General features: G+C 52.8%; 43 protein-coding genes, 1 tRNA gene and 1 pseudogene. 22 read left to right on the top strand and 23 right to left on the bottom strand.

What is annotated here, in order from left to right; genetic code table 11:
- From Q9J80_RS09600 to Q9J80_RS09585, 4 genes and pseudogenes are all read right to left on the bottom strand, one after another.
- Positions 1-218 (bottom strand): annotated as a pseudogene (locus tag Q9J80_RS09600) (IS5/IS1182 family transposase); the annotation flags it as partial.
- Between the two features lie 427 nt (positions 219-645).
- Positions 646-903, bottom strand: a complete 258-nt coding sequence (locus Q9J80_RS09595; RefSeq protein ID WP_301669615.1) for a hypothetical protein — start codon at positions 901-903, stop codon at positions 646-648.
- Between the two features lie 13 nt (positions 904-916).
- Positions 917-1,102 (bottom strand): hypothetical protein, encoded by a 186-nt coding sequence (locus Q9J80_RS09590; RefSeq protein WP_301672983.1) that lies wholly within the window; start codon positions 1,100-1,102, stop codon positions 917-919.
- Between the two features lie 154 nt (positions 1,103-1,256).
- Positions 1,257-1,466 (bottom strand): hypothetical protein, encoded by a 210-nt coding sequence (locus Q9J80_RS09585; RefSeq protein ID WP_301672984.1) that lies wholly within the window; start codon positions 1,464-1,466, stop codon positions 1,257-1,259.
- Positions 1,467-1,816: 350 nt separating this feature from the next.
- Here Q9J80_RS09585 and aroG point away from each other — a divergent pair, with 350 nt between their 5' ends.
- A complete protein-coding gene (gene aroG / locus Q9J80_RS09580) occupies positions 1,817-2,872 on the top strand; it encodes a 3-deoxy-7-phosphoheptulonate synthase AroG (RefSeq protein ID WP_304672826.1) in 1,056 nt (351 codons plus the stop codon).
- Between the two features lie 67 nt (positions 2,873-2,939).
- Positions 2,940-3,428: a dihydrofolate reductase gene (locus tag Q9J80_RS09575; RefSeq protein ID WP_304672828.1), complete on the top strand. Its 489-nt coding sequence runs from the start codon at positions 2,940-2,942 to the stop codon at positions 3,426-3,428.
- Between the two features lie 29 nt (positions 3,429-3,457).
- Here Q9J80_RS09575 and Q9J80_RS09570 read toward each other — a convergent pair whose 3' ends face one another.
- Together Q9J80_RS09570 and Q9J80_RS09565 are read right to left on the bottom strand one after the other, a co-directional pair.
- Complete coding sequence (locus Q9J80_RS09570) at positions 3,458-3,934, bottom strand: CYTH domain-containing protein (protein WP_301672986.1); 477 nt, start codon at positions 3,932-3,934, stop codon at positions 3,458-3,460.
- 11 nt (positions 3,935-3,945) lie between these two features.
- The gene (locus Q9J80_RS09565; protein ID WP_079885928.1) at positions 3,946-4,374 is read right to left on the bottom strand and encodes a CopD family protein; all 429 of its coding nucleotides are present in this window, start codon (positions 4,372-4,374) and stop codon (positions 3,946-3,948) included.
- A gap of 111 nt (positions 4,375-4,485) precedes the next feature.
- Here Q9J80_RS09565 and Q9J80_RS09560 point away from each other — a divergent pair, with 111 nt between their 5' ends.
- The 3 genes from Q9J80_RS09560 (at position 4,486) to Q9J80_RS09550 (ending at position 9,119) form a co-directional block, all read left to right on the top strand.
- Complete coding sequence (locus Q9J80_RS09560; RefSeq protein WP_014573754.1) at positions 4,486-4,731, top strand: hypothetical protein; 246 nt, start codon at positions 4,486-4,488, stop codon at positions 4,729-4,731.
- Between the two features lie 577 nt (positions 4,732-5,308).
- On the top strand, positions 5,309-7,405 hold the full coding sequence (locus Q9J80_RS09555; RefSeq protein ID WP_304678567.1) for an autotransporter outer membrane beta-barrel domain-containing protein: 2,097 nt from the start codon (positions 5,309-5,311) through the stop codon (positions 7,403-7,405).
- 247 nt (positions 7,406-7,652) lie between these two features.
- Positions 7,653-9,119 carry a surface lipoprotein assembly modifier gene (locus tag Q9J80_RS09550; protein WP_439652351.1) on the top strand — a complete coding sequence of 489 codons (1,467 nt, stop codon included), beginning with the start codon at positions 7,653-7,655 and terminating at the stop codon, positions 9,117-9,119.
- A gap of 210 nt (positions 9,120-9,329) precedes the next feature.
- Here Q9J80_RS09550 and miaB read toward each other — a convergent pair whose 3' ends face one another.
- On the bottom strand, positions 9,330-10,658 hold the full coding sequence (gene miaB / locus Q9J80_RS09545; protein WP_107860129.1) for a tRNA (N6-isopentenyl adenosine(37)-C2)-methylthiotransferase MiaB: 1,329 nt from the start codon (positions 10,656-10,658) through the stop codon (positions 9,330-9,332).
- 203 nt (positions 10,659-10,861) lie between these two features.
- Between miaB and Q9J80_RS09540 the strand changes: the two genes are divergently transcribed.
- On the top strand, positions 10,862-11,275 hold the full coding sequence (locus Q9J80_RS09540) for a glucosamine-fructose-6-phosphate aminotransferase (protein ID WP_304674174.1): 414 nt from the start codon (positions 10,862-10,864) through the stop codon (positions 11,273-11,275).
- Between the two features lie 63 nt (positions 11,276-11,338).
- On the top strand, positions 11,339-12,622 hold the full coding sequence (gene hemL, locus Q9J80_RS09535) for a glutamate-1-semialdehyde 2,1-aminomutase (protein WP_304671543.1): 1,284 nt from the start codon (positions 11,339-11,341) through the stop codon (positions 12,620-12,622).
- A gap of 496 nt (positions 12,623-13,118) precedes the next feature.
- Here the strand turns inward: hemL and orn are convergent, their stop codons facing one another.
- The 5 genes from orn to Q9J80_RS09510 all read right to left on the bottom strand — a co-directional run bounded on the left by orn (position 13,119) and on the right by Q9J80_RS09510 (position 16,861).
- A complete protein-coding gene (gene orn / locus Q9J80_RS09530) occupies positions 13,119-13,682 on the bottom strand; it encodes an oligoribonuclease (RefSeq protein WP_301672989.1) in 564 nt (187 codons plus the stop codon).
- A 17-nt stretch (positions 13,683-13,699) separates the two neighbouring features.
- Complete coding sequence (gene prmA / locus Q9J80_RS09525; protein WP_304671544.1) at positions 13,700-14,587, bottom strand: 50S ribosomal protein L11 methyltransferase; 888 nt, start codon at positions 14,585-14,587, stop codon at positions 13,700-13,702.
- A 103-nt stretch (positions 14,588-14,690) separates the two neighbouring features.
- Entirely contained in the window at positions 14,691-16,052 is a 1,362-nt protein-coding gene (gene accC / locus Q9J80_RS09520) for an acetyl-CoA carboxylase biotin carboxylase subunit (protein WP_301672991.1), read from the bottom strand.
- Positions 16,053-16,166: 114 nt separating this feature from the next.
- Positions 16,167-16,625, bottom strand: a complete 459-nt coding sequence (gene accB / locus Q9J80_RS09515) for an acetyl-CoA carboxylase biotin carboxyl carrier protein (RefSeq protein WP_301672992.1) — start codon at positions 16,623-16,625, stop codon at positions 16,167-16,169.
- Positions 16,607-16,861 (bottom strand): acetyl-CoA carboxylase, encoded by a 255-nt coding sequence (locus Q9J80_RS09510; RefSeq protein ID WP_373325235.1) that lies wholly within the window; start codon positions 16,859-16,861, stop codon positions 16,607-16,609. The genes accB and Q9J80_RS09510 overlap by 19 nt, the downstream gene beginning before the upstream one ends.
- Positions 16,862-16,976: 115 nt before the next feature.
- Here Q9J80_RS09510 and queA point away from each other — a divergent pair, with 115 nt between their 5' ends.
- On the top strand, positions 16,977-18,017 hold the full coding sequence (gene queA, locus Q9J80_RS09505; protein WP_301672993.1) for a tRNA preQ1(34) S-adenosylmethionine ribosyltransferase-isomerase QueA: 1,041 nt from the start codon (positions 16,977-16,979) through the stop codon (positions 18,015-18,017).
- 350 nt (positions 18,018-18,367) lie between these two features.
- On the opposite strand, the gene carB is transcribed toward queA, so the two are convergent.
- The 6 genes from carB to apbC all read right to left on the bottom strand — a co-directional run bounded on the left by carB (position 18,368) and on the right by apbC (position 30,611).
- A complete protein-coding gene (gene carB / locus Q9J80_RS09500; protein ID WP_304674175.1) occupies positions 18,368-21,583 on the bottom strand; it encodes a carbamoyl-phosphate synthase large subunit in 3,216 nt (1,071 codons plus the stop codon).
- Between the two features lie 38 nt (positions 21,584-21,621).
- Entirely contained in the window at positions 21,622-22,863 is a 1,242-nt protein-coding gene (locus Q9J80_RS09495; RefSeq protein ID WP_304671546.1) for an FRG domain-containing protein, read from the bottom strand.
- A gap of 141 nt (positions 22,864-23,004) precedes the next feature.
- Positions 23,005-23,262 (bottom strand): SemiSWEET family transporter, encoded by a 258-nt coding sequence (locus tag Q9J80_RS09490; RefSeq protein ID WP_301672996.1) that lies wholly within the window; start codon positions 23,260-23,262, stop codon positions 23,005-23,007.
- 130 nt (positions 23,263-23,392) lie between these two features.
- Complete coding sequence (gene carA, locus Q9J80_RS09485) at positions 23,393-24,523, bottom strand: glutamine-hydrolyzing carbamoyl-phosphate synthase small subunit (RefSeq protein ID WP_301672997.1); 1,131 nt, start codon at positions 24,521-24,523, stop codon at positions 23,393-23,395.
- 1,136 nt (positions 24,524-25,659) lie between these two features.
- The gene (gene pilC / locus Q9J80_RS09480) at positions 25,660-28,650 is read right to left on the bottom strand and encodes a PilC family type IV pilus tip adhesin (RefSeq protein WP_304671547.1); all 2,991 of its coding nucleotides are present in this window, start codon (positions 28,648-28,650) and stop codon (positions 25,660-25,662) included.
- A gap of 881 nt (positions 28,651-29,531) precedes the next feature.
- Positions 29,532-30,611, bottom strand: coding sequence for an iron-sulfur cluster carrier protein ApbC (apbC, locus tag Q9J80_RS09475; RefSeq protein ID WP_301672999.1), 1,080 nt, complete (start codon positions 30,609-30,611; stop codon positions 29,532-29,534).
- Positions 30,612-30,826: 215 nt separating this feature from the next.
- Here apbC and Q9J80_RS09470 point away from each other — a divergent pair.
- The 6 genes from Q9J80_RS09470 to Q9J80_RS09445 all read left to right on the top strand — a co-directional run bounded on the left by Q9J80_RS09470 (position 30,827) and on the right by Q9J80_RS09445 (position 34,453).
- Positions 30,827-30,902 (top strand) — tRNA-Lys (locus tag Q9J80_RS09470).
- Positions 30,903-30,980: 78 nt separating this feature from the next.
- On the top strand, positions 30,981-31,490 hold the full coding sequence (locus tag Q9J80_RS09465) for a protein disulfide oxidoreductase (protein WP_301673000.1): 510 nt from the start codon (positions 30,981-30,983) through the stop codon (positions 31,488-31,490).
- A 340-nt stretch (positions 31,491-31,830) separates the two neighbouring features.
- A complete protein-coding gene (nadR, locus tag Q9J80_RS09460) occupies positions 31,831-32,271 on the top strand; it encodes a MarR family adhesin repressor NadR (RefSeq protein WP_002214596.1) in 441 nt (146 codons plus the stop codon).
- A 114-nt stretch (positions 32,272-32,385) separates the two neighbouring features.
- Entirely contained in the window at positions 32,386-32,886 is a 501-nt protein-coding gene (gene hpaC / locus Q9J80_RS09455) for a 4-hydroxyphenylacetate 3-monooxygenase, reductase component (protein WP_301673001.1), read from the top strand.
- A 17-nt stretch (positions 32,887-32,903) separates the two neighbouring features.
- Complete coding sequence (gene murU, locus Q9J80_RS09450; protein WP_304671548.1) at positions 32,904-33,599, top strand: N-acetylmuramate alpha-1-phosphate uridylyltransferase MurU; 696 nt, start codon at positions 32,904-32,906, stop codon at positions 33,597-33,599.
- A gap of 269 nt (positions 33,600-33,868) precedes the next feature.
- Positions 33,869-34,453: a DUF4274 domain-containing protein gene (locus tag Q9J80_RS09445; RefSeq protein ID WP_301912592.1), complete on the top strand. Its 585-nt coding sequence runs from the start codon at positions 33,869-33,871 to the stop codon at positions 34,451-34,453.
- A gap of 189 nt (positions 34,454-34,642) precedes the next feature.
- Here the strand turns inward: Q9J80_RS09445 and hpf are convergent, their stop codons facing one another.
- Both hpf and rpoN read right to left on the bottom strand, forming a co-directional pair.
- Positions 34,643-34,936, bottom strand: a complete 294-nt coding sequence (gene hpf / locus Q9J80_RS09440) for a ribosome hibernation-promoting factor, HPF/YfiA family (RefSeq protein ID WP_304671549.1) — start codon at positions 34,934-34,936, stop codon at positions 34,643-34,645.
- Positions 34,937-35,010: 74 nt separating this feature from the next.
- On the bottom strand, positions 35,011-36,354 hold the full coding sequence (rpoN, locus tag Q9J80_RS09435; RefSeq protein ID WP_304671550.1) for an RNA polymerase factor sigma-54: 1,344 nt from the start codon (positions 36,352-36,354) through the stop codon (positions 35,011-35,013).
- Positions 36,355-36,701: 347 nt separating this feature from the next.
- On the opposite strand from rpoN, the gene katA reads away from it, so the two are divergent.
- From katA to Q9J80_RS09420, 3 genes are all read left to right on the top strand, one after another.
- The gene (katA, locus tag Q9J80_RS09430) at positions 36,702-38,216 is read left to right on the top strand and encodes a catalase KatA (RefSeq protein ID WP_304671551.1); all 1,515 of its coding nucleotides are present in this window, start codon (positions 36,702-36,704) and stop codon (positions 38,214-38,216) included.
- 1,575 nt (positions 38,217-39,791) lie between these two features.
- On the top strand, positions 39,792-40,238 hold the full coding sequence (locus Q9J80_RS09425) for a pilin (protein ID WP_304672823.1): 447 nt from the start codon (positions 39,792-39,794) through the stop codon (positions 40,236-40,238).
- Between the two features lie 1,012 nt (positions 40,239-41,250).
- Positions 41,251-41,817: a manganese efflux pump MntP gene (locus Q9J80_RS09420; RefSeq protein ID WP_304672822.1), complete on the top strand. Its 567-nt coding sequence runs from the start codon at positions 41,251-41,253 to the stop codon at positions 41,815-41,817.
- 619 nt (positions 41,818-42,436) lie between these two features.
- Here the strand turns inward: Q9J80_RS09420 and Q9J80_RS09415 are convergent.
- On the bottom strand, positions 42,437-44,473 hold the full coding sequence (locus tag Q9J80_RS09415; RefSeq protein WP_301673016.1) for a M3 family metallopeptidase: 2,037 nt from the start codon (positions 44,471-44,473) through the stop codon (positions 42,437-42,439).
- An 87-nt stretch (positions 44,474-44,560) separates the two neighbouring features.
- Positions 44,561-45,433 carry a mechanosensitive ion channel family protein gene (locus tag Q9J80_RS09410; RefSeq protein WP_304671566.1) on the bottom strand — a complete coding sequence of 291 codons (873 nt, stop codon included), beginning with the start codon at positions 45,431-45,433 and terminating at the stop codon, positions 44,561-44,563.
- A gap of 264 nt (positions 45,434-45,697) precedes the next feature.
- Between Q9J80_RS09410 and gyrB the strand changes: the two genes are divergently transcribed.
- On the top strand, positions 45,698-48,088 hold the full coding sequence (gene gyrB, locus Q9J80_RS09405) for a DNA topoisomerase (ATP-hydrolyzing) subunit B (RefSeq protein WP_304672821.1): 2,391 nt from the start codon (positions 45,698-45,700) through the stop codon (positions 48,086-48,088).
- A gap of 97 nt (positions 48,089-48,185) precedes the next feature.
- A complete protein-coding gene (locus tag Q9J80_RS09400; RefSeq protein WP_301673010.1) occupies positions 48,186-49,571 on the top strand; it encodes an L-serine ammonia-lyase in 1,386 nt (461 codons plus the stop codon).
- A 70-nt stretch (positions 49,572-49,641) separates the two neighbouring features.
- On the opposite strand, the gene Q9J80_RS09395 is transcribed toward Q9J80_RS09400, so the two are convergent.
- On the bottom strand, positions 49,642-50,073 hold the full coding sequence (locus Q9J80_RS09395) for an EamA family transporter (protein WP_003680126.1): 432 nt from the start codon (positions 50,071-50,073) through the stop codon (positions 49,642-49,644).
- A gap of 176 nt (positions 50,074-50,249) precedes the next feature.
- Between Q9J80_RS09395 and Q9J80_RS09390 the strand changes: the two genes are divergently transcribed.
- From Q9J80_RS09390 to Q9J80_RS09380, 3 genes are all read left to right on the top strand, one after another.
- A complete protein-coding gene (locus Q9J80_RS09390; protein ID WP_301673011.1) occupies positions 50,250-51,926 on the top strand; it encodes a formate--tetrahydrofolate ligase in 1,677 nt (558 codons plus the stop codon).
- 114 nt (positions 51,927-52,040) lie between these two features.
- Entirely contained in the window at positions 52,041-53,132 is a 1,092-nt protein-coding gene (ychF, locus tag Q9J80_RS09385; RefSeq protein ID WP_301673012.1) for a redox-regulated ATPase YchF, read from the top strand.
- Between the two features lie 368 nt (positions 53,133-53,500).
- The coding region (locus Q9J80_RS09380; RefSeq protein ID WP_239992502.1) for an acyltransferase family protein at positions 53,501-53,702 on the top strand (202 nt) is incomplete at its 3' end.

Genomic DNA, 53,702 nt, shown 5'->3' with positions numbered 1-53,702 from the left:
GGCGGTCTGAATAATGGTGGCATCAACGACAGCGGCGGATGCTTTCTCTACTTTTAGGCCTTTTTCAGTCAAATGGACAACAGGGGATAGGCGGGACGGCCGCGGTGGTCTCGAAGGTAACGGGTTTTTTGACGATTCAGGTATCGTTCGATCGGTTGCCAATCAATCACTTGATCCAACTTCAATAGTGGGAAGCGGCTGATGTGTTTGGCAATCATGGCTTGTGCAGTTTGCCGGAAGAAGGTGCTCGTGAGAAATCCCCTAAATGTCTTGGTGGGAATTTAGGGGATTTTGGGGAATTTTGCAAAGGTCTTAGGCTACCTGAAAAGTTTGGGAGATTTTCAGGTAGCCTTTGGTATTGGGCGCAACAGATGCAGGTACAGATTAGGCGGTGCGCCGTAATCGCACGAATGCCGATTCAACCCAAGCAGACATCAGTATTTGGGAAGCGGGTGTTTGATGGAGCAAAGGTTGTACGAAGGGTGGAAGGCAACCTGTGGGTGTTTGGTATGGTTGCGCTTGAAAAAACGTGTTTTAAGGGGCAAATGCCGTCTGAAAATCGGTTTCAGACGGCATTTTCGATTTATTCAAAGCAAACAGAAAAAGGCAGCAATATTTTGCAGTCTTCCTATTCACACAAGCGTTTTAGAATGTTGCGGCTACGCGGAAGCCGTACTCGTTAAACTCTTCGCTGTCTGTTTTGGTTTTGGTAGTATTCGAGACAAATTCGGCAGACTTGCGGATTGCGCGGTGGCGGTAGTATGGGTCAAACTCTACGCCGAGACTGCCGGTCAGTTGTTTGCCCATATTCAGCCCGTTGCTGACGAACCGGCCTTTGGAGTTTAGGTTGGCATCTTGGGAGGCAATTGCTATTTTGTTTTTGTTGCGGAGATAGACAGCCACCCCGCTTATGGCTTCAGAAACCAGCCTTCGCCAAGGTTTTGACGGATTTTACCATCTGCTTGCTGGGGGAGGCGTTCGCTTTTTGGACAGGCGTAGCCGCAGCACTTTTCTCCCAGATAACGTTTAACTTGGACGCGCTCCAAACCGCCACGGAAACGTGTGGATTCACCGACCGGTTGGGTGTGGGTATAACCGGCATACACGGCAGCCGTTTTGCCTATTGCGCCGTTAGCGATGTGTGAATTCCCTCTTTTGTCGTCTGCATCGTTTTGCTTCAGGCGTACTCTGTCTCAAAACGCATACTGTGGCGTTCGTTGAACGGAAGCCGATGGACGGTGTGCGTTGTTTTTCTTTCAAATTGCCGGTAGTGGCTTTGCCTTTAACATAAGCGGAAAGACTTTGTATTCGCTTTTGCCGTTAGATTCGGGAATGTCGGTTACCGTAACGGCGGACACGGCTGCAAGTGAGAGTGCAAGCAGGGTTTTTTTCATGTTTTTATAATGAGGATAAATAAATGGAGAAAGTGTGGGAAATACCCGCATTCCAATAAAATCTTTTTTCAAGCAATTAGTTCTTTTGTTTTCAACATTTTCCTTGCGTATGAAATCTTGCCGGATGTGCAGGCGGAATCGGCAGCGAGGTGTCCTGTACCAGATTGTCGTGGAAACGGGAAAACGGATGTTCCGTACGGTTTTGCCCTAATGAATGGCGGGTATTGTTTTTATCAATCTGTTTCTTTTTCTTTGAAATAAAATTCCTAAAATATTAAAAATATGAAATTTAAAATCTATGAAAAAAGATATATCAGTTATTTTGAAATAAAATAGCTTTGTAGTAATATGTTGCACTTGTTTGTGCAAGGTAAACGATGTAACCTAAGCCGCGTATAAAAACCCATCAGGAAAGATGCAAGATGACACACCATTACCCCACAGACGATATTAAGATTAAAGAAGTTAAAGAGTTGTTGCCGCCGATTGCCCATCTTTACGAGCTGCCGATTTCCAAAGAGGCTTCGGGTCTGGTTCACCGTACGCGCCATGAGATTTCGGATTTGGTGCATGGTAAGGATAAACGGCTCTTGGTCATTATCGGGCCGTGTTCGATTCACGATCCGAAAGCGGCGTTGGAATATGCGGAGCGTTTGTTGAAACTCCGTAAACAGTATGAAAACGAGCTTTTGATCGTGATGCGAGTTTATTTCGAGAAGCCGAGAACGACGGTGGGTTGGAAAGGTTTGATTAACGACCCGCACTTGGACGGAACATTCGATATCAATTTCGGTTTGCGTCAGGCGCGCAGCCTGTTGTTGTCCCTGAATAATATGGGCATGCCTGCCTCTACCGAATTTTTGGATATGATTACACCCCAGTATTATGCCGACCTGATTTCTTGGGGGGCAATCGGTGCACGGACGACTGAAAGCCAGGTCCACCGTGAATTGGCAAGCGGTCTGTCCTGTCCCGTCGGCTTTAAAAACGGTACGGACGGTAATTTGAAGATTGCAATTGATGCAATTGGTGCGGCGAGCCATTCCCATCATTTCTTGTCTGTAACTAAAGCCGGACATTCCGCCATTGTCCATACCAGTGGCAATCCAGATTGTCATGTTATTTTGCGGGGCGGTAAAGAGCCGAATTATGATGCGGAACACGTCAGTGCTGCGGCGGAACAACTGCGTGCGGCAGGCGTAACCGACAAGCTGATGATTGATTGCAGCCATGCTAACAGCCGCAAGGATTATACCAAGCAGATGGACGTGGCACGGGATATTGCCGCCCAATTGGAACAGGACGGGAGCAATATTATGGGTGTAATGGTAGAAAGCCATTTAATAGAAGGCAGACAGGATAAGCCGGAAGTTTACGGTAAGAGCATTACCGATGCGTGTATTGGTTGGGGCGCGACTGAAGAACTGTTGGCATTGTTGGCAGGTGCAAACAAAAAACGTATGGCGCGCGCCGGTTGAGATTTTTGATACGGAATATCATAAAATGCCGTCTGAAGCTTTCAGACGGCATTTTTATGGAGACGACATGACTAAAATAACCTTAATTGCAGCGTGTGCGGAGAATCTGTGCATTGGGGCGGGCAATGCGATGCCTTGGCACATCCCCGAAGATTTCGCATTTTTCAAAGCCTATACCTTGGGCAAACCCGTCATTATGGGGCGGAAAACGTGGGAATCCCTGCCCGTCAAACCCCTGCCCGGACGGAGGAACATCGTCATCAGCCGGCAGGCGGATTATTGCGCGGCAGGCGCGGAAACGGCGGCAAGTTTGGAGGCGGCATTGGCATTGTGCGCCGGCGCGGAAGAAGCCGTCATTATGGGCGGCGCGCAGATATACGCACAAGCGATGCCGTTGGCGACCGATTTGCGGATAACCGAAGTCGGCCTGACTGTGGAAGGTGATGCATTTTTCCCCGAAATAGACCGGACGTATTGGAAAGAAGCAGAGCGGACGGAACGCCGTGTCAGCAGCAAAGGCGTTGCATATACATTCGTGCATTACCTCAAGGGATAACCGCAAGGCAGATGCCGTCTGAAGCCGTTTCAGACGGTATTTTTCCAGCTTGAGAACGGGTGTTTGCTCAAATAAGCATTGGTAAACATACCGTCGGCAGTGATTTCCCGCCCCAGCCAGTCCGGGCGGTCAAAATCGGCATTTTCGTCGGGCAACTCGATTTCCGCGACGACCAAAGGCGCGTTTTCGCCAAGGAAAACATCGACTTCAAACAGGCTGCCGCCCCATCTGACCGGATAACGCCGTTTTTCCATCTTAAACGGGCACATCGTTTCCATCATCTTTTCCGCATCGGCAAGCGGGATTTCGTATTCAAACTCACTGCGGCTGATTTCCGAAATATAGCCTTTCAGCGTCAGCCACGCCCGTTTTCCGGCAATGCGGACGCGGACGGTGCGTTCTTTTTCAACAGAAAGATAACCCTGCCTCAACAGTAGCGGCTCATCGGCGTATCGCCGCCAGTTGTCGTTTTCAATCAAAAAACGGCGTTCGATTTCTATCGGCATAAGATGCTCCGTCAAAACGGTTTGAACACGACCAGATACAGCGCGGCAACCATCAGCAACACGGGGATTTCGTTGAACACGCGATACCAGCGGTGTGAAAAAGCATTGCTGTAATCCTGAAAACGGCGCAGCAGCACGCCGCAATACAGTTGATAGGCCAAGAGCATCAAGCCCAAACACAGTTTGACGTGAACCCAGCCGCTGCCCCACCAGCCGGCGGCAAACGGTATCGCCGCGCCGAACACGACCGCGCCGAAACCCAAAGGCGACATAAAACGGTACAACCGCACCGCCATATCCGACAGGCGCACATACTCGGGATTGCCGCGCGGCGCATCAATCATCGCCATATTGACGAAAATCCTCGGCAGGTAAAACAGCCCTGCAAACCACGAAATGACAAAAAACAAGTGAAACAGTTTGAACCAAGAAAACATCATCGCCCACACCCTGCCGAAAAGCGGTATTGTACAGGCAAACCGCTTGGGAAACGTGATAAAATCAGGCGGATAAACAAATCGAATAAATCCTTACCGCAAAACGGAGGCAAAATGCTCAAATCCATCGAACTCAATTCCCACATCCGCAACCGCCTTGCAGCATATCTGAAAGGCAGGGGTATGGATTTTCAGACGGCGATGCAGGAAGAAAAAGGCAACAAAGAAATCGCCGCCATCGTCCACAGCGGTCTGCCTACTCTGGTACGCAAACTGTATTCCGAACAAAAAATGCAGAAGTTTTTTTGGGAAAAGCGGGATTTGATTGCCGATTACATCAGCCGCCGGATGCAGGGATAGGCGGCTGAAATCTGTTCTCAGTGAAAAGACAATATGGCGGATTGAAATAAAAATACGCTTATCGTCCTTCCCGCCCGCGCGGTAATCCGGCTTGTTCGGTTTCGGTTATTTTTCGTTTCGTAACTTTTGAGCCGTCATTCCCGCGCAGGCGGGAACCCAGACCTTTAAACTCCGGCCATCTCTGATAAATTCTTGCGGCATTAAAATTCTAGATTCCCGCTTTCGCGGAAATGACGGCGGAGAGTTTTTAGTTTTCCCGATAAATGCACATCATCCAAAATCCCGTTATTCCCACAAAACAGAAAATCAAAACAACAATCTGAAATTCCGTCATTCCCGCGCAGGCGGTAATCTGAACACGTCCGTAGGGAAACCTATATCCCGTCATTCCCACGAAAGTGGGAATCTAGGATGCAGGGGAAACCGTTTTATCCGATAAGTTTCCGCCCCGAAAGGTCTAGATTCCCGCTTTCGCGGGAATGACGGCGGAGGGGTTTTTTGTTTTTCCTGATTTTTCATTGTGGTGTAGTTTTATGTAGTATATAATCATTATAATTTTAACACTTGACAAAGGAAGATTTCTCATGACACTGAAAGCAAGCAAGCAAGCAAGCAAGCAAGCAAGCAAGCAAGCGGTCGGGTTAATCTATTAACATTATCTGTTTTATCACTGTTTTGCACGCCATATGCTTGGGGTTCGGATGCGTACGATCCCGTCAAAGAAGCCGAGATTAGTAACCAATTTATCTTGAAGGATGCGGAAAACAGAAATTCCCACGTTTGGCGCGGCCCGTGCAGTGTGTCTTTTGATTGCTTCGGTACTTTCAGTTATCAGCTCGGTTCAAATACTCGTTCTACCGAAATCGGCAACGATACCGATTTTTCATTTTCAGACAAGCCGGCAAACGGCGTTTCCCATTATTTTTCCAGCGGCAAAACCGATCAAAATTCATCCGAATACGGGTATGACGAAATCAATATCACGGGTAAAAACTACAATAGCGGCATCCTCGCCGTCGATAATATGCCTGTTGTTAAGAAATATATTACAGATCATTACGGGGCTGATTTAAAGCAGGCGGTTAAGGATCAATTAAAGGATTTATACAAAACAAGACCCGAAGATTGGGAAAAAAATAAAAAAATAGTTGAGGAAGTATATAGAAAACAGCTTGGAGGAACATTTGATATACTTAAACAGAAAAGACCCAATATAATTAATCAATTGATAGAAGACGCCGTACTTACTCCTTATACACCACAGACTAATCTCGACAACATCTTCAATAAAACACTGCACGTCAAAATCGAAAACAAATCCCACGTCGCCGGACAGGTGTTGGAACTGACCAAGATGACGCTGAAAGATTCCCTTTGGGAACCGCGCCGCCATTCCGACATCCATACGCTGGAAACTTCCGATAATGCCCGCATCCGCCTGAACACGAAAGATGAAAAACTGACCGTCCATAAAGCGTATCAGGGCGGCGCGGATTTCCTGTTCGGCTACGACGTGCGGGAGTCGGACGAACCCGCCCTGACCTTTGAAGACAAAGTCAGCGGAAAATCCAATGTGGTTTTGGAACGCCGGCCGGAAAATCTGAAAACGCTCGACGGGCGCAAACTGATTGCGGCGAAACAAGCCGATAAAGATGCGTTTGGTTTGGATAAAACCTATAAATCCGGGCTGTACGAATTATTGCTCAAGCAATGCGAAGGCGGATTTTGCTTGGGCGTGCAGCGTTTGGCTATCCCTGAGACGGAAGCGGTTTTATATGCCCAACAGGCTTATGCGGCAAATACTTTGTTTGGGCTGCGTGCCGCCGACAGGGGCGACGACGTGTATGCCGCCGATCCGTCCCGTCAAAAATTGTGGCTGCGCTTAATCGGCGGACGGTCGCATCAAAATATACGGGGCGGCGCGACTGCGGACGGGCGGCGCAAAGGCGTGCAAATCGGCGGCGAGGTGTTTGTACGGCAAAATGAAGGCAGCCGACTGGCAATCGGCGTGATGGGCAGCAGGGCTGGCCAGCACGCATCAGTCAACGGCAAAGGCGGTGCGGCAGGTAGTTATTTGCATGGTTATGGCGGGGGTGTTTATGCTGCGTGGCATCAGTTGCGCGATAAACAAACGGGTGCGTATTTGGACGGCTGGTTGCAATACCAACGTTTCAAACACCGCATCAATGATGAAAATCGTGCGGAACGCTACAAAACCAAAGGTTGGACGGCTTCTGTCGAAGGCGGCTACAACGCGCTTGTGGCGGAAGGCGTTGTCGGAAAAGGCAATAATGTGCGGTTTTACTTGCAACCACAGGCGCAGTTTACCTACTTGGGCGTAAACGGCGGCTTTACCGACAGCGAGGGGACGGCGGTCGGACTGCTCGGCAGCGGTCAGTGGCAAAGCCGCGCCGGCATTCGGGCAAAAACCCGTTTTGCTTTGCGTAATGGTGTCAATCTTCAGCCTTTTGCCGCTTTTAATGTTTTGCACAGGTCAAAATCTTTCGGCGTGGAAATGGACGGCGAAAAACAGACGCTGGCAGGCAGGACGGCGCTCGAAGGGCGGTTCGGTATTGAAGCCGGTTGGAAAGGCCATATGTCCGCACGCATCGGATACGGCAAAAGGACGGACGGCGACAAAGAAGCCGCATTGTTGGTCAAATGGCTGTTTTGATGCGTCGGGAAATGTTTTGACGCACAGGCGGCACACCTGCACGGCCCCGCGCGCCGCCCCGCAAACCGATCCGAACCCTGCCGCCCCGAAGGGCGGGGCATAATGATGAAACCGGCGGGAAACCGCCGGTTTTTTGCTGCCGTCTGAAACCCGATTCTGGCTTCAGACGGCATTGTCGCGGCATCGGGCGGCAGGGTTTGGAACAGCGGCATAAAAAACTGATACAATCCGCCAGTTGATAATGGTTATTTTTTATTTTTATTTTTGTGGGAAGACATTTATGCCTGCACGAAACAGATGGATGCTGTTGCTGCCTTTATTGGCAAGCGCGGCATATGCCGAAGAAACACCGCGCGAACCAGATTTGAGAAGCCGTCCCGAGTTCAGGCTTCATGAAGCGGAGGCCAAACCGATCGACAGGGAGAAGGTACCGGGGCAGGTGCGGGAAAAAGGAAAAGTTTTGCAGATTGACGGCGAAACCCTGCTGAAAAATCCCGAATTGCTGTCCCGCGCGATGTATTCCGCAGTAGTTTCAAACAATATTGCCGGTATCCGCGTTATTTTGCCGATTTACCTACAACAGGCGCAGCAGGATAAGATGCTGGCACTTTATGCACAAGGGATTTTGGCGCAGGCAGACGGTAGGGTGAAAGAAGCGGTTTCTCATTACCGGGAATTGATTGCTGCCCAACCCGACGCGCCCGCCGTCCGTATGCGTTTGGCGGCGGCATTGTTTGAAGACAGGCAGAACGAGGCGGCGGCAGACCAGTTCGACCGCCTGAAGGCGGAAAACCTGCCGCCGCAGCTTATGGAACAGGTCGAGCTGTACCGCAAGGCATTGCGCGAACGCGATGCGTGGAAGGTAAACGGCGGTTTCAGCGTTACCCGCGAACACAATATCAACCAAGCTCCGAAACAGCAGCAGTACGGTAACTGGACTTTCCCGAAACAGGTGGACGGCACGGCGGTCAATTACCGGCTCGGCGCGGAGAAAAAATGGTCGCTGAAAAACGGCTGGTACACGACGGCGGGCGGCGACGTGTCCGGCAGGGTTTATCCGGGGAATAAGAAATTCAACGATATGACGGCAGGTGTTTCCGGCGGCATCGGTTTTGCCGACCGGCGTAAAGATGTCGGGCTGGCAGTGTTCCACGAACGCCGCACCTACGGCAACGACGCTTATTCTTACGCCAACGGCGCACGCCTTTATTTCAACCGTTGGCAAACCCCGAAATGGCAAACGCTGTCTTCGGCGGAGTGGGGGCGTTTGAAGAATACGCGCCGGGCGCGTTCCGACAATACCCATTTGCAAATTTCCAATTCGCTGGTGTTTTACCGGAATGCGCGCCAATATTGGACGGGCGGTTTGGATTTTTACCGCGAGCGCAACCCCGCCGACCGTGGCGACAATTTCAACCGTTACGGCCTGCGCTTTGCCTGGGGGCAGGAATGGGGCGGCAGCGGCCTGTCTTCGCTGTTGCGCCTCGGCGCGGCGAAACGGCATTATGAAAAACCCGGCTTTTTCAGCGGTTTTAAAGGGGAAAGGCGCAGGGATAAAGAATTGGACACATCTTTGAGCCTTTGGCACCGGGCATTGCATTTCAAAGGCATCACGCCGCGCCTGACGCTGTCGCACCGCGAAACGTGGAGTAACGATGTGTTTAACGAATACGAGAAAAATCGGGTGTTTGTCGAGTTTAACAAAACGTTCTGATGTTTGGCGTGTTCTATAGTGGATTAACAAAAATCAGGACAAGGCGACGAAGCCACAGACAGTACAGATAGTACGACAAGGCGAGGCAACGCCGTACTGGTTTAAAGTTAATCCACTATATTTCAATCTGCTGTCAATTGAACCGGTACGCTGCAAGACTGAAAAATGCCGTCTGAAACGTTTCAGACGGCATTTTCTCGGCGTGAGGGTTTAGGCTTCGACAACTTTGCCGCGCAGGGAGAAGGTGTAGGCCTCGGTGATTTCCAAATCGATCATTTGGTTAATCATGTCGGGTGTGCCGGTAAAGTTGACCACGCGGTTGTTGGCGGTGCGGGCTTGCAGTTGGTCGGGGTCTTTTTTGGAGATACCTTCGACCAGGCAGCGTTGTACCGTGCCGATCATGGTTTGGTTGATGCGCGCGGTTTCGGCTTCGATGACTTCGTTCAAAGCTTCGAGGCGGCGCACTTTTTCTTCGTGCGGCGTGTCGTCGTGCAGGTTGGCAGCAGGCGTGCCAGGGCGCGGACTGTAAATAAAGACGAAACTCAAGTCGAAGGCAATGTCTTTCACCAGTTTCAAGGTTTGCTCGAACTCACGCTCGGTCTCGCCCGGGAAGCCGACGATAAAGTCGGAGCTGAGGCATAAATCAGGACGGATGGCACGCAGTTTGCGGATGATGGATTTGTATTCCAAGGCGGTGTAGCCGCGTTTCATCGCGCTCAATACGCGGTCGGAACCGCTTTGAATCGGCAGGTGCAGGTGGGAAACCAGCTTCGGCAGGTCGCGGTAGCACTCGATAATCGCGTCGGTAAATTCGCGCGGATGGCTGGTGGTAAAGCGCAGGCGTTCGATGCCGGGGATTTCGTGGACAATGCGCAACAAAGTGGCAAAGTCGCAGATTTCGCCGTTTTCCATTTCGCCGCGATAGGCATTGACGTTTTGGCCTAAGAGGTTGATTTCTTTAACGCCTTGTTGCGCCAAACCGGCAATCTCGGTCAATACGTCGTTGAGCGGACGGGAGAATTCTTCGCCGCGGGTGTAAGGGACGACGCAGTAAGAGCAATATTTGGAACAGCCTTCCATAATGGAAATGAATGCCGAACCGCCTTCTACGCGCGCAGGCGGCAGGTGGTCGAATTTTTCGATTTCGGGGAAGGAAATATCGATTTGTGAGAGTCCGGTGGTTTCTTTGTCAACGATGAGTTTGGGCAGGCGGTGCAGCGTTTGCGGGCCGAAAACCACGTCCACATACGGCGCGCGTTTGACGATGTTTTCGCCTTCTTGCGAGGCGACGCAGCCGGCAACGCCGATGATGAGGTCGGGATTTTTTTCTTTGAGCGGGCGCACGCGGCCCAAATCGGAGAAAACTTTTTCTTGCGCTTTTTCACGCACGGAACAGGTGTTGAACAAGATGATGTCGGCGTCGTCGGGCTGGGTAACCTGCTCGATGCCGCCGTGTTCTTCGGCAAGGACGGACAGCATTTTTTCGCTGTCGTACTCGTTCATTTGGCAACCGAAGGTACGGATAAATACTTTTTTCATGGTTTGTGTCTTTCTCAGGCAGCCGTAATTGCGGGGCTGATTGTTGTTGGAATGAAAAAATTTCAGACGGCATGACGGTGCCGTCTGAAAATCGGTGCGGATTATAGCACGATGTGGGTTTTGTAAACAGAATATTGTTTTTAATATGAATTTATTCGGTTTGGACGGCTGTATAATGAAGGTTTGATTTGACGGAGATGTATATGAGACCAGTTGTATGGGCGGCATTGCTGCTGTGTGCGTGTACCAGCAATTTCGGCGACAGGGAACATCAGTTCCTGCGTGATCAGACGGAAGAAAAAATCGCTCAGTTTGTGGTTAGGGGCAAGACGACCCGGGCGGAAGTGGAAGCGCGTTTCGGGCGGCAAAATCCGTTCGGCTGTTATGCCTATCACGAGGTCAGCCTGCCGCTTTACAATTTTCTGCCGACCAATTTCATTTATATGAAATCGGAGCGGCGGCATTGGGAGTGGTGTGTGGATTACGACGGGGAGGGAGTCGTCCGAGACTACCGCTTTACACATAAAGTGGAAAAAGACGAGCGTTCCGTCATCCGGGATGCGGTTGGCGTCATCCGCAAAGAAGCGGGCAAATCCTTGTCGCAACCTGAAAAATGATAAAATGGGGCTTTCTGCTTCCAAGCCCGAAACCTGCCGTTCAGACGGCATTTGAGGATAAATATGAACCGTAACGAAATTTTATTCGACCGCGCCAAGGCGGTCATCCCCGGCGGTGTGAATTCGCCAGTCCGCGCATTCGGCAGCGTCGGCGGCGTGCCGCGCTTTATCAAAAAAGCCGAAGGCGCGTATGTTTGGGACGAAAACGGCACGCGCTACACCGACTATGTCGGTTCGTGGGGGCCCGCGATTGTCGGACACGCGCACCCCGAAGTCATCGAAGCCGTGCGCGAAGCCGCGTTAGGCGGTTTGTCGTTCGGCGCGCCTACCGAGGGCGAAATCGTCATCGCCGAAGAAATCGCCAAAATCATGCCGTCCGTCGAACGGCTGCGCCTTGTCAGCTCCGGTACCGAAGCCACCATGACCGCCATCCGTCTGGCACGCGGTTTTACCGGTCGCGACAAAATCATCAAATTTGAAGGCTGCTACCACGGCCATTCCGACAGCCTGTTGGTGAAAGCAGGCAGCGGTCTGCTCACCTTCGGCAATCCTTCTTCCGCCGGTGTGCCTGCCGACTTTACCAAACACACTTTAGTCCTCGAGTACAACAATATCGCCCAACTCGAAGAAGCCTTTGCTCAAAGCGGCAATGACATTGCCTGTGTGATTTTGGAGCCTTTCGTCGGAAATATGAACCTTGTCCGCCCGACCGAAGCCTTCGTCAAAGCCCTGCGCGAATTGACTGAAAAACACGGCGCAGTGTTGATTTACGACGAAGTGATGACCGGTTTTCGCGTCGCGCTCGGCGGCGCACAATCGCTGCACGGCATCACGCCCGACCTGACCACGATGGGCAAAGTCATCGGCGGCGGTATGCCGCTTGCCGCGTTTGGCGGGCGCAAAGACATTATGGAATGTATTTCCCCGCTGGGCGGCGTGTATCAGGCAGGCACCTTGTCGGGCAACCCGATTGCTGTCGCCGCAGGCTTGAAAACGCTGGAAATCATCCAGCGCGAAGGCTTCTATGAAAACCTGACCGCCTTGACACAACGCCTTGCCAACGGTATTGCCGCCGCCGCCAAAGCGTACGGTATCGAGTTTGCCGCCGACAGCGTAGGCGGTATGTTTGGTTTGTATTTTGCCAGCCATACGCCGCGAAACTATGCCGATATGGCGCGATCCAATATCGACGCTTTCAAACGCTTCTTCCACGGCATGCTCGACCGCAATGTCGCCTTCGGCCCGTCTGCTTATGAAGCAGGTTTCGTTTCCGCCGCGCATACGCCCGAGCTGATTGACGAAACGGTTGCGGTTGCGGTTGAAGTGTTCAAGGCGATGGCTGCATGATGTTTTGACGAACAGGGTTTTTCTGTTCGATTTGTTTGGCAGATTGAAGTAAGAATGCACACCGCCGTCATTCCCGCGCAGGCGGGAATCCAGACCTTTCAGTTTCTGTAATGATTGAAAATAACGTGCCGAAATCAGCCGCACCCGGCAGGAAGCCGCCGCCACCTGAAACAATGCCGTCTGAAGCCTTCAGACGGCATTTTATCGGAAGCGCATCAGAAAAAACGGATAGCGACATATGCGGTAAAAGCAAGGGCAATTACATAGATAAACCCCTTTATAAATTCAAAAGTCTCATCTATATCGCTATATTTTTCTTTCAGTTCGTCAGATTTTCGATAACGTTTCATTTTCAAGACCACTTCATGACCAACAAGCCCGACCTTCCGGATTCCCGCCTGCGTGGGAATGACGGGCGTGTATATTTTTGATTTCAATCTGCTGTAAAAATGCCGTCTGAAATGCAAACAGCGTTTCAGACGGCATTGTTTGTTTCTTATTGCGCTTCGGCTTTCGGGGCGGAAATCAGAAAGTGTTCGCGGTAGTGGCGCATTTCTTCGATGCTCTCCAAAATGTCGTCCAATGCCTTGTGCGAACCGCGTTTGACGACGCTTTTGGCAACGGGCGGATTCCAGCGTTTGGCAAGCTCTTTCAGCGTAGAAACGTCGAGGTTGCGGTAGTGGAAGTAGTTTTCCAGTTTCGGCATATATTTGACCATAAAACGCCGGTCTTGGTGGATGGAGTTGCCGCACATCGGCGTGGCGCGTTCGGGTACCCATTCCGACATAAAGTCCAGCAGTTTCTGTTCGACTTCGGCTTCGGTATGCGACGATTCGCGTACGCGCTGTGTCAGCCCCGTCCTGCCGTGTGTGGCGGTGTTCCACTCGTCCATATTGTCGAGCAGCTCGTCGCTTTGGTGGACGGCGTAAACTTCGGATTGTGCCAATACATTCAAATCCGAGTCGGTAATAATCATCGCGACTTCGATAATGCGGTTGGTTTCGGGATTCAGCCCCGTCATTTCCATATCGAGCCAGCAGAGGTTGTTTTTATCCTGCATGATGTTTCCTTTGCTTGTCAGCGTTTTGTCCCGCTCAATCGTGCCCATCCTTCTTCGGTTTCCGCAGGATCGAGATCGAACCATTGGCTGTAAATGCCGCTGAGTTCTTCGATTTGTTCGTCCAACAAACCGGATAACACGATGCGGCCGCCTTGTTTGGTGCGGGCGGCGAGCATTTCGCCGAGCATACGTAAAGGGTTGGCGAGGATGTTGGCAACAACTACGTCGAATTGCCCTTGAGGCAGGCCGTCGGGCAGGAAGAATTGTGCATCGATGTTGTTCTGTTCGGCGTTGTCCTTGCTGGCACGGATGGCCTGTTCGTCAATATCGACGCCGACGGCAGAACCTGCGCCGAGTTTGAGGGCGGCGATGGTCAGGATACCTGAACCGCAGCCGTAGTCGAGGACGCTTTCGCCGTTTTTGAGTTGTGTATCCAACCATTTGAGGCAGAGGCGCGTGGTCGGGTGGCTGCCGGTTCCGAAGGCTAGTCCGGGATCGAGGCGTAGGTTGACGGCAGTGCCTTCGGGGGCTTCGTGCCAAGAGGGGGTAATCCACAGGCGTTCGGAAATTTGGATGGGGTCGAATTGCGCTTGGGTCAGGCGTACCCAGTCTTGGTCTTCAAGGGTTTCGCCGGTGTATGCCAAGTCTTTTAATCCGCATTCTTGTGCGGCGGTTTGGATGATGGAGGCGGCTTCGTCGTGTTCGCCGAACAGGGCGATGACTTTGCTCTGCTGCCAGATTTGTTCGGTCGGCATACCGGGTTCGCCAAAGATGGCTTGTTCGTTTTCGGTGCCTGCATAGGCATCTTCAATGGCGGCGGAGAGTGCGCCGTGTTCCATCAGGGTGTCGGCGAGGCGTTCGGCGACGGCATCGTTGACGTTGATGGTGATTTGTTGGTAAGGCATAGAGGGCTTTCTTGGAAATATCGAAATCGGTTTCAGACGGCGGAGCAAGGGAAATGCCGTCTGAACGCGGAAGGGCGGCTTCAGACGGCATATCGGCGGCGGTTTACTTGTCCTGTTTGGCTTTGCGTTCTTCCAGCCAGTGTTCCAGATAATGGATGCTCACGCCGCCTTTTTGGAAACCCGCATCGGCGAACAGGTCGCGGTGCAGCGGCGTATTGGTTTTGATGCCGGTTACCGCCAGCTCGGCGAGTGCGACGCGCATTTTCGCCATTGCCTGTTCACGCGTTTTGCCGTGTACGCAGACTTTGCCGATCAGGCTGTCGTAATACGGCGGGATGCGGTAGCCTTGGTAGATGTGGCTGTCCACGCGGATGCCGAAGCCGCCGGGCAGGTGGCAGCTTTCAATCGGACCCGGGCTGGGGATGAAGTTGTACGGGTCTTCGGCATTGATGCGGCACTCGAAGGCGTGTCCTTCGATTTTGATGTCTTTCTGTTTGTATTGCAGCGGCAGACCGGATGCGATGCGGAGTTGCTCTTGGACGATGTCCACGCCGGTGATGAGTTCGGTAACCGGATGCTCGACCTGAACGCGCGTGTTCATCTCGATAAAGAAAAATTCGCCGTCTTCGTATAAAAACTCAAACGTGCCCGCGCCCCGGTAGCCGATGCGTTTGCACGCGTCGGCACAGGCTTTGCCGATTTTTTTGCGTGCCTCTTCATCGATGAACGGGGCGGGTGCCTCCTCGATGACCTTCTGGTGGCGGCGTTGCAGAGAACAGTCGCGTTCGGCAAGGTAGACGGCGTTGCCGTGTTCGTCGGCAATTACTTGGATTTCGACGTGGCGCGGACGTTGCAGGTAGCGTTCCATATAAACCATCGGGTTGCCGAATGCCGCGCCTGCTTCGGCCTTGGTCATTTCGACAGATTGGAGCAGGTCTTCTTTTTTCTCGACCACGCGCATACCGCGCCCGCCGCCGCCGCCGGAGGCTTTGATAATGACGGGATAACCGACTTTATCGGCGATTTTGAGGATTTCTTCGCCGTCGTCGGGCAATGCGCCGTCAGAGCCGGGAACACAAGGTACGCCCGCTTCGATCATGGCGTGTTTGGCGGATACTTTGTCGCCCATCAGGCGGATGGTGTCTGCTTTAGGGCCGATGAAGATAAAGCCCGATTGTTCGACCTGTTCGGCGAAATTGGAGTTTTCGGCAAGGAAGCCGTAGCCGGGGTGGATGGCATCTGCATCGGTAACCTCGGCGGCGGCGATAATGGCGGGGATATTCAGATAGCTTTGCGCCGAGGAGGCGGGACCGATACACACGGATTCATCGGCAAGTTTGACGTGGAGGCTGTCTTTGTCGGCTTCGGAGTGGACGGCAACGGTGGCAATGCCCATTTCACGGCAGGCCCGCAGCACCCGCAATGCGATTTCGCCGCGGTTGGCGATTAAAACTTTTTTCAACATGATGACTTTTCCTGTGGTTTCAGGCGACCCGACATAAAAGAGGCGGGTGCAAAAATGCTGGAAGGAGAAAGCATTTCAGACGGCATCGGGAATCTATGCCGTCTGAAAACAGGATTATTCTATAATGAAGAGCGGTTCGCCGAATTCGACGGGGGTACCGTTTTCGACCAGGATTTCTTTGACCGTACCGGATTTTTCGGCTTCAATTTCGTTCATCAGTTTCATCGCTTCGATGATGCACAAGGTGTCGCCGGCTTTAACTTGTTGTCCGACTTCGACAAATGCGGAAGCATTCGGGCCGGGTGCGCGGTAGAACGTACCGACCATGGGTGATTTTTGCGCATTGGACAAATCTCGGGCTGCAGGTGCTGCGGCAGGCGCGGGGGTTGTTGCGGTTGGTGCCGGTGCAGGTGCGGCAGCCATGGTTGCGGCAGGTGCGGGTGCCGCATAAACCGGGGCTGCTGCGATGGTTCGGGTAATGCGGACTTTTTCTTCGCCTTCGGTAACTTCGATTTCGGCAATACCGGATTCTTCAACCAGATCGATCAGTTTTTTTAATTTGCGCAAATCCATTTTTGTTCCTTTAACGGCTGCCGGTTTTTCGGCGGGCTGTTGCGTTGGTTTTTCAGAAAACAGCCGGCTTGCGGCAACGGCGCAAACCGGGCGGAATGGTGTTCGGATACGGTTTTCCTGTGGTGGAAAACGACCGTGGGAATGTGTCCATTTTCCCGAAGTTGTCGGCAAATGTCCAGTAAAATATTAAAAAACAGCAGTTTTTGGTGGAAATATGCAGGAGGTCGGTTTGGTATGCGAGGTATGCTTTGTCGAGAGTGTTTATTCTAATTTATTGGTTTTTTGGACAAAGATGCCGTCTGAAAAAGATAAGTGCGTATAATGGCCGCTGTTCCGAATGAAAGTGTCACAATGGATATCTCAGATTTTGATTTTACCCTGCCCGAAAAGCTGATTGCCCAGCATCCGCCTGAAGTGCGCGGCAGCAGCCGCCTTTTGGTTGCGTTGCCCGATATACCGCTGCAAGACCGGGTATTCGGCGATTTGCCCGATTATGTCGAGGCAGGCGACGTTTTGGTATTCAACAACACTAAAGTCATGAAGGCACGGCTGTTTGGTCAGAAAGATAGCGGGGGCAGAATCGAGGCTTTGATCGAGCGTGTTTTAGACAGTCATACCGCACTGGCGCATATCCGTTCGTCCAAATCGCCCAAGCCCGGTATGGGGCTGGTGTTTGAGGGCGGTATTCGCGCCGTGATGGTCGAGCGTGAGGGCGAACTGTTCTGCCTGCGTTTTGAAGGCGGTCAAACCGTTTACGAACTTTTGGAACAGAACGGCCATTTGCCCCTGCCGCCTTATATTGAACGTGCCGCCGATGCGGATGACGACAGCCGTTATCAAACCGTTTATGCCAAATATCAGGGTGCGGTCGCCGCGCCGACGGCGGGCCTGCATTTTACGGAAGAACTTTTGCGCCTCCTGAAAGACAAAGGTGCAGTAACCGCAGAAGTAACCTTGCACGTCGGTGCGGGAACATTCCAACCCGTGCGTGTGGAAAAAATCGAAGAACACAAAATGCACAGCGAATGGTTTGAAGTGCCGTCTGAAACCGTCGCCGCCGTTGAGGCGGCAAAAGCCCGGGGGAACAAGGTCTGGGCGGTCGGCACGACTTCCATGCGCGCCCTCGAGTCTGCCGCGCGCGCGACGGGATACTTGAAAGACGGGCAGGGCGACACCGATATTTTCATCACGCCGGGCTACCGTTTTAATGTTGTCGACAGGCTGGTTACCAATTTTCATTTGCCGAAATCGACGCTGCTGATGTTGGTCAGCGCGTTTTCGGGTATGGGTCATATCCGCGCCGTGTATCGTCATGCGGTCGAACGCGAATACCGTTTCTTCAGCTACGGCGATGCGATGATTTTGGGGCGGAACGAAGAGGGCAGGCTTTAAACCGCCGCTGTCCGTTGCAAGACAGATGCCGTCTGAACCGTGGTTCGGGCGGTATTTTTATGGATGTCCGACAGTTGGATAACACACCGCCCCAAATCGCGGTGCTTAAAAGTATAGTGGATTAACAAAAACCGGTACGGCGTTGCCTCGCCTTAGCTCAAAGAGAACGATTCTCTAAGGTGCTGAAGCACCAAGTGAATCGGTTCCGTACTATTTGTACTGTCTGCGGCTTCGTTGCCTTATCCTGATTTTTGTTAATCCACTATAAAAGAAAGTGAGGGCTATGTGCAACAAAATGCCGTCTGACACCATAAAGGCTTCAGACGGCATTTTTCAAGCCGATTCGGGTATCAGCTGCGGTTTTTCAAACGCCCGTGCAGCTCTTGAACGCTGTACACGCCCAGATGGTCGCGGCTTTTCGCGCCTTCGCTCATCGCTTCGCCGCCGGCGGTGGTGGTGTATTGCGGCACGCGTTGCTGCAATGCGCTTTGGCGGATGATGTGGCTGTCGGACACGGATTGCGGATCGCTGGAAACGGTGTTCACGACCAGTGCGATTTCGCCGTTTTTCAGCGCGTCGCCGATGTGCGGGCGGCCTTCGGGGACTTTGTTGATGGTTTGTACAATCAGTCCCTGTTCGGTCAGGTATTGCGCCGTGCCGCGTGTGGCGCAGATGCCGTAGCCTAAAACCTGGAAGTTTTTAGCGGTTTTGATGACGCGTTCTTTGTCTTCTTCGCGCACGGAGAGGAAGATTTTGCCGGTCGGGTTGAGGCGTTCGCCCGAGCCGAGTTGGGCTTTGTAGTAGGCTTCGCCGAAGCTTGCGCCCACGCCCATCACTTCGCCGGTGGAGCGCATTTCCGGACCCAAAATCGTATCCACGCCCGGGAATTTGATGAATGGGAACACGGCTTCTTTAACGGCATAGAAATCGGGGACGACTTCTTTTTCCACGCCTTGCTCTTTCAGGGAAATGCCTGCCATGCAGCGTGCGCCGACTTTGGCGAGCGGCACGCCGGTGGCTTTGGAGACGAAGGGCACGGTACGGCTGGCGCGCGGGTTTACTTCCAACACGAACACCACGTCGTCTTGTACGGCAAACTGTACGTTCATCAGACCGATCACGCCCAGCGCGTACGCCATCGCTTTGGTTTGGCGGCGGATTTCGTCTTGGATTTCTTCGCTTAAGGAGTAGGGCGGCAGCGAGCAGCCGGAGTCGCCGGAGTGGATGCCTGCCTGCTCGACGTGCTGCATAATGCCGCCGATAACGACGTCTTTGCCGTCTGAAACGCAGTCCACATCCACTTCAATCGCGTTGTTCAAGAAGAAGTCGAGTAGCACTGGGCTGTCTTCGGAAACTTGTACGGCTTCGCGCATGTATTTTTGCAAGGCTTCGGCGGAGTGGACAATCTGCATCGCACGCCCGCCCAAAACATAAGACGGACGCACGACCAACGGATAGCCGATTTCTTCGGCTCTCACGAGGGCTTCTTCTTCGTTGTGGGCGATGCGGTTGGGCGGTTGGCGCAGGCCTAAGTCGTTCAACACTTTTTGGAAGCGTTCGCGGTCTTCGGCGGCATCGATGCTGTCGGCAGATGTGCCGATGATGTTCACGCCGTTTTCAACCAGCGCGTTGGCGAGTTTGAGCGGGGTTTGACCGCCGTAATGCACAATCACGCCCCACGGATTTTCGGTGCGGACGATTTCCAACACGTCTTCCAGCGTCAGCGGCTCGAAATACAGGCGGTCGCTGGTGTCGAAGTCGGTGGACACGGTTTCGGGGTTGCAGTTCACCATGATGGTTTCAAAGCCCGATTCGCGCAGGGCGAGCGCGGCGTGAACGCAGCAGTAGTCAAACTCGATGCCCTGACCGATGCGGTTCGGGCCGCCGCCGAGAATCATCACTTTTTTACGGTCGGAAGGACGCGCTTCGCATTCTTCTTCGTAAGTGGAATAGAGGTAGGCGGTTTCGGTGGCGAACTCGGCGGCGCAGGTATCGACGCGTTTATACACGGGATGCAGCTTCAGTGCGTAACGGTGTTCGCGCACTTCTTTTTCTTTTATGCCCAAAAGCTGTGCGATGCGTTTGTCGGAGAAGCCTTTGCGTTTCAGACGGCGTAAGGCGGCGAAATCCAAATCACTCAAAATGCCGTCTGAAACCGCTTTTTCTTCTTTCACCAAGTCTTCGATTTGCGCCAAGAACCAAGGGTCGATGGCGCAGATTTCGTGGATTTCTTCCAGCGTGAAGCCGGCGCGGAACGCATCGGCTACAAAGAGCATACGTTCAGGGCCGGGGTTGGCCAGTTCGCGGCGGATTTCCGCTTTGTCGGAGCTTCTCGGATTGAAGCCGCACAAGCCGGTTTCCAAGCCGCGCAGGGCTTTTTGGAAACTTTCCTGAATGGTGCGGCCCATCGCCATTACTTCGCCCACAGATTTCATCTGCGTGGTCAGGCGGTCGTCTGCGGCGGGGAATTTTTCAAATGCGAAACGCGGGATTTTGGTCACGACATAGTCGATAGAAGGCTCGAACGACGCGGGGGTTTTGCCGCCGGTGATGTCGTTGCGCAACTCATCCAGCGTAAAGCCGACCGCCAGTTTTGCCGCCACCTTCGCAATCGGGAAGCCCGTCGCTTTGGAAGCCAGCGCGGACGAACGGCTCACGCGCGGGTTCATCTCAATCACAATCATCTCGCCGTTTTCAGGGTTCACCGCAAACTGCACGTTCGAGCCGCCCGTGTCCACGCCGATTTCGCGCAATACTGCCAACGAAGCATTACGCATGATTTGGTATTCTTTGTCCGTCAGCGTTTGCGCCGGCGCAACCGTAATCGAGTCGCCCGTATGCACGCCCATCGGGTCGAAGTTTTCAATCGAGCAGATAATGATGCAGTTGTCGTTCTTATCGCGTACAACCTCCATCTCGTACTCTTTCCAGCCGAGCACGGACTGCTCAATCAACAGCTCGTGCGTGGGAGACGCATCGAAACCGCGTTCGCAAATCGCCAAAAACTCGTCTTTATTGTAGGCAATACCGCCGCCCGAACCGCCCATGGTGAAAGAAGGACGAATCAGGGTAGGGAAGCCGACCTGTTCCTGCGCCGCCAAAGCTTCGTTCATCGTATGGCAAACAAAGGATTTCGGGCAAGAGAGGCCGATTTTTTCCATCGCCTCCTTAAAGCGGCCGCGGTCTTCCGCCTTGTCGATCGCATCTTCCGTCGCGCCAATCAGCTCGACATTGTATTTCGCCAGCACGCCGTTGCGCGCCAAATCCAGCGCACAGTTCAGCGCGGTCTGGCCGCCCATCGTGGGCAAAATCGCATCGGGTCGCTCCTTGGCGATAATCTTCTCCACCGTCTGCCACATAATCGGCTCGATGTAGGTAACATCCGCCATTTCAGGGTCGGTCATAATCGTGGCGGGGTTGGAGTTTACCAAAATGACTTTGTAGCCTTCTTCACGCAAAGCCTTACAGGCCTGTGCGCCCGAATAGTCAAATTCGCAGGCCTGACCGATAACGATAGGGCCGGCGCCGATGATAAGGATGGATTTTAGGTCGGTACGTTTAGGCATGGGTGGGTCTCTTTAAACTGAATTGAATGATAAATGATTTACATGAATTTTTTTATATAATGTGCATGGTTTATAATCTCAGGGAAAATGGTAGCATCATTAATCGACATGAGTTTATCTAATTCTGTTTTAAGATTGTCTTTTGATGTAGCAGATATTTTCAATTTTTGTATAGGAACGATGTCTTTTTGTTCTTCTAAACTATTTAGCCCACATAGTAAAAATGCACCTTGTTGAGCCAATATTCTTCTATTATTCATTTTCCCCTTAACAATATAATTTGAAAGTAGGTCTTTTGGATTAATGTCATCATCAAAATGATTTTTTTCCATCTTAATAAAATGGAGAAGTCTTTTTACACTAGGATTCGAATGAAATTCGTTTATAGCTGTTTGACGTTTTTGTACATCATTGGGTTCATCTCTTACGAAATTTCTACATAACTCCTTAATTTTCTCCCTTTCACCTTGTGTTAGAAATGCCAAATTTGCAAGACAACTTACTGTATCACTATCATAATATTTCAAGGTACTTTTTTTGACTTTGAAAATAAAAATACATCCATCAGCCATTTTTGGCTTCCCATCTTTATTATGTACTATTTCATTATTTTTTTGCTTTTCTTCAACAGAGTTAAGAGAAAAGTATAATGCAACCAATGGATTAAATGTTAAATCTATTAATCGGGTAGGTAATTCATAATGCTGAGCCTTTATAAGTTGTTCAAAAGTTGTATTTGTATCTGAAAATTCATTTGGATACGAAGAAATAAGTTCTTTGATAAAAACATTTTCTTTCCCATCTAATCCATCTCTTTTAATAGATGGTACTAAATCCCATTGAATACTTGATTGTCCTCTATACAATAAGAGTTCATCATCTTTAATTTCGTCTTTAATTTCACTTAAGGTCTTAATTATCCCGTTTAAATCTGAATGAGGGCGTTTTGATTGTTTAGTTTGTTGAGTACTCATGAATTTTCCTAATGAAATAGTTATATTGTTAAAACATAGTAAACATAGCAAGCCATAGTCCGCATAGTAAGGTGTGTGCGATACGCACGCACGCGTTCTCCATTTTCCCTGCAACCCCAACCCACCGCGTGTGTGCCTTGCGGCACACACCCTACCGACGGGTTCAAAGACAGCCTGAAAAAACGCTTGCGGCGTTTGTCCCATCTGCCTGGCGATAAAGGTTGTCTGAAAATCCCTGCTGTTGATATTTCGGGCGTTCTCCGAATCGCGGAAATTTCCCCACTCAAAAAATTCCCTAATTGCCAAAATACAAGCTTTGCTGTCCTCTCTCTAACGCTCTCCCACGGGAGGGAGGCGGGTTTTCGGCTTGAGTTAAATATTGCGGCAAGACAATTTTTTCAGACGGTTTTTTTGTTTTTATTTCGCACAGGCCGTCTGAAAACTTCCTTAAAAGCTGGTAATAAACGTAATCAAGCCCAAAAGGATGCCTGGGGCGTTTGCCAGCATAACGGGGTAGTCGCGTTTTTCTTTCAAAAAGCCGTAGGCAGTCCATAATGTGCAGTTGATGGCGGCAACGAAGGGTTGCAGCGGCGAGCCGTGGTTGCCTGCGAGGTTGTTTTGGATTTGCGGGATGTAGGAAACGTACATACCCACGGCGGTCAGGGTGGCGGCGGCGGAAAGGATGCGTATTTGTTTTTCAGTCAAAATAAGTCCTTTCTGATTTTGGGATTTTGGGGCGGCAAGCGGTGTCGGGATACCGTCCGTATGCCTTGTATCGGAATCTGTTTGCGGGTTCGGACGGCATACTTTCCGGATGCCGTCTGAAACAGCCGGTTTATTGTTTTGCCGCCTCCATATTGCCAATGAATTTGTCGAACAGGTAGCCGACATCTTGAGGACCCGGGCTGGCTTCGGGGTGGCCTTGGAAGCAGAATACAGGTTTGTCGGTCAGTTCGATGCCTTGCAAGGTGTTGTCAAACAAGGACTTGTGGGTAATCCTTGCGTTGGCGGGCAGGGTGTCGGCATCGACGGCGAAACCGTGGTTCTGGCTGGTGATGACGACTTTGCCGCTGTCCAAGTCTTGTACGGGGTGGTTCGCGCCGTGGTGGCTGAAGCGCATTTTCAGGGTTTTCGCGCCGATGGCGAGGCTGATGAGCTGGTGTCCCAAGCAGATGCCGAAAATCGGTTTGCCGCTTTCCATCAGTTTTTGCACGGATTCGATGGCGTAGGTGCAAGGCTCGGGGTCGCCGGGGCCGTTGGACAGGAACACGCCGTCGGGATTGAGTGCCAACACGTCTTCCGCGCTCGTTTGGGCGGGGACGACGGTCAGGCGGCAGCCGCGCGAGGCGAGCATACGCAGGATGTTGGTTTTCACGCCGAAATCGTAGGCGACGACGTGGTAAGGCTGTTCGTCGGGGGTAACGAAACCTTTGCCCAATTCCCATTCGCCTTCCATCCATTCGTAAGTTTCCGTGCAGGAAACTTCTTTTGCCAAGTCTTTGCCGACCATGCTGCCGAACGCGGCGATGAGTTCTTGCGCTTTTTCGATTGTGGCATCCGCGCCGGTCAGAATCGCGCCGCCTTGCGCGCCTTTTTCGCGCAGCAGCGTGGTCAGGCGGCGGGTATCGATGTCGGCGATGGCGACGGTTTTGTTGCGTACCAAATAGTCGTGCAGGCTTTCGGAGGCGCGGAAGTTGCTGTGCAAGAGCGGCAGGTCGCGGATAATCAGGCCGGCGGCGTAAACGCTGCGGCTTTCTTCATCTTCGGCGTTGGTGCCGGTATTGCCGATGTGGGGGTAGGTGAGGGTAACGATTTGTTTGCAGTAGGACGGGTCGGTCAGGATTTCCTGATAGCCGGTCATCGAAGTATTGAACACGACTTCGCCGGAAGTCGAACCTTCATAACCGATTGATGTGCCGTGAAATACGCTGCCGTCAGCGAGGACGAGGAGGGCGGGGGTGCTCATGATGGGAATCCTGTTTTTAATAAAATTCTTGACAATGCCGTCTGAAGGGACTTCGGCAGGGTCATCCGGTCGGAAAAATCCGGTCAAAAAAAAACACGCCGCGCAAGATAGACGCGTAACGTGCTTTTCGGGCAAGTGCCTATACCCTGAAAGCAGCATATTTTAAGACGAAACATACCCGATTTCAAGCGCGAACGCGTCCGGCGGGCCTGTATGTTCGCGCGAAAACGGAAATCTGTGGCGTAAAACCGCCCGCCCCGCGCCCACTATGCCCGTTACGCATTTCCCCACGTCCGCCCTGCGAAACTATGGAAATACCCGAACCGTCAGAAATACCCAAACTGTCAGGAATACCCGAATCGTCATTCCCGCGCAGGCGGGAATCCAGACCTGTCGGCACAGAAACTTATCGGGAAAACGGTTTCTCCAGTCCTGAGTCCTAGATTCCCACTTTCGTGGGAATGACGGGATGTAGGTTTCCTTAACCCTGCATTCTAGATTCCCGCCTGCGCGGGAATGACGGCGCATAAGTTTTTGTGTTGATTTGAGTACACCGCAAGGTGTTGCGTAGGGTGGGCTTCAGCCCACCGATTCCACCAATTCCAACACCTCCGCCGTATCCCGCCATTTTCAGACGGCATCGGTTTGACGGCGTTTCATTTGCCGCCCCCATCCCGAAAACGCAAACAATGCCGTCTGAACGCTCTTGTAGGGTGGGCTTCAGCCCACCGATTCCATCAATCCCACATTTCCACCGTTTTCACCGAATACCCCGAATCCGCCCCTTTTCACAATCCGGCTCTACGCAACTGAACCGTCATTCCCGCGCAGGCGGGAATCCAGACCTGTCGGTGCGGAAACTTATCGGGTAAAACTGAAGGTTTCTCCAATCCTGAGTCCTAGATTCCCGCCTGCGCGGGAATGACGGCGCATAAGTTTCCGTGTTGATTTGAGTTTTGGTATTTTTGCCTGACGGGGTGAAAAATACAGTTGCTACGGTTCGATGTGCGGACAAATCTAGATTCCCGCCTGCGCGGGAATGACGCGTTTCATTTGCCCCCTCCGAAAAACGCAAAAAAATGCCGTCTGAAGGGCTTTCAGACGGCATTTGCGGAAAAATCGGACGTGCGGGCGGGTTAGAAGAAAACCTCGCGCCAGCTTACCCGTTTCATATTGCAGATCGGGCCGGCAACGTCCAAGTCGGACATATCGTTCATCAGCAGCGTGTGCACGCCTTTGCTGAAGAAGCAGCGGTTGCCGGATTTTTGGAAGGGGGTGTTGTCATTGCCGCTGCCGCCCGCGTCGCCGTCTGCCGTTGTCGGGTTGTCGCTTGTCTTTTGGCTGTCCAAATAGCTTGCGGTCAGCAGTTTCGGATAAACATATCCGCTCGGGCAGACGGTTTCAGTGCCTTTTTCCATACAGCCCACGGGGATATTGTTGCCTTTCGCGTCTTTTTTCTCGCCGACTTTTTTTGCCACGCGGGGATCAGGCACGACGGGGCGCGCGCTTTTCTTCGTCAGCCTGCCGCCGTCGGAGGTATTGATGCCCAAAAATGCCGTTTCCGCGCCGCAGCCGTTGGCATTGTAGTTGCGGATGGTAACAAAGGCGGTACGCAATACCACGGTCGGTTTGACGGTAACGCGCTGTCCGGCTTCCAATTTCACTACCCAGCCCTTGTCGCCCGAGCCGTCAGACCTTTTGTAGTTGCTCAAGAACAGCATACTGCCGTCTTTTGTCAGCACTTGTTCGAGCAAGCCTTTGCCCTGTCCGTCTTCTGCCGGCAAAGATTCCGTATCGTTATCGAAAATACCGTAAACGTGTTGGATGTCTTGGCTTGCCACATCTTCTTCGGTCAAATCGCTGCCCGTGCCGAAGATGACGACGCGTTTGTCTTTCAGTTGGGAAACGGCGGGCGCGGAAGTAATCGGCTTCGTGCCTTGGAAAATGGCGCGTGCAGACCATCTGGTCGGGTCGTTGCCGCCCAAATCAAAGCGGTACATCTTGCCGCCCCGATCGCCGGCATAGGCAATATCGACAATGCCGTCCAAATCCGTATCGACAAGCGTGGGGGACGAAAGCCCGCCCTTGCCGCCGGGTGCGGTAATTTTTGCAATCAGCGTGCCGCTGCTTTCCAAATCATACACATACAGCGCGGTTGTATTTTCTTGGCTGTTAACGTCCTTAGTCGCATAACCGGAGGCGAGGAAGGCGGCGTATTTGCCGTTGTGGGTTTTGCCGATTTGCGGTGTGCCGACGGTGTAGCCCAATCCGTTGTCTTTTACATCAAACAGGGAAACGCCGGTCTGGTTGCTTTCGGCTTTGGTCAAATCCAAAGCATACGCGCCTTTGCCGCCCTGACCCATCGCGCCGAACATAAACACGCGGTTTCCGGCTTGGCGCAAGACAAAGCCGCCGTCCACACCGTACAAACCGCCCGTGTAGTTTTCGTTGGCAAAATGGTGCAGGTCTTTTGCCAAAGTGGAATCTTTATTGTCCAAATCTTTGCGCGGCATTTCAGCGGGGATGTAGCTGAGCTTCAGATTGTAGCCGCCGCCGCTTTTTTTGAAGATATGCACCATCCCGTCGTTGGCGGCGGTTGCCAGATAGTCGCCGACCGCCGTTACCGGGCTGTTGACGATGTCGCCCAAATCGCGCTTGCCGTTGTCGCGGATGCGGTATTGCTGGCTATACAGTTTGCCGCGTGTTGAGGCATCTATCGCATTGTTAAAATAGTTAAACTGATTGTCGTTTCCATCGCGCCTGTCGGTCCAGCGCAATAACACGTCTTTCCACTCTTGCTGATTATTCCCATTATCGCCGATATCGAACGTGCCATTCGTAATGCCGTTAATATTGCTGTCGCTCAAGGATACGCCGTTTGCCAAGCGGATTGCCGCCTTGCGTCCGGTAAAGACGGGTTCGGTAAACCCTTTGCTTGGCAGATAATCCGCGCCGCCTTTTTTCTTATTGTCTTTATCCAAGGTGTAAAAGAGGATGCGGCTGCTTGCCGACTTGGGATCGGTAACGACCGCCGCCGCCTTGCCCGGGAAACCCGCGCCCAAAGGGGCGGGGGCGACGATGGCGTATTGGCTGCCGTCCGGGGCGGCAGCGGTATATTGAGGCCGCGTACAGCCGCCCGCGCCTATGCTCGGAAGCTGGAGTTTTACGTCGACATGGCCCTGTTCGCGTACCTTATATATCGTTGCCGTCCGCCCCCTGCCGTTTTCGTTATGCGGCATAAAGGCGAAGTTGGGCATACTAATCTCGCCCAGCTTGATTTCTTGGGCGTTGAGGCTGCCGGAGTTGCCCAGCATATGCAGTTTGGCGCGCAGGGCGAAGACTTGACCCTTGCTTCTTTCCCCTGTCGGCTGGGTAACCATTTTGCTTACTTCGGTATGGTCTTTCTGAATGGCGAGCCAGTTTTCCGGCGTTTTGCCGTCCGATAAAGCCAATTGGAAGGAAACGCCCAGCCACGGATGGTCTGTCAGCTTGTATATCGGCAGACCGTCCGGACTGGTTCCCACCGATGTGGAATCGAGCGCGCTATTGGTAAAGTCGAAAAAAAACTGGAAAGGCAGGTCGGGACACTGGCGGCTTTGACCCGTCGATACACCCAAGCCCTTGAGGAAGCAACTCAAGCCGGTAAAATCGTAACCCATTTTCCCTTTGTGGGTGGTTGTCAGCCAGTTATCGGTCTTGCGCCCCGCCATATTGTCGGCATCAAGCCCGGAAACCTTGCCCCACAGCGGGGCGGAACCGCCGCCGAGAATCAGCTTCCCACCGGTCTTGCCCGCAAGCAGCGTGTCGGTGTTTGCGTAGGTGAGTTCATAAGTCAGTGCGGCGAGAAATGGACACCCTTGTGTGGTATCAAATTTGATACCCAGTTCCCTACATATGTTTCTTCCCGGGCGTGTAGAGCTTCCGATTGGGAAAGTTTCTTTCTTACCCGTGCGTACGCCTTTGTTGCCGGGTGTCTGGTCGCCTTTTACGCTGCCGTCGTCGTTGACGATAAAATTGAAATTCGCGGTATCGCCCACGCCGAACGCCTGTTGGGACGATACCGCCAAGAGCATCGCGGTGTAAACCGCAGTATGGCGGAGCAAGTGCCGTTTGGGTGTTTTTTTCATATCGTTTTCCTTTTCCGTTTTCCTTTTTGGGTGAAACCCCGCCGCTCGGACATCCGTCCTTCGCGGCGGCAGAATCAGACTTTGTTTGGGAGGGGCGCAACCCCTTCCGAATCGGGGCGGCACACAGGGCGACGCTTTATGTGCCGCCCTGCGTGCCGAAACATAGGTTTCGCAGGGTGTTTCGCGGGTTTCGCAGGGCGGGTGCATCAGTTTCCGTGCCGAAAGGTCTGGATTCCCGCTTTCGCGGGAATGACGGATGGGAACGGCGCACGGGCATTGCCAGAATCTTTTGTGTTTCCATTATCATACTCTTTTTAATGCGCTATTCCAAGAATATGATACCCTCCGGCGGCATCCCACCCTACGGCTTGCTATAAAAATACCTAAACCGTCATTCCCGCGCAGGCGGGAATCCAGACCCGTCGGCGCAGAAACTTATCAGGTACAACGGTTTCTTGAGATTTTACGTCCTAGATTCCCGCCTGCGCGGGAATGACGGAGTATCGGTTTCCGTGCGGACAAATCCGGATTCCCGCCCGGCTGTAAATATCGCAATATGCGCCGTGATGCGGATTTTCAGGGCGCGGGGTGTTTCGTAGGGTGGTGGGCTGTAGGGTGGGCTTCAGGCCACCAATCTCATTAATCCCATATTTCCACCGTTTTCATCGAATACACCGAATCAGCCCCTTTTCACAATCCGGTCCCACGCAACTGAACCGTCATTCCCGCGCAGGCGGGAATCCAGACTTGTCGGCGCAGAAACTTATCGGGTACAACGGTTTCTTAAGATTTTACGTCCTAGATTCCCGCCTGCGCGGGAATGACGGCGTATCGGCAGGCGCGGGGTTTCAGACGGCGTTGCGGTTTCGGGGGGCGGGGCTTTATTCGACGACGATTTTGGGGAAGCGGCTGCTGAAGTCTTTGCCTTTGTCGGCAATGCCCAGGGCGATTTGGAATGCGGCATCGGTGTAGATTTTGGCGATGGCGGGGTGCTTGTCGAACAGTTGTGCCGCCGCCCCGCCGTCCATTGCTTCGCGCACGGGCAGGCTTAGGGGGAGCTGTCCGAGCAGGGGGACGTTGAGGCGCGCCGCCAAGTCTTTGCCGCCGTCCGTGCCGAACAGGGCTTCGCTGTGTCCGCAGTTGGTGCAGATGTGGACGGACATATTTTCCAATACGCCCAAAATGGGGATGTTGACTTTGCGGAACATATCCACGGCTTTGCGCGCGTCTATCAGGGCGATGTCCTGCGGCGTGGTTACGATAACCGATCCGGTTACGGGGATGCGCTGGGACAGCGTGAGCTGGATGTCGCCCGTGCCGGGGGGCAGGTCGATAAACAGGTAGTCCACTTCGTCCCACTCGCTTTGGAACATCAGCTGCTGCAAGGCTTGGCTGACCATCGGGCCGCGCCAGACGACGGCTTGGTCGGTATCGACCAGAAAACCGATGGACATGACTTGTATGCCGTTTGAAGATTCGACGGGAATCAGTTTTTGGTTTTTCTGGTCGGGTTTGCGGTCATCCACACCCAACATGGTCGGTTGGCTCGGGCCGTAAAGGTCGGCATCGAGTACGCCGACGCGCGCGCCCATGCGCGCCATCGCAGTGGCAAGGTTGGCGGTGGTTGTTGATTTGCCCACGCCGCCTTTGCCCGATGCGACGGCGATGATGTTTTTCACACCTTTGATGGTGGTAACGCCGGGCTGGACTTTGTGTGTGCCGATTTCGGTGTCTATGCTCAAGTGGATGTGCGCGTCCCCTGTTTCTGGCATCAGGGTTTCTTGCACGGCATCGGCGACGGCGGCGGCAATGTGCGCGACAGGGAAGCCGAAATGCAGGGCGATATGGATGCCGTCTGAATGCTGTTCGACCGAGCGGACGGCCTTTTCGCCGCCGAGCGTGCGTGCCGTATTCGGGATGCTGACAGTTTCAAGGAGGGTGCGGATGTTTTGTATGTTCATAATGTGTGTTTCTGTGTGCGGGTTGGGAAGGGAAACGGGCGGAAAGTGTACATTGATTTCGGGTGGTTTGCCTTTCCTTGTGCGAACTTTTACACGGTATGCGGCGGATTGTGAAAATCTGTTGTTAAAATATCCCGTGCAAACAGCGGTCTGCAATTAAGCCTGTAAAATTTGCTTGACGGCGGAGGACGGGGCTGTATAATGCACGGCTTGTCGGGTCGTTAGCTCAGCCGGTAGAGCAGCGGACTTTTAATCCGTTGGTCGAGCGTTCGAATCGCTCACGACCCACCAGATAGCCGAAAGCCAAGTTTTAAGACTTGGCTTTTTGTTTGCCTACCGGTTGCGCGGGTGTACCGTTTGAGAGAGCATATGAAAAAGAAACTGCTTTCGGGCATCAAATTTGCCGTTCAGACGGCATTGGTATTTTTATTGGTGTCGCTGTTTTTGGATTGGGTACGCAAGCCCGACGAACCTGCCGGCGCGGCAGGGCGGCCTTTGACCCTGCTGTCGGGGCAGCGGCTGACTTTGGGACAGTTTAGCCGGGATAGGACGGTGCTGGTGTATTTTTGGGGAAGCTGGTGCGGCGTGTGCCGTTATCAGTCGCCGATAATCGATGATTTGGCGGCGGACGGCGTGCCGGTCGTCGGCGTGGCGGTACGTTCCGGCAGCGCGTCCGAAGTGGCGGCGTATATGGCAAAACGCGGCTTGGGATTTCCGACGGTCAACGATGAAGACGGCAGCCTGTCAGGGGCTTGGCGGATTGTGGCAACGCCGACTGTCGTTTTGGTCAAAAATGGGAAAATGGTTCACTATACGACGGGAATCAGCAGTTATTGGGGCTTGCGCGCACGAATTTTTCAGGCGGATGTTTTCAGTTAACCTTTGTTTTTGTTAAACTTTCCGCTATGTAGAGAATCAAACGGCATATGCCTTGCCCGTCGGATGCGGCGGCTTTTGTTTTTTGGGAAAGAGCCGGCGCGCCTGCCGATGTAATCCCTTGTTGTGATTGTGGGAAAAATAGATTAAGATATAACTATTAAAATATTTTTAGATAGGATTATCGGAATTAAAGTCTTTTATACCCAGTCGTCCGATGCGGTTTATAGAGTATTGTTGCTATATGTTCGTTTTGTTATATAACGGTTGCATCAAAAATTACGCCCACAGGCTTTCCCGACGGTTTGAAAGTTTGATTTTCGATAACTTGGAGACTTAAACAATGCCTACCCAATCAAAACATGCGTCTATCAATATCGGTCTGATACAGGCAAGGGAAGCCCTGATGACCCAATTCAGGCCTATTCTGAATCAGGCGAATATTACCGATCAGCAATGGCGGATTATCCGTCTTTTGGCGGAAAACGGCACGCTGGACTTTCAAGATTTGGCGAATCAGGCGTGTATTCTGCGCCCCAGCCTGACCGGTATCCTGACCCGCCTTGAGAAAGCGGGTTTGGTTGTCCGCCTGAAACCTTCCAACGACCAACGACGTGTTTTTCTGAAGCTGACTGCCGAGGGCGAGAAGCTGTATGAGGAAATCGGCGAAGAAGTGGACGAGCGTTACGACGCTATCGAGGAAGTGCTGGGCCGCGAGAAAATGCTGCTGCTTAAAGACCTGTTGGCAGAACTTGCCAAAATCGAGGATGCGTTGAACTCGTAATACGCCGTAACGCGCGGAAACGTCCGACCGACGGCTTTTTGAATCAGAACTGCTGCACATGGGGGATGCCTTGTGTGCAGCATTCTTATATAGGGGACAGTTTAAAGGGGAAAAATGGCGGATTTGCAGAAAACTTTTCAAACTTCGTTCCGTGATGCGATGGCATCCTGTGCGGCAGGCGTTCATGTCATCACGACAGACGGTGCGGCAGGGCGTTACGGCATTACAATGACGGCGGTTGCGCCGGTAACGGACGAGCCTCCAACCGTGATGCTGTGTATCAACCGTAAAGCCCGTATCATCCCGATCCTGTCGGAAAACGGCAGCCTGTGCATCAATACGTTGGCAGACGAACATCAGGATGTGGCCGAACATTTTGCCGGATTGACCAATCTTTCACCCGAAGAACGTTTTGCCTATCATATTTGGCATCACGGCAAAACTGGACAACCCGAAATAGAAGGGGCGTTGGCGCACCTGCACGGGCATATTGTCGGCAAACATGAAATCGGCACACATTTTGTGTTTTACGTCAGGCTCGACGAAATCAAAAACTGCGTGGGCAAACGTCCCGCGCTGCTTTATTTCAGACGGCAGTTTAGGTCTTTAGACTGATATTCGGACAGATACATATGAAAGCGATGATACTGGCGGCAGGACGCGGCGAGCGTATGCGCCCTTTGACCGATACCACTCCGAAGCCGCTGCTCGATGTGGCGGGTAAGCCTCTAATCGGTTGGCATTTATGCCGTCTGAAGCAGGCAGGGTTTACCGAAATCGTCATCAACCACGCTTGGCTGGGTCGGCAGATAGAAGATGCTTTGGGCGACGGCTCGGCTTATGGCGTAAATATTGCCTATTCGCCCGAACCCGCAGGCGGTTTGGAAACGGCAGGCGGCATTGCGCAGGCATTGCCGCTGTTGGGTGGGCAGCCGTTTTTGGTGGTCAACGGCGACGTGTTGACCGACATCGATTTTACCGCCGCGTTTCAGACGGCATCGTCCCTGCCCGAGCACATTTCCGCCCATCTGTGGCTGGCGGACAATCCGCCGCACAACCCCGACGGCGATTTTTCCCTGCTGTCCGACGGCAGCGTGCGGCCGGAAGTATCCGGCGGCAACGGACTGACATTCAGCGGCGTGGGTATTTACCGTCCTGAAATGTTTGACGGAATCGAAGCGGGCAGTGTGGCGAAACTTGCGCCCGTATTGCGGAACGAAATGCGGCAAAACCGCGTCAGCGGTCAGAAGCATACGGGTTTGTGGCTGGATGTCGGCACGGTAGACCGTCTGAAAGAGGCTCAAGCCGTTGCAGGGGCTTGGAAGTAAACGGAACGGGATGCGGATTTGCGTTCCGTTTTCTTATTGCAGCCGTCTTAACGGACGCATTGCATCTTTAAAGGTTTTCGGAACAGGTTGTGCGGAGATATATATCGTAAATAAGCATGTATACAATAAGGAAGATGGGGATTATGTAGAGCTGGTAATTGAATAGTGTATTAAAATAATTACGATATAACTTCACGGGTTCTGATAGTAAATGACAGATATTTGTTCAAAAAAAGATAGTTATAAATCGAAATTTTAGGAGGTACAGTATGTTAACGATAAGTGATATTCTCAATGACGATTTTGAATGGGACGAAGTCAAAATTGATGACGATGAATTTGAGAAATTAAGCACAGAGCTTATTATTGATTTTCTTAAGAAAAATACTCCGAAAGAAAGACAGCTATTAGCAATAAGTTGGAACTTTGATAATTCTAAAAAAGTAATCCAGTGGATAGTTGATCAGCCGGATACTGACAGAGGCACAATCCTTTATTTGTACTGGTACATGGCACCTGATTTTTATAAAGAGAACTGTGTGGACAGAAAAGAATGCGAAGAAAAATATTCATGGGGCTTAGAAGATTATGATATTTTAGATACCATTGAAACAAACTATCTTTCTGATTTTTATAATGATCAAATTTATGCATTTAATCCGACTAACGATTTATATTCTGGAGGACATGATTGGACAAAAGGATATGACGATAGTAAAGCAAAATCAAAAATACCAGAAGTAATGTTTAAGGCGTTAGATGGTGAAATTCTTGAAAGTCCAGACTGGGATGAAGGAATTCCAGAAGCCCTTTCTGTAATTATGGACAAGCTTTACAACGCTTTGGATGAATAAAACAGATAAATCCCAGTTTGTCGGGGTAATACCTTTTAACGATAACCTTAAGCTATCGTTAAAAAGTTCATGGAGTTGAGCATCAAAACCGGTTCAAGATAAGGCGGATTTGCTTCATGTTTGGTTATGCAGAATAAACAATGCCGTCTGAAACGGAAATCTGTTTCAGACGGCATTTTGCCGATTCGGTCAGTTGCGGACTTCTCCGCTTTTTTCTTTGTGTTTCAATACGGCGCGGTCAAGTTTGTCTGTCAGGGTGTCGATGGCGGCATACATGTCCTGACCGTCGGACTCGACGTGCAGGTCTTTACCGGCAAGGTGTACGTCTGCCTCGGCCTTATGGCTGGCTTTTTCCACAGACAGCGTTACAGTTATAGAAATGATGTCCGAAGCGTGGCGGTTGATGCGCTCCAGTTTCTTGGAAACGTGGTTTTTGATGGCTTCGGTGATGTCGAAATGCAGACCGGTGATTTTCAGATTCATGATACAGCTCCTTCGGTGGGTTCTGTCCGTCGGCGACGGAACGGAAAAACGGGTTGTAGCATTGTGTTGAAAAATTATTCTGCGGTTTTGCGTTTGTGTGCTGCCGGAATCTCAAGGGATTCTCTGTATTTGGCAACGGTGCGGCGGGAAACCTCCATGCCGCGGAAAGCCAGCAGGTTGGCGAGTGCCTCGTCAGAATAGGGCCTGCGTTTGTCTTCGCTGCCGACAAGCTGGGAGAGTGCGGCTTTAACGGCGTGTTGGCTGACGGCTTCTTTGCCTTCTTCCATTTGAACTGCCTGCGTGAAGAAATAGCGTAGCGCAAACACTCCGCGCGGGCAAGACAAATATTTTTGGTTGGCCGCGCGGGAGACGGTACTTTCTGCCACACCCAATTCGGCGGCGGCATCTTTCATCAGCAGGGGGACGAGTCCGATTTCGCCAAAAGTGAAAAAGTCTGCCTGATGTTTAACGATGTATTCGGCAAGGAGGACGACGGTTGCCTTCCTCAATTCGAGCGAATCGATACGTTGTCTGGCTTCGCTGATTTTTTCCTTCCATTCGGGCGAGAGGCCTTCAGACGGCATCAGTTCGCAATATTCGCTGTTCATTTGCAGAGGAGGCAGGGAGTCTTCGTTGAAACTGACCGTCCAGCCGTCTTTACTTTCCTCAACCCAGACATCCGGGCGGATATACGGCGTGGGCGTGGATGAGGCAAAACCGGCAGCGGGAAAGGGATTGAGCGAAGCAATGAGGTCGAGTGCGGCTTCGAGTGTGCCGCTGTCGGTTTTGGGCAGGTGTTTTTTTATTCGCGCGAGGGTTTGGCTGCGGTTGCCGTCAATGCTGTCGAGGGCGTTTCGGACGATATGCAGGGCGGCGGGTTTGGCAGCACATTCGCCCAATCTTTCTATCTGCAGTATCAGCGATTCGTTCAAATCGGCGGCGGCCACGCCTGCCGGGTCGAATTTTTTCAATGCGGTCAGGGCTTGTTTCAGCATTGCTTCATCCAACATCCACTCCAAGGGCGTATGGTCGAGGATGTCTTCGATGCTGTCGGTCAGGTAGCCCTGCTCGTCAAGGAAATCGATAAGGATGTGGACACAGGCGGCTTCTTGGTCGGAAAGCGGGTGTTCGCATACTTGCGCGTGCAGGTATTGCTTGAAATCCTGTTCGCCGGCGATGTTGGACAGCATATCTTCGCCTTCGTCTCCGCCGATTTGGCGCGCGGGCGCAGTGTAATGGCTGAACTCGGCATCGGAAAATTCATCCGTGTCTTTGCGTTCGAGCAGGGGATTGTCCGACAGCCAGTTTTCGACCTCGCGTTCAAGTTCGATACCCGACATCTGCAATACGCGCAAAGATTGTTGCAGCCGCTGGTTGAGCTGCTGGGTCTGTTTGAGCTTTATTCCGAGTAAGGTCATGATAATGTGGGGGAAATTGTTATTTTCAGCCTGTCGGCGCAAAAAATGCCGCAAAGCGTCATTGCATTATAAATGGTTTTAATGAGCGGGTTCGGATTCCGTTCGATAACAAAAAACAAACGAAAATCAAAAACCGATTGCTTATAACAATATTAAATCGATTTCATAGTTTTAATAGCGAAAATCTTGGTGTATAGTTGCTTTCATAGTTTAAATAAAAGGAAAACAAAATGTCGATTCAAGAAATTTATTGCAATCAAGAAACCGGTTACGAATACGCTTTCCGCCAAATCGTACTGTAAGCCGTTTACCCCCATTTGACCAACCTGAGAAAAGGAACAAGAGCGATGACTACCTCCAAATGCCCCGTCACCCATCTGACTATGAACAACGGCGCGCCTGTTGCCGACAATCAAAACAGCCTGACCGCCGGTCCGCGCGGCCCCCTGCTGGCGCAGGATTTGTGGCTGAATGAAAAACTCGCCGACTTCGTGCGCGAAGTCATCCCCGAACGCCGTATGCACGCCAAAGGTTCGGGCGCGTTCGGTACGTTTACCGTAACACACGACATCACCCAATACACTCGCGCCAAAATCTTCAGCGAAGTCGGCAAAAAAACCGAGATGTTCGCCCGTTTCACCACCGTGGCAGGCGAGCGCGGCGCAGCCGATGCGGAACGCGACATCCGCGGCTTTGCCTTGAAGTTCTATACCGAAGAAGGCAACTGGGATGTGGTCGGCAACAACACGCCCGTGTTCTTCCTACGCGATCCGCGTAAATTCCCTGACCTGAACAAAGCCGTCAAACGCGATCCGCGCACCAACATGCGTTCCGCCACAAACAACTGGGACTTCTGGACGCTGCTGCCTGAAGCGTTGCACCAAGTTACCATCGTCATGAGCGACCGCGGTATTCCCGCCGGCTACCGCCATATGCACGGCTTCGGTTCGCATACCTACAGCTTCTGGAACGAAGCAGGCGAGCGTTTTTGGGTGAAATTCCACTTCCGCACCCAACAAGGCATTAAAAACCTGACCAACGAAGAAGCCGCCAAAATCATCGCCGAAGACCGCGAAAGCCACCAGCGCGACCTGTACGAAGCCATCGAACGCGGCGAGTTTCCGAAATGGACGATGTACATCCAAGTGATGCCCGAAGCAGACGCGGAAAAAGTACCTTATCATCCGTTTGACTTGACCAAAGTTTGGCCGAAAAAAGACTATCCGCTGATTGAAGTGGGCGAATTCGAGTTGAACCGCAATCCTGAAAACTTCTTCGCCGATGTGGAACAATCCGCCTTCGCACCGAGCAACCTCGTTCCCGGTATCGGCGCGAGCCCGGATAAAATGCTGCAGGCACGTTTGTTCAACTACGCCGACGCGCAACGCTACCGCTTGGGCGTGAACTTCCGCCAAATCCCTGTCAACCGTCCGCGCTGCCCTGTTCACAGCAACCAGCGCGACGGACAAGGACGCGCCGACGGCAACTACGGCAGCCTGCCGCACTACGAACCCAACAGCTTCGGCCAATGGCAGCAACAACCCGACTTCGCCGAACCGCCTTTGAAAATCAACGGCGACGCGGCACACTGGGACTACCGCCAAGACGATGACGACTATTTCAGCCAACCGCGCGCCCTGTTCAACCTGATGAACGATACGCAGAAACAGGCATTGTTCGGCAACACCGCCGCCGCAATGGGCGACGCGCCCGACTTCATCAAATACCGCCATATCCGCAACTGCTACCGTTGCGATCCGGCATACGGCGAAGGCGTGGCAAAAGCCCTCGGACTGACTGTCGAAGACGCACAAGCCGCCCGCGCGACCGACCCCGCACTGGGCCAGCCCGGTTTGCTGTAAGGAGGCGTTATGTGGATGGAAATTGAAGAAATCCTGTCCCGCGCCGTCCGCTACCGGAAATAACCGGGCATAAAAATGCCGTCTGAAACGTCGTTTGACCGCTTCAGACGGCATTTCCACACCCCGCCCCGCCGTTTCAGACGGCATTTTTATATCGAATACAAATTTATATTAAATACAAAAATACCGTCATTCCCGCCCCACAGCCCACTTTTCCGCCGTCATTCCCGCACCATCCCCACCGGTTCAAACCGGCACGAAAACTTTTCCGCGTCATTCCCGCGAAAGCGGGAATCCAGAACGTAAAATCTAAAGAAACCGTTTTATCTGATAAGTTTCCGCACCGACAACTCTAGATTCCCGCCTGCGCGGGAATGACGGGATTTCTGTTTTTGATTTTTTGTTTTTGGGGAATGACGGGATTTGAGATTGCGGGCATTTATCGGGAAAACAGCAACCCCTCCTCCGTCATTCCCACGAAAGTGGGAATCCAGGTTCGTTGAGTTTCAGCCATTTCTAATAAATTCTTGCAACTTTGAGTTTCCGGATTCCCGCCTGCGCGGGAATGACGAATCCATCCACACGGAAACCAAAATCCCGTCATTCCCACGAAAGTGGGAATCCAGAACGTAAAATCTAAAGAAACCGTTTTTCCCGATAAGTTTCCGCACCGACAACTCTAGATTCCCGCCTGCGCGGGAATGACGGGATTGCTGTTTTTGATTTTTTTGTTTTTGCGGGAATGACGGGATTTGAGGTTGCGGGTATTTATCGGGTAAAACGGAAATTAAGCGTTGCGAAAATTTATCCGAAATCACAGCAACTTTTCCGCGTCATTCCCGCGAAAGCGGGAATCCAGAACGTAAAATCTAAAGAAACCGTTTTATCCGATAAGTTTCCGCGCCGACAAAACTGGATTCCCGCCTGCGCGGGAATGACGGTTCAACGTTCCGTAGGGCGGGACGTAGGGTGGGCTTCAGCCCGCCATTCCCGCCCCACAGCCAACTTTTCCGCGTCATTCCCGCGAAAGCGGGAATCCGGGTCCGTTGAGTTTCAGCCATTTCTGATAAATTCTTGCAGCTTTGAGTTTCTAGATTCCCACTTTCGTGGGAATGACGGGATACGGGTTTTCGTGTGGACATATCCGTCATTCCCGCGCAGGCGGGAATCCAGGACTCGTCCGCACGGAAACTTATATTTCGTCATCACACCAATCCCACCCTGCCCCACACCCCCAAAAAAAAACCAAAAAAAACCCAATCTGACAAAATCTGACAAAAAACGTCAGCCCGAAACTGACAAAAATTGTCACAACTGACAAAAAACGTCAGCCCGCCGCATTATTCCGCCGCAAGCCGCGCCGCGTTGATATAAAAAAATACCCATACCAAACAGACAAATAAAAAAATATTCTGTAAAATGCCGAGCCGAACCCGTTTTTAGCACGCCGCTTGCTGGTAAGAAGGCAAGCCGAACCAAAAAAACCATCGGTCAAATACATTACGGGTTTACGTTTGCGGCAGATGCCGCAGATTTTCAATCAAACTTAAACATTTTCAAACAGGAGTCATCCAAATGAAAGCAATCCAAAAAGGTTTCACCCTGATCGAGCTGATGATCGTCATCGCCATCGTCGGTATCTTGGCAGCCGTCGCCCTGCCCGCATACCAAGACTACACCGCGCGCGCCCAAATGTCCGAAGCCCTGACTTTGGCAGAAGGTCAAAAATCCGCAGTGGTCGAGTATTATTCCGACAACGGCACGTTCCCGAGCACCAATACTTCCGCAGGTATTGCTAATGCTAGCGATATTAAAGGTAAGTATGTGGCATCGGTTAATGTTTCTGGCACTGCTTCCCTTGCTAAGATTACCGCTACCATGAACTCTTCCGGTGTGAACAACGACATCAAAGGTTCAACCTTGGTATTGGAAGGCAAACAAAACTCCGGCTCGTTCGAATGGACTTGTAAAGCAGGTACTGTGAAAGAAAAATTCCTGCCGTCTTCCTGCCGCGCCAAATAAGGACAATGACCGGGTTTGAACCCGCCGTGAAAACAAATGCCGCCCGAACCGCTCGGGCGGCATTTTCTATTCCCCTTTGCCGCTTCAGACGGCATCCTCCGTCCGCCTTTGCCGTTTCGGCGGGCGTTTTTTATTAAACGCAAAATATCCCGTCATTCCCGCCCCACAGCCCACTTTTCCGCCGTCATTCCCGCACCATCCCCACCGGTTCAAACCGGCACGGAAACTTTTCCGCGTCATTCCCGCGAAAGCGGGAATCCAGAACGCAGGGTTACAGAAACCTACATCCCGTCATTCCCACGAAAGTGGGAATCTAGAACGTAAAATCTAAAGAAACCGTTTTTCCCGATAAGTTTCCGCGCCGACAACTCTAGATTCCCGCCTGCGCGGGAATGACGGGATTTCTGTTTTTGATTTTTTGTTTTTGGGGAATGACGGGATTTGAGATTGCGGGCATTTATCGGGTAAAACGGAAATTAAGCGTTGCGGAAATTTATCCGAAATCACAGTAACTTTTCCGCGTCATTCCCGCGAAAGCGGGAATCTAGAACGTAAAATCTAAAGAAACCGTTTTATCCGATAAGTTTCCTCACCGACAGACCTGGATTCCCGCCTGCGCGGGAATGACGAATCCATCCGCACGGAAACCAAAACCCCGTCATTCCCACGAAAGTGGGAATCTAGAACGTAAAATCTAAAGAAACCGTTTTCCCCGATAAGTTTCCGCACCGACAACTCTAGATTCCCGCTTGCGCGGGAATGATGAATCCATCCGCACGGAAACCTACATCCCGTCATTCCCACGAAAGTGGGAATCCAGGTTCGTTGAGTTTCAGCCATTTCTAATAAATTCTTGCAACTTTGAGTTTTTGGATTCCCGCCTGCGCGGGAATGACGGGATTTCAGTTTTGATTTTTTGTTTTGCGGGAATGACGGGATGCGGGTTTTCGCGTGGCGTTTTTCGCACTTTGCTGTTTTGCTATAATCCGCCCTTTTTAAGGACGGGTGCGGTATGAGTCTTTACGCTTTGCTCTTGATTGCGCTGGGGATGTCGATGGATGCGTTTGCCGTCGCGCTGGCAAAGGGTGCGGCGGTCAGAATGCCTCCGCGCAAAATTGCAGCAACGGCTTTGGTGTTCGGCACGGTTGAAGCGCTCACGCCGCTGGCAGGCTGGATAGGCGGTTTTTATGCCAAGCCGTTTATCAGCGAATGGGACCATTGGGCGGCTTTCGTCCTGCTGGGCGGGCTGGGTCTGAAAATGATGCACGAAGGGTTGTCCGGCGGGGCGGAGGACGCGCGGGAAAACAAACGGGAAAGCTGGTGGTTGACGGTTCTGACTGCTTTTGGCACCAGCATCGACTCTATGATTGTCGGGGTGGGCTTGGCGTTTATCGAGGTAAATATCGCCTTTGCCGCCGCAATCATCGGTATGGCGACGACGGTGCTGGTGGCGGTCGGACTGGCGGCAGGCGGGGCGTTGGGCGGGCTGTTTGGGAAACGTGCGGAGTTTGCCGGCGGGCTGGTGCTGATCGCCATCGGCACTTGGACACTCTTGTCGCACTTGGGGCTGATCGGGTAAGGACTGCCAAAAAATGCCGTCATTCCCGCGAACCTACATCCCGTCATTCCCACGAAAGTGGGAATCTAGAACGTAAAATTTCAAGAAACCGTTTTATCCGATAAGTTTCCGCACCGACAGGTCCGGATTCCCGCCTGCGCGGGAATGACGGGATTTCTGTTTTTGATTTTTTTGTTTTTGGAGAATGACGGGATTTGAGATTGCGGGCATTTATCGGGTAAAACGGAAATTAAACGTTGCGAAAATTTATCCGAAATCACAGCAACTTTTCCGCGTCATTCCCGCGAAAGTGGGAATCTAGAACGTAAAATCTAAAGAAACCGTTTTTCCCGATAAGTTTCCGTGCCGACCGGTCCGGATTCCCGCCTGCGCGGGAATGACGAATCCATCCGCACGGAAACCAAAACCCCGTCATTCCCACGAAAGTGGGAATCTAGGTTCGTTGAGTTTCAGCCATTTCTAATAAATTCTTGCAACTTTGAGTTTCCGGATTCCCGCCTGTGCGGGAATGACGGGATTTTGGCTTGCTGTTTTTGTGAAAATGGCGAAACCGTGCAAATGCTGATGCCGTCTGAAACACTGTTTGATTGTTTCAGACGGCATTTTTTGTTCACATCGATCAAGCCGCGTTGTCGAAGCCGCTGTGGCGCAGCAGTGCGTCTATGCTCGGTTCGCGCCCCCGGAAGGCTTTGAAGGATTCTGCCGCACTGCGCGATCCGCCGACGGCGAGGATTTCCTGCCAAAAGCGTTTGCCTGTGGCGGCGACGTCGTCGCTTTCTTCAAAGGCGGCGTAGGCGTCCGCGCTCAATACTTCCGCCCATGCGTAGCTGTAATAGCCTGCGGAATAGCCGCCTGCGAAGATGTGGCCGAAGCTCAAGGCGAAGCGGTTGTATTCGGGCGGTTGGATGACGGCGACTTCTTTGCGCACGCTGTCTAAAACCTGTTGCCAGTTTTTCAGACGGCATTCGTCGCTTTCGCTGTAAATCATCATATCGAAGAGGGCGAACTCCATCTGGCGGACGAGGAACATTCCGCGTTGGAAGTTTTTGGCGGCAAGCATTTTGCCGAAGAGTTCTTTCGGCAGGGGCTCGCCGGTTTCTTCGTGGGCGGACATTTGTGCCAAAACGTCGTATTCCCAGACGAAGTTTTCCATAAACTGGCTGGGCAGTTCGACTGCGTCCCATTCTACGCCGTTGATGCCGGACACGCCCAGTTCGTCCACTTGGGTGAGCAGGTGGTGCAGGCCGTGGCCGGTTTCGTGGAAGAGGGTGAGGATTTCGTCGTGGCTCAAACGCGCTTCCCTGCCGCCGACGGGCGGGGCGAAGTTGCAGACGAGGTAGGCGGTGGGCAGTTGCAGCGTGCCGTCGGCGAAGCGGCGGCGGCCTTTGTAGTCGTTCATCCACGCGCCGCCTCGTTTGCCTTCGCGGGCGTAGAGGTCCATATAGACGCCGCCTATGGTTTTGCCGTTTTGTTGCAATTCAAAATAGCGCACGTCTTTGTGCCAGACGGGGACGGTTTTTTCGGTAAATCCGATGCCGTAAAGTTTTTTGATTTGGGCGAACAGTCCTGCCAAAACTTTGCCGACGGGGAAGTATTTTTTGACTTCGGTTTCGCTGAACGCGTATTTGGCTTCGCGCAGTTTTTCGCCGGCGTAGCTCAAATCCCACGGCTGCGGGTCGGCGAGATTCAGGCGTTCGCGGGCGAAGGCTTTGACTTCGGCGAGGTCTTTTTCGGCGTAGGGTTTGGCGCGGCGGGCGAGGTCGTGCAGGAAGTTTAAAACCTGTTCGGGCGTGTCCGCCATTTTGGTTGCCAGCGACAGCTCGGCGTAGTTTTTGAAGCCGAGCAGTTTGGCGGTTTTCAGGGCGTTTTCGAGCGTGCGGTCGATGTTGGCGGTGTTGTCGAATTTGCCGTCGTCTGAAAGTTCGCTGGCGCGGGTAACGTAGGCGCGGTAGATTTGTTCGCGCAGTTCGCGGTTGTCGGCGTATTGGATGACGGCGAGGTAGTGCGGAATCTGCAAGCCGATTTTGTAACCTGTTTTGCCTTCGTTTTGCGCGGCGGCGGCAAATATGGCGAGCGAGTCTTCGGGGATGCCGGCAAGCGGTGCGGCATCGTCAAAGTAAATGCCGAACGCGTCGGTCGCGTCCAAGACGTTTTGGGAGAATTTGGCGGAAAGTTGCGCGCCTTCGGTTTGCAGTTTTGCCAGTTCTGCCTGCTGTTCGGGCGGCAGTTCTGCGCCGCTGAGGACGAAATCGCGCAGATCGTGGTCGAGCTTGTTTTTTTGTGCGGGGGAAAGCGTTGCAAATTCGGGGGAATTTTTGATGGTTTTGAAACGGTTGTATAAGGCAATATCTTGTCCGATTTCGGTAAAGAAGGCGGTGATTTCGGGCATTAATTCATTGTAGACGGCGCGCAGTTCGGGCGTATCGGCGACGGCGTTGAGGTGCGACACCACGCCCCAAATCCTGCCGACGCGTTCGGTAATGTCGGTCAGTTTTTCGACAGTGTTTGCCCAGCCGGTGTGCGTTTGTGCTTTGATGGCGGCGATTTGTTTACGTGCTTCGGCAATAGCGGTTTGCAGGGCGGGTTTGATGTCTTCGGTTTTGATTTGGTCGAAACGGGGTTCTTCGCCCAAGTGGAGCAGTGCGTTGTCAGTCATAAGATGGGTTTCCTTTGCGTGTTGTGCTTCAGACGGCATATCGGCAATATGCCGTCTGAAGCCGGAAATGGTGCCGGACGGGGAAAGTTAAAGTGTTTCGGAGCCGGCGGGATGATTTAACAGGTGGTATTGTACGCGCAAAAATTCGTCCATAACCGCCTGTTGGATTTCCAGCCGCTTTGAAACGGGGGAAGCGAAGCGGACGATGATGCGGTATGCCTTGTCGTCATACGGCACGCGGGTAACGCGCGGTCTGGCGGCGGGCGTGATAAACAGTTTTTCCGCCTGCACGTTTTCCAAATGCCGCTGAATGGCGGGGATGTAGGGCGCGCACAAGGGCTCGAGTACGGCTTTCAGACGGCATACGGCTTCATCCGAATCCAAATGGATGGGAACGGGGATTTCGACCGTATGGATGACGTAGTCGCCCAAAATATTGTCGCGGCGCACGGGATGGCTCAACAACAGGCTGTTGGGGAAAGAAACGGTGGTTCCCGCAAGCTGTCCGACCAAGGGGTTCGGGCCGACCTGCATCATCAGCGTGTTCAACAGGTTGATGTCGACCACACGCCCGCGCAGGCCGTTGATTTCGATATAGTCGCCGACCGAGTATTGCTGGGTGGCAGACCTTAAAATACTGCCCGACAGGCACATAATCAGTTCTTTTGTCGCCACGACGACCGCCGCCGCCACCGCAAACATTGACAAAGCCAGCGTTTGAATTTGCGCCGACCAGATAAATGCCAGCGAAAACAGCACCAAAAGCAGCGTTACATTGCGGCTGGCAACCAAAAACCGCCGCTTGCTTTCGATGCTGAAATCCGGATGCCGTCTGAAGCGGATGTTCAACAGAAGGGCGCGCGCCAGCAGCAAAGCCGCAACCGCCGCCACGGATTCAACCGCCTCCGCGCGTATCGGGACGGCATCGAGCCAAGTGTCCAACATATTCCAGATTTCCATTTCCGCGCCCCTGTCCGAAAAGTATAGGGCGTAGATTTTAGTGGCAAAAAAACGCTTTTGCCACTTTGCCAGCAAATCCCGCCCCGTACCGGCCGCCAATGCGCCGCCCGCCCTTTCAGACGGCATACGGATGCGGATAACGCTGAATTAGGCGGCAAAATCGGCTATAATACACAATTATATACGCCGTCCCGCCCGCTTTTTTCACAAGGTGCGGACTGTTTTGGCGGCATCGCAAAATCTTTTCAAAATCCGGCAAAAAATATGACTGAACAAAAACACGAAGAATACGGTGCCGACAGCATTCAGGTGCTCGAAGGCTTGGAAGCGGTACGCAAACGCCCCGGCATGTACATCGGCGACACGCAGGACGGCAGCGGCCTGCACCACATGGTGTTCGAAGTATTGGACAACGCCATCGACGAAGCACTGGCGGGACATTGCGATAAAATCACCGTAACCATCCATGCCGACAATTCTGTCAGCGTGGCCGACAACGGGCGCGGTATGCCCACCGGCATCCACCCGAAAGAAGGACGCTCCGCCGCCGAAGTCATCATGACCGTGTTGCACGCGGGCGGCAAGTTCGACAACAACAGCTACAAAATCTCCGGCGGCCTGCACGGCGTGGGCGTGTCCGTCGTCAACGCGCTGTCCGACTGGGTCACGCTGACCATCTACCGCGACGGCAAAGAACACTTCGTCCGCTTCGTGCGCGGCGAAACCGAAGAGCCGTTGAAAGTTGTCGGCGATTCCGACAAAAAAGGCACGACCGTGCGCTTCCTCGCCAGTACGGAAACCTTCGGCAACGTCGAATACAGCTTCGACATCCTTGCCAAACGCATCCGTGAACTTTCGTTCCTGAACAACGGCGTGGACATCGAATTGACCGACGAGCGCGACGGCAAACACGAAAGCTTCGCCCTTTCCGGCGGCGTGGCTGGGTTCGTGCAATACATGAACCGCAAAAAAACGCCGTTGCACGAAAAAATCTTCTACGCGTTCGGCGAAAAAGACGGCATGAGCGTCGAATGCGCGATGCAGTGGAACGACAGCTATCAGGAAAGCGTGCAGTGCTTTACCAACAATATCCCGCAGCGCGACGGCGGTACACACCTGACCGCACTGCGCCAAGTGATGACGCGCACCATCAACAGCTACATCGAAGCCAACGAAGTCGCCAAAAAAGCCAAAGTGGAAACCGCCGGCGACGATATGCGCGAAGGTTTGACCTGCGTGTTGTCCGTCAAACTGCCCGATCCGAAGTTCTCATCGCAAACCAAAGACAAACTGGTTTCCAGCGAAATCGGCCCCGTCGTCAACGAAGTCATCAACCAAGCCCTGACCGACTTCCTCGAAGAAAACCCGACCGAAGCCAAAATCATCACCGGCAAAATCGTCGATGCCGCGCGCGCGCGCGAAGCCGCCCGCAAAGCCCGCGAAATCACACGCCGCAAAGGCGTGATGGACGGCTTGGGGCTGCCCGGCAAACTCGCCGACTGCCAAGAAAAAGACCCTGCCTTGTCAGAACTTTATCTGGTCGAGGGCGATTCCGCAGGCGGTTCTGCCAAACAAGGCCGCGACCGTAAATTCCAAGCCATTTTGCCGCTCAAAGGCAAAATTTTGAACGTCGAAAAAGCCCGTTTTGAAAAAATGCTCGCCAGCCAAGAGGTCGCCACCCTGATTACCGCGCTGGGCGCAGGCATCGGCAAAGAAGAGTTCAACCCCGAAAAACTGCGTTACCACCGCATCATCATCATGACCGATGCCGACGTGGACGGCGCGCACATCCGCACCCTGCTCCTGACCTTCTTCTACCGCCAAATGCCCGAACTGGTCGAGCGCGGCTACATCTACATCGCCCAGCCGCCGCTCTACAAAGCCAAATACGGCAAGCAGGAGCGTTACCTCAAGGACGAACTGGAAAAAGACCAATGGCTGCTCGGCCTCGCCTTGGAAAAAGCCAAAATCGTTTCAGACGGCCGCACCATCGAAGGCGCAGAACTTGTCGATACCGCCAAACAATTCCTGTTGGCGAAAACCGTTATCGAACAGGAAAGCCGCTTCGTGGACGAACTCGTCCTGCGCGCCATGCTGCACGCGTCGCCCATCGATTTGACGTCGTCTGAAAACGCCGATAAAGCCGTTGCCGAACTTTCCGGTTTGCTCGACGAAAAAGAAGTCGCCCTCGAACGCATCGAAGGTCATGAAGGACACCGGTTCATCAAAATCACGCGCAAGCTGCACGGCAACGTCATGGTCAGCTACATCGAACCCAAGTTCCTCAACAGCAAAGCCTACCAAACCCTCACCCAAACCGCCGCCGCACTCAAAGGCATGGTCGGCGAGGACGCCAAGCTTTACAAAGGCGAAAACGAGTACGATGTGGACAGCTTTGAAGCCGCTTTGGACATCTTGATGAGCGTTGCCCAAAAAGGTATGTCCATCCAACGATACAAAGGCTTGGGCGAGATGAACCCCGAACAGCTGTGGGAAACGACGATGGATCCGTCCGTGCGCCGCCTTCTGAAGGTACGCATTGAGGACGCCATTGCCGCCGACGAAGTGTTCATTACCCTGATGGGCGACGAGGTCGAACCGCGCCGCGCCTTCATCGAAAACAACGCGCTGATTGCCCAAAATATCGACGCATAAGTGCCGTTTTAAAAAAGGAGACGGGCATCGTGCCGCGTCTCCTTTTTGGTTTGTCAAACGGAACCCATGCCGTCTGAAAAAACCGTCGGAGTAAAATATGATCAGTATTTTTGATATTTTTAAAATCGGTATCGGGCCTTCCAGTTCGCATACGGTCGGCCCGATGAAGGCTGCCGCCGCATTTGCGGCAGGTTTGAGCGGGCAGGCTGCCCGTGTCATCATTGACATTTACGGCTCGCTCGCACTGACAGGGCGCGGGCACGGTACGTTTGACGCGCTGATGCTCGGTTTGGAAGGCAGTCTGCCGCACGATATTCCGCTTGCCGACATTCCCGACCGCCTCGAGCGTATACGCTCCCGGCATATCCTGCTGCTTAACGGAAATGAAATTGTGTTCGACCCTCGGAGCGATTTGCATATACGCGGCGACCAAGTGCTGCCCAAACATCCGAACGGCCTGCGTTTCACCGCCTATGCTTCAGACGGGGCAGTCTTGAAGGAGCAGGTTTATTATTCGGTCGGCGGCGGGTTTGTCGTTACCGAAGAAGACTTCGAGCGGCAGGTGGAAACGGAAAAAACCGTTCCTTATCCTTACAACAGTTGTGCCGAGCTGCTTGCCCAATGCCGTCTGAACCAGCTCGACATCTCCGAAGCCGTATTGGCAAACGAAGCCGCGCTTGCCGGATGCAGCGAAGCCGAAATCCGCCGCCGTGTTGCCGGTGTTGCCGAGGTCATGGAAGGCTGCATCAGGCGCGGTTTGGCGGCAGACGGCGAACTGCCCGGCGGATTGAACGTTCGCCGCCGCGCCCCGCAGCTTGCCGCCAAACTCAAAGTCCTGCGCGAAACCGAAATCGTCAACACCCAGCTTTGGCCGATGGTGTACGCCATGGCGGTCAACGAAGAAAACGCCGCCGGCGGACGCGTCGTTACCGCGCCGACCAACGGCGCAGCAGGCATCATTCCCGCCGTATTGCACTATTTCCGCAAGTTCAACCCCCACGCCACACAGGAGCGTGTCGAGAATTTCCTGCTTACCGCAGGCGCAATCGGCATCCTCTACAAAACCAACGCCTCCATTTCAGGTGCGGATGTCGGCTGCCAAGGCGAAGTCGGAGTAGCATGTTCGATGGCGGCGGGCGCATACGCCGAAGTCATCGGCGGCACGCCCAAACAAGTGGAAAACGCCGCCGAAATGGCGATGGAACACCATTTGGGCTTAACTTGCGACCCCGTCGGCGGACTGGTGCAAATCCCCTGCATCGAACGCAACGGCATCGCCGCCGAAAAAGCTCTTAAGCTTGCCACCCTAGCATTATTGGAAGACGGCACGGACAAGAAAGTCTCGCTCGACGAAGTCATCCAAACCATGTTGCAGACCGGTCGGGATATGAAGGCGACTTACAAAGAAACCTCGCTCGCCGGACTCGCCGCCACACTTCAGAAAAAAGCTATCCCCGTATCCGTGCGCGTAGTTGAGTGCTGAGGATGGACAGAAACGGAAATGCCGTCTGAAAACAGTTTTTCAGACGGCATTTCATTTATTTCTTGCGGCTTTACCGTTTCAGAGCCAGCGTCAATACACCTGCGGTTACCAAGCCCAAGCCTATCCATTCCTGCGTACTGGGGCGTTCGTCGAGGAAGACTACTGCCATCAGGGCGACTAAAACCAGGCTGAATTTGTCGACGGGGGCGACTTGCGAGGCGTTACCCAGTTGCAGGGCTTTGAAGTAGGCAAGCCAAGATGCGCCGGTAGCAAGGCCGGATAGGATGAGGAATGTCCAGTTGCGGCCGGTAAAGCCGTTCACGCCCTGCCATTTGCCGGTGTAGGTTAAAAACAAGACCAAAGCGGCGAGGATGACCAAGGTGCGGATAAAGGTGGCAAAATCGGAATCTATACCCTGTAAACCCATTTTGGCGAAGATGGCGGTCAATGAGGCAAAGCCTGCCGATGCCAATGCCCAAAACAGCCATGCGTTGCTGCTCATGTTTTTTCCTTTTGTTTTGAATTGTTGACAATATGAATCCGCTTGTTGATGAAATATCGAAATTTTCACTGCGGTTTATTCTTGGAAAACGTTATAATAGAACGAATATTCTTTTTCTTCCAGCCGTCTCTTGAGATTGTTTCAGACGGCCTTCCCTCACTCAATAAAGGAAAATCATGAGCTTCAAAACCGATGCTGAAATTGCCCAGTCTTCCACCATGCGCCCGATTGGTGAAATTGCCGCCAAGCTGGGTTTGAACGTTGACAACATCGAGCCCTATGGTCATTACAAAGCCAAAATCAATCCTGCCGAAGCGTTTAAACTGCCGCAAAAACAAGGCCGTCTGATTTTGGTTACTGCCATTAATCCGACTCCTGCGGGTGAGGGCAAAACCACCGTAACCATCGGTTTGGCGGACGCATTGCGCCATATCGGCAAAGACTCTGTGATTGCTTTGCGCGAGCCTTCTTTGGGGCCTGTGTTCGGCGTGAAAGGCGGCGCGGCGGGCGGCGGCTATGCCCAAGTTTTGCCGATGGAAGACATCAATCTGCACTTTACCGGCGACTTCCACGCCATCGGCGCGGCGAATAACCTGCTTGCCGCGATGCTCGACAACCATATCTATCAGGGCAACGAGTTGGACATCGACCCCAAACGTGTGCTGTGGCGGCGCGTGGTCGATATGAACGACCGCCAGTTGCGTAATATCATCGACGGTATGGGCAAACCCGTTGACGGCGTGATGCGCCCCGACGGCTTCGACATTACCGTTGCCTCCGAAGTCATGGCGGTATTCTGTCTCGCCAAAGACATCGGCGATTTGAAAGAGCGTTTGGGCAACATCCTTGTCGCCTACGCCAAAGACGGCAGCCCCGTTTACGCCAAAGATTTGAAAGCACACGGCGCGATGGCGGCATTGCTCAAAGATGCGATTAAGCCCAATTTGGTGCAAACCATCGAAGGCACGCCCGCCTTCGTACACGGCGGCCCGTTTGCCAACATCGCCCACGGCTGCAACTCCGTTACCGCAACCCGTCTGGCGAAACACCTTGCCGATTACGCCGTAACCGAAGCAGGCTTCGGCGCGGACTTGGGCGCGGAAAAATTCTGCGACATCAAATGCCGCCTTGCCGGTTTGAAACCTGATGCGGCTGTTGTCGTGGCGACTGTCCGAGCTTTGAAATATAACGGCGGCGTGGAACGCGCCAACCTCGGCGAAGAAAATTTAGACGCTTTGGCAAAAGGTCTGCCCAACCTGCTGAAACACATTTCCAACCTGAAAAACGTATTCGGTCTGCCCGTCGTCGTTGCGCTCAACCGCTTCGTGTCCGACTCCGATGCTGAGTTGGCGATGATTGAAAAAGCCTGTGCGGAACACGGCGTTGAAGTTTCCCTGACCGAAGTCTGGGGCAAAGGCGGCGCGGGCGGCGCGGATTTGGCGCGCAAAGTCGTTAACGCCATCGAAAATCAAACCAATAACTTCGGTTTCGCCTACGATGTCGAATTGGGCATTAAAGACAAAATCCGTGCGATTGCCCAAAAAGTGTACGGCGCGGAAGATGTTGATTTCAGCGCGGAAGCGTCTGCCGAAATCGCTTCACTGGAAAAACTAGGCTTGGACAAAATGCCGATCTGCATGGCGAAAACCCAATACTCTTTGAGCGACAACGCCAAACTGTTGGGCTGCCCTGAAGGCTTCCGCATTACCGTGCGCGGTATTACTGTTTCCGCTGGCGCAGGTTTTATTGTTGCGTTGTGCGGCAATATGATGAAAATGCCGGGTCTGCCGAAAGTTCCGGCCGCCGAGAAAATCGATGTGGACGAACACGGCGTGATTCACGGCTTGTTCTGAGCGGTTTTCTGAAACCGGATGCCGTCTGAAGCCGTTTCAGACGGCATTTTTTCGGAACGCGGGCGGCGGTATGCTATAATCCGCCGTTAAATTTCTCTATTTTCAGGAAAAAACATGAGCTTGAAATGCGGCATCGTCGGTTTGCCCAACGTCGGCAAATCCACCCTTTTTAACGCGCTGACCCAATCGGGCATCGAAGCGGCAAACTATCCTTTCTGTACCATCGAACCCAACGTCGGCATCGTCGAAGTGCCCGACCCGCGTATGGCGGAGCTGGCGAAAATCGTCAATCCGCAAAAAATGCAGCCCGCCATCGTCGAGTTTGTCGATATTGCCGGCTTAGTCGCAGGCGCGAGCAAAGGCGAAGGCTTGGGCAACCAGTTCCTCGCCAACATCCGCGAGACTGACGCGATTGTTAACGTCGTACGTTGCTTTGACGACGACAACATCGTCCACGTTGCAGGCAAAGTCGATCCGATTGCCGACATCGAAACCATCGGCACCGAGTTGGCACTGGCTGACTTGGCCAGCGTCGAAAAAGCCATCGTCCGCGAAGAAAAACGCGCACGCTCAGGCGACAAAGACGCGCAAAAGCTGGTCGATTTGTGCAAAAAACTGCTGCCGCATCTGGACGAAGGCAAACCCGTGCGTTCCTTCGGTTTGGACGCAGAAGAACTTGCCATGCTCAAACCGCTGTTCTTGCTGACTGCCAAACCTGCCATGTACGTCGGCAACGTTTCCGAAGACGGTTTTGAAAACAACCCGCACCTCGACCGCCTGAAAGAATTGGCTGAAAAAGAAAACGCCCCCGTCGTTGCCGTTTGCGCCGCAATGGAAAGCGAAATCGCCGAGTTGGAAGACGACGAAAAAACCGAATTCCTCGCCGAAATGGGCTTGGAAGAACCGGGCCTGAACCGTCTGATTCGCGCGGGCTACGACCTTTTGGGGCTGCAAACCTACTTCACCGCCGGTGTGAAAGAAGTCCGCGCGTGGACGATACACAAAGGTGACACCGCCCCGCAAGCCGCCGGCGTGATTCACACCGACTTCGAACGCGGCTTCATCCGCGCACAAGTGATTGCCTACGAAGACTTCATCGCTTTAGGCGGCGAAGCCAAAGCCAAAGAAGCCGGCAAAATGCGTGTGGAAGGCAAAGAATATGTCGTGCAAGACGGCGATGTGATGCACTTTTTGTTTAACGTGTAAACCCGGCAAAACGCTTTTCAGACGGCCTTTTTTCAGCTTAAGGCCGTCTGAAGCCGGTTTTTGACGGTTCCGGCGTTTCCCGTGCCGCAGGAATAAAGCCGCATCAAAATAAAATTCCGCCCGATCGGCAAGCGTCTGACGGCTTGCCAAAAACAAGCCGCCCCGCCGTTACGGGAAGCCGTCCGTCATTCCGAATATCCCTAGCCCCGATACAAAATGACCTTTCAGACGGCATTTGCGCCGCCGCGTTTCGAGTATAGTGGATTAACAAAAATCAGGACAAGGCGACGAAGCCGCAGACAGTACAGATAGTACGGCAAGGCGGGGCAACGCCGTACTGGTTTTTGTTAATCCGCTATAAAAACATTATGAGCCAAGCCTTACCCTACCGCCCGGACATCGACACATTGCGCGCCGCCGCCGTTTTGTCCGTCATCGTGTTCCATATCGAAAAAAATTGGCTGCCGGGCGGATTTCTCGGTGTCGATATTTTCTTTGTGATTTCAGGCTTTTTGATGACGGCGATCCTCCTCCGCGAAATGTCGGGGGGGGGGGGGGGGGGTTTTCCTG

The organism is Neisseria blantyrii (genome assembly GCF_962747855.1).
Taxonomy (GTDB): Bacteria; Pseudomonadota; Gammaproteobacteria; order Burkholderiales; family Neisseriaceae; genus Neisseria; species Neisseria viridiae.
The sequence above is the reverse complement of the archived record's forward strand: the minus strand, read 5'-3'. Positions and strand labels throughout refer to the sequence as shown.

What these genes read in the sequence shown, in the direction of transcription:
- Q9J80_RS09590 (WP_301672983.1), bottom strand. Translation starts at nt 1,102, where the DNA reads ATGCCGGTTATACCCACACCCAACCGGTCGGTGAATCCACACGTTTCC.
- aroG (WP_304672826.1), top strand. Translation starts at nt 1,817, where the DNA reads ATGACACACCATTACCCCACAGACGATATTAAGATTAAAGAAGTTAAA.
- Q9J80_RS09575 (WP_304672828.1), top strand. Translation starts at nt 2,940, where the DNA reads ATGACTAAAATAACCTTAATTGCAGCGTGTGCGGAGAATCTGTGCATT.
- Q9J80_RS09570 (WP_301672986.1), bottom strand. Translation starts at nt 3,934, where the DNA reads ATGCCGATAGAAATCGAACGCCGTTTTTTGATTGAAAACGACAACTGG.
- Q9J80_RS09565 (WP_079885928.1), bottom strand. Translation starts at nt 4,374, where the DNA reads ATGATGTTTTCTTGGTTCAAACTGTTTCACTTGTTTTTTGTCATTTCG.
- Q9J80_RS09560 (WP_014573754.1), top strand. Translation starts at nt 4,486, where the DNA reads ATGCTCAAATCCATCGAACTCAATTCCCACATCCGCAACCGCCTTGCA.
- miaB (WP_107860129.1), bottom strand. Translation starts at nt 10,658, where the DNA reads ATGAAAAAAGTATTTATCCGTACCTTCGGTTGCCAAATGAACGAGTAC.
- Q9J80_RS09540 (WP_304674174.1), top strand. Translation starts at nt 10,862, where the DNA reads ATGAGACCAGTTGTATGGGCGGCATTGCTGCTGTGTGCGTGTACCAGC.
- hemL (WP_304671543.1), top strand. Translation starts at nt 11,339, where the DNA reads ATGAACCGTAACGAAATTTTATTCGACCGCGCCAAGGCGGTCATCCCC.
- orn (WP_301672989.1), bottom strand. Translation starts at nt 13,682, where the DNA reads ATGCAGGATAAAAACAACCTCTGCTGGCTCGATATGGAAATGACGGGG.
- prmA (WP_304671544.1), bottom strand. Translation starts at nt 14,587, where the DNA reads ATGCCTTACCAACAAATCACCATCAACGTCAACGATGCCGTCGCCGAA.
- accC (WP_301672991.1), bottom strand. Translation starts at nt 16,052, where the DNA reads ATGTTGAAAAAAGTTTTAATCGCCAACCGCGGCGAAATCGCATTGCGG.
- accB (WP_301672992.1), bottom strand. Translation starts at nt 16,625, where the DNA reads ATGGATTTGCGCAAATTAAAAAAACTGATCGATCTGGTTGAAGAATCC.
- queA (WP_301672993.1), top strand. Translation starts at nt 16,977, where the DNA reads ATGGATATCTCAGATTTTGATTTTACCCTGCCCGAAAAGCTGATTGCC.
- carB (WP_304674175.1), bottom strand. Translation starts at nt 21,583, where the DNA reads ATGCCTAAACGTACCGACCTAAAATCCATCCTTATCATCGGCGCCGGC.
- carA (WP_301672997.1), bottom strand. Translation starts at nt 24,523, where the DNA reads ATGAGCACCCCCGCCCTCCTCGTCCTCGCTGACGGCAGCGTATTTCAC.
- pilC (WP_304671547.1), bottom strand. Translation starts at nt 28,650, where the DNA reads ATGAAAAAAACACCCAAACGGCACTTGCTCCGCCATACTGCGGTTTAC.
- apbC (WP_301672999.1), bottom strand. Translation starts at nt 30,611, where the DNA reads ATGAACATACAAAACATCCGCACCCTCCTTGAAACTGTCAGCATCCCG.
- Q9J80_RS09465 (WP_301673000.1), top strand. Translation starts at nt 30,981, where the DNA reads ATGAAAAAGAAACTGCTTTCGGGCATCAAATTTGCCGTTCAGACGGCA.
- nadR (WP_002214596.1), top strand. Translation starts at nt 31,831, where the DNA reads ATGCCTACCCAATCAAAACATGCGTCTATCAATATCGGTCTGATACAG.
- hpaC (WP_301673001.1), top strand. Translation starts at nt 32,386, where the DNA reads ATGGCGGATTTGCAGAAAACTTTTCAAACTTCGTTCCGTGATGCGATG.
- murU (WP_304671548.1), top strand. Translation starts at nt 32,904, where the DNA reads ATGAAAGCGATGATACTGGCGGCAGGACGCGGCGAGCGTATGCGCCCT.
- Q9J80_RS09445 (WP_301912592.1), top strand. Translation starts at nt 33,869, where the DNA reads ATGTTAACGATAAGTGATATTCTCAATGACGATTTTGAATGGGACGAA.
- hpf (WP_304671549.1), bottom strand. Translation starts at nt 34,936, where the DNA reads ATGAATCTGAAAATCACCGGTCTGCATTTCGACATCACCGAAGCCATC.
- rpoN (WP_304671550.1), bottom strand. Translation starts at nt 36,354, where the DNA reads ATGACCTTACTCGGAATAAAGCTCAAACAGACCCAGCAGCTCAACCAG.
- katA (WP_304671551.1), top strand. Translation starts at nt 36,702, where the DNA reads ATGACTACCTCCAAATGCCCCGTCACCCATCTGACTATGAACAACGGC.
- Q9J80_RS09425 (WP_304672823.1), top strand. Translation starts at nt 39,792, where the DNA reads ATGAAAGCAATCCAAAAAGGTTTCACCCTGATCGAGCTGATGATCGTC.
- Q9J80_RS09420 (WP_304672822.1), top strand. Translation starts at nt 41,251, where the DNA reads ATGAGTCTTTACGCTTTGCTCTTGATTGCGCTGGGGATGTCGATGGAT.
- Q9J80_RS09415 (WP_301673016.1), bottom strand. Translation starts at nt 44,473, where the DNA reads ATGACTGACAACGCACTGCTCCACTTGGGCGAAGAACCCCGTTTCGAC.
- Q9J80_RS09410 (WP_304671566.1), bottom strand. Translation starts at nt 45,433, where the DNA reads ATGGAAATCTGGAATATGTTGGACACTTGGCTCGATGCCGTCCCGATA.
- gyrB (WP_304672821.1), top strand. Translation starts at nt 45,698, where the DNA reads ATGACTGAACAAAAACACGAAGAATACGGTGCCGACAGCATTCAGGTG.
- Q9J80_RS09400 (WP_301673010.1), top strand. Translation starts at nt 48,186, where the DNA reads ATGATCAGTATTTTTGATATTTTTAAAATCGGTATCGGGCCTTCCAGT.
- Q9J80_RS09395 (WP_003680126.1), bottom strand. Translation starts at nt 50,073, where the DNA reads ATGAGCAGCAACGCATGGCTGTTTTGGGCATTGGCATCGGCAGGCTTT.
- Q9J80_RS09390 (WP_301673011.1), top strand. Translation starts at nt 50,250, where the DNA reads ATGAGCTTCAAAACCGATGCTGAAATTGCCCAGTCTTCCACCATGCGC.
- ychF (WP_301673012.1), top strand. Translation starts at nt 52,041, where the DNA reads ATGAGCTTGAAATGCGGCATCGTCGGTTTGCCCAACGTCGGCAAATCC.